52 protein-coding genes (1 of these 52 only partly in view) are annotated in these 56493 nt (G+C 66.6%); 30 read left to right on the plus strand and 22 right to left on the minus strand.

The genetic code is table 11. The features are described from left to right. A partial coding sequence (locus tag HUJ28_04095; GenBank protein MBD3618631.1) for a helix-turn-helix transcriptional regulator occupies positions 1–211 on the minus strand: 211 nt, incomplete at its 3' end. 123 nt (positions 212–334) lie between these two features. On the opposite strand from HUJ28_04095, the gene HUJ28_04100 reads away from it, so the two are divergent. Both HUJ28_04100 and HUJ28_04105 read left to right on the plus strand, forming a co-directional pair. Beyond that, on the plus strand, positions 335–535 hold the full coding sequence (locus HUJ28_04100) for a helix-turn-helix transcriptional regulator (protein ID MBD3618632.1): 201 nt from the start codon (positions 335–337) through the stop codon (positions 533–535). Between the two features lie 120 nt (positions 536–655). Beyond that, positions 656–1276, plus strand: a complete 621-nt coding sequence (locus HUJ28_04105) for a hypothetical protein (GenBank protein MBD3618633.1) — start codon at positions 656–658, stop codon at positions 1274–1276. A gap of 259 nt (positions 1277–1535) precedes the next feature. Here HUJ28_04105 and HUJ28_04110 read toward each other — a convergent pair whose 3' ends face one another. The 3 genes from HUJ28_04110 to HUJ28_04120 all read right to left on the minus strand — a co-directional run bounded on the left by HUJ28_04110 (position 1536) and on the right by HUJ28_04120 (position 4340). Continuing rightward, the gene (locus tag HUJ28_04110) at positions 1536–2333 is read right to left on the minus strand and encodes a transglutaminase family protein (GenBank protein ID MBD3618634.1); all 798 of its coding nucleotides are present in this window, start codon (positions 2331–2333) and stop codon (positions 1536–1538) included. Positions 2334–2760: 427 nt separating this feature from the next. Continuing rightward, positions 2761–3387: a hydrolase gene (locus HUJ28_04115; GenBank protein ID MBD3618635.1), complete on the minus strand. Its 627-nt coding sequence runs from the start codon at positions 3385–3387 to the stop codon at positions 2761–2763. Between the two features lie 83 nt (positions 3388–3470). Further along, a complete protein-coding gene (locus HUJ28_04120) occupies positions 3471–4340 on the minus strand; it encodes a pirin family protein (GenBank protein MBD3618636.1) in 870 nt (289 codons plus the stop codon). A gap of 100 nt (positions 4341–4440) precedes the next feature. Here HUJ28_04120 and HUJ28_04125 point away from each other — a divergent pair, with 100 nt between their 5' ends. Next, the gene (locus HUJ28_04125; GenBank protein ID MBD3618637.1) at positions 4441–5328 is read left to right on the plus strand and encodes a LysR family transcriptional regulator; all 888 of its coding nucleotides are present in this window, start codon (positions 4441–4443) and stop codon (positions 5326–5328) included. Between the two features lie 106 nt (positions 5329–5434). On the opposite strand, the gene HUJ28_04130 is transcribed toward HUJ28_04125, so the two are convergent. The 5 genes from HUJ28_04130 to HUJ28_04150 form a co-directional block, all read right to left on the minus strand. Further along, the gene (locus HUJ28_04130) at positions 5435–6424 is read right to left on the minus strand and encodes a hypothetical protein (protein MBD3618638.1); all 990 of its coding nucleotides are present in this window, start codon (positions 6422–6424) and stop codon (positions 5435–5437) included. Between the two features lie 6 nt (positions 6425–6430). Further along, entirely contained in the window at positions 6431–6709 is a 279-nt protein-coding gene (locus tag HUJ28_04135; GenBank protein ID MBD3618639.1) for a hypothetical protein, read from the minus strand. Then, a complete protein-coding gene (locus HUJ28_04140; protein ID MBD3618640.1) occupies positions 6706–7401 on the minus strand; it encodes a DUF2589 domain-containing protein in 696 nt (231 codons plus the stop codon). Before HUJ28_04140 ends, HUJ28_04135 begins: the two co-directional genes overlap by 4 nt. Before the next feature lie 22 nt (positions 7402–7423). Next, positions 7424–8242, minus strand: a complete 819-nt coding sequence (locus HUJ28_04145; GenBank protein MBD3618641.1) for a hypothetical protein — start codon at positions 8240–8242, stop codon at positions 7424–7426. Between the two features lie 204 nt (positions 8243–8446). Further along, positions 8447–9049 (minus strand): DUF2589 domain-containing protein, encoded by a 603-nt coding sequence (locus tag HUJ28_04150; GenBank protein ID MBD3618642.1) that lies wholly within the window; start codon positions 9047–9049, stop codon positions 8447–8449. Between the two features lie 405 nt (positions 9050–9454). Between HUJ28_04150 and HUJ28_04155 the strand changes: the two genes are divergently transcribed. The 3 genes from HUJ28_04155 to HUJ28_04165 all read left to right on the plus strand — a co-directional run bounded on the left by HUJ28_04155 (position 9455) and on the right by HUJ28_04165 (position 11579). Then, positions 9455–10756, plus strand: coding sequence for a hypothetical protein (locus tag HUJ28_04155; protein MBD3618643.1), 1302 nt, complete (start codon positions 9455–9457; stop codon positions 10754–10756). A 71-nt stretch (positions 10757–10827) separates the two neighbouring features. After that, complete coding sequence (locus HUJ28_04160) at positions 10828–11388, plus strand: hypothetical protein (protein MBD3618644.1); 561 nt, start codon at positions 10828–10830, stop codon at positions 11386–11388. Beyond that, positions 11385–11579: a hypothetical protein gene (locus HUJ28_04165; GenBank protein MBD3618645.1), complete on the plus strand. Its 195-nt coding sequence runs from the start codon at positions 11385–11387 to the stop codon at positions 11577–11579. Before HUJ28_04160 ends, HUJ28_04165 begins: the two co-directional genes overlap by 4 nt. Positions 11580–11744: 165 nt before the next feature. Here the strand turns inward: HUJ28_04165 and HUJ28_04170 are convergent, their stop codons facing one another. From HUJ28_04170 to HUJ28_04180, 3 genes are all read right to left on the minus strand, one after another. Beyond that, positions 11745–12665: a pirin family protein gene (locus HUJ28_04170; protein MBD3618646.1), complete on the minus strand. Its 921-nt coding sequence runs from the start codon at positions 12663–12665 to the stop codon at positions 11745–11747. Between the two features lie 148 nt (positions 12666–12813). Further along, positions 12814–14193, minus strand: coding sequence for an FAD-containing oxidoreductase (locus HUJ28_04175; protein MBD3618647.1), 1380 nt, complete (start codon positions 14191–14193; stop codon positions 12814–12816). A 99-nt stretch (positions 14194–14292) separates the two neighbouring features. After that, positions 14293–15258: a TIGR04348 family glycosyltransferase gene (locus tag HUJ28_04180; protein MBD3618648.1), complete on the minus strand. Its 966-nt coding sequence runs from the start codon at positions 15256–15258 to the stop codon at positions 14293–14295. A 62-nt stretch (positions 15259–15320) separates the two neighbouring features. Between HUJ28_04180 and HUJ28_04185 the strand changes: the two genes are divergently transcribed. From HUJ28_04185 to selD, 3 genes are all read left to right on the plus strand, one after another. Then, on the plus strand, positions 15321–16601 hold the full coding sequence (locus HUJ28_04185; GenBank protein MBD3618649.1) for an ergothioneine biosynthesis protein EgtB: 1281 nt from the start codon (positions 15321–15323) through the stop codon (positions 16599–16601). 72 nt (positions 16602–16673) lie between these two features. Further along, the gene (gene egtD, locus HUJ28_04190) at positions 16674–17645 is read left to right on the plus strand and encodes an L-histidine N(alpha)-methyltransferase (GenBank protein ID MBD3618650.1); all 972 of its coding nucleotides are present in this window, start codon (positions 16674–16676) and stop codon (positions 17643–17645) included. Beyond that, the gene (gene selD / locus HUJ28_04195) at positions 17635–19893 is read left to right on the plus strand and encodes a selenide, water dikinase SelD (protein MBD3618651.1); all 2259 of its coding nucleotides are present in this window, start codon (positions 17635–17637) and stop codon (positions 19891–19893) included. Before egtD ends, selD begins: the two co-directional genes overlap by 11 nt. Before the next feature lie 345 nt (positions 19894–20238). On the opposite strand, the gene HUJ28_04200 is transcribed toward selD, so the two are convergent. Continuing rightward, entirely contained in the window at positions 20239–21141 is a 903-nt protein-coding gene (locus HUJ28_04200) for a LysR family transcriptional regulator (GenBank protein MBD3618652.1), read from the minus strand. Between the two features lie 120 nt (positions 21142–21261). On the opposite strand from HUJ28_04200, the gene HUJ28_04205 reads away from it, so the two are divergent. The 3 genes from HUJ28_04205 to HUJ28_04215 all read left to right on the plus strand — a co-directional run bounded on the left by HUJ28_04205 (position 21262) and on the right by HUJ28_04215 (position 24348). After that, positions 21262–22650 carry a ribulose-bisphosphate carboxylase gene (locus HUJ28_04205; GenBank protein MBD3618653.1) on the plus strand — a complete coding sequence of 463 codons (1389 nt, stop codon included), beginning with the start codon at positions 21262–21264 and terminating at the stop codon, positions 22648–22650. A 254-nt stretch (positions 22651–22904) separates the two neighbouring features. After that, complete coding sequence (locus HUJ28_04210; GenBank protein ID MBD3618654.1) at positions 22905–23675, plus strand: alpha/beta hydrolase; 771 nt, start codon at positions 22905–22907, stop codon at positions 23673–23675. Between the two features lie 166 nt (positions 23676–23841). Then, positions 23842–24348 (plus strand): BLUF domain-containing protein, encoded by a 507-nt coding sequence (locus HUJ28_04215; protein ID MBD3618655.1) that lies wholly within the window; start codon positions 23842–23844, stop codon positions 24346–24348. An 84-nt stretch (positions 24349–24432) separates the two neighbouring features. Here the strand turns inward: HUJ28_04215 and HUJ28_04220 are convergent, their stop codons facing one another. Next, entirely contained in the window at positions 24433–24636 is a 204-nt protein-coding gene (locus tag HUJ28_04220) for a hypothetical protein (GenBank protein MBD3618656.1), read from the minus strand. Between the two features lie 218 nt (positions 24637–24854). Here HUJ28_04220 and HUJ28_04225 point away from each other — a divergent pair, with 218 nt between their 5' ends. Both HUJ28_04225 and HUJ28_04230 read left to right on the plus strand, forming a co-directional pair. Further along, positions 24855–25469: a BMC domain-containing protein gene (locus HUJ28_04225; GenBank protein MBD3618657.1), complete on the plus strand. Its 615-nt coding sequence runs from the start codon at positions 24855–24857 to the stop codon at positions 25467–25469. A gap of 2 nt (positions 25470–25471) precedes the next feature. Further along, positions 25472–26035: an NUDIX hydrolase gene (locus HUJ28_04230; GenBank protein MBD3618658.1), complete on the plus strand. Its 564-nt coding sequence runs from the start codon at positions 25472–25474 to the stop codon at positions 26033–26035. 33 nt (positions 26036–26068) lie between these two features. On the opposite strand, the gene HUJ28_04235 is transcribed toward HUJ28_04230, so the two are convergent. Continuing rightward, entirely contained in the window at positions 26069–26902 is an 834-nt protein-coding gene (locus tag HUJ28_04235) for a PhnD/SsuA/transferrin family substrate-binding protein (protein MBD3618659.1), read from the minus strand. A gap of 322 nt (positions 26903–27224) precedes the next feature. On the opposite strand from HUJ28_04235, the gene HUJ28_04240 reads away from it, so the two are divergent. After that, a complete protein-coding gene (locus HUJ28_04240; GenBank protein MBD3618660.1) occupies positions 27225–28220 on the plus strand; it encodes a TAXI family TRAP transporter solute-binding subunit in 996 nt (331 codons plus the stop codon). Between the two features lie 557 nt (positions 28221–28777). Further along, on the plus strand, positions 28778–30913 hold the full coding sequence (locus HUJ28_04245; protein ID MBD3618661.1) for a TRAP transporter fused permease subunit: 2136 nt from the start codon (positions 28778–28780) through the stop codon (positions 30911–30913). Between the two features lie 67 nt (positions 30914–30980). Here HUJ28_04245 and HUJ28_04250 read toward each other — a convergent pair whose 3' ends face one another. After that, positions 30981–31286, minus strand: a complete 306-nt coding sequence (locus tag HUJ28_04250; GenBank protein MBD3618662.1) for a hypothetical protein — start codon at positions 31284–31286, stop codon at positions 30981–30983. Between the two features lie 224 nt (positions 31287–31510). Between HUJ28_04250 and HUJ28_04255 the strand changes: the two genes are divergently transcribed. The 8 genes from HUJ28_04255 to HUJ28_04290 all read left to right on the plus strand — a co-directional run bounded on the left by HUJ28_04255 (position 31511) and on the right by HUJ28_04290 (position 42650). Further along, positions 31511–33034 (plus strand): fused MFS/spermidine synthase, encoded by a 1524-nt coding sequence (locus HUJ28_04255; GenBank protein MBD3618663.1) that lies wholly within the window; start codon positions 31511–31513, stop codon positions 33032–33034. A 128-nt stretch (positions 33035–33162) separates the two neighbouring features. Beyond that, on the plus strand, positions 33163–34917 hold the full coding sequence (locus HUJ28_04260; protein ID MBD3618664.1) for an outer membrane protein assembly factor: 1755 nt from the start codon (positions 33163–33165) through the stop codon (positions 34915–34917). After that, positions 34914–38426 carry a translocation/assembly module TamB domain-containing protein gene (locus tag HUJ28_04265; protein MBD3618665.1) on the plus strand — a complete coding sequence of 1171 codons (3513 nt, stop codon included), beginning with the start codon at positions 34914–34916 and terminating at the stop codon, positions 38424–38426. The genes HUJ28_04260 and HUJ28_04265 overlap by 4 nt, the downstream gene beginning before the upstream one ends. Before the next feature lie 32 nt (positions 38427–38458). Further along, a complete protein-coding gene (locus HUJ28_04270) occupies positions 38459–39748 on the plus strand; it encodes a TlpA family protein disulfide reductase (protein MBD3618666.1) in 1290 nt (429 codons plus the stop codon). Further along, a complete protein-coding gene (locus tag HUJ28_04275) occupies positions 39745–40344 on the plus strand; it encodes a patatin-like phospholipase family protein (protein ID MBD3618667.1) in 600 nt (199 codons plus the stop codon). The genes HUJ28_04270 and HUJ28_04275 overlap by 4 nt, the downstream gene beginning before the upstream one ends. Positions 40345–40371: 27 nt before the next feature. Next, entirely contained in the window at positions 40372–40983 is a 612-nt protein-coding gene (locus tag HUJ28_04280) for a hypothetical protein (GenBank protein MBD3618668.1), read from the plus strand. A gap of 255 nt (positions 40984–41238) precedes the next feature. Further along, complete coding sequence (locus tag HUJ28_04285) at positions 41239–41904, plus strand: Crp/Fnr family transcriptional regulator (protein MBD3618669.1); 666 nt, start codon at positions 41239–41241, stop codon at positions 41902–41904. An 89-nt stretch (positions 41905–41993) separates the two neighbouring features. After that, complete coding sequence (locus HUJ28_04290) at positions 41994–42650, plus strand: glutathione S-transferase family protein (GenBank protein ID MBD3618670.1); 657 nt, start codon at positions 41994–41996, stop codon at positions 42648–42650. A 31-nt stretch (positions 42651–42681) separates the two neighbouring features. Here the strand turns inward: HUJ28_04290 and HUJ28_04295 are convergent, their stop codons facing one another. Then, the gene (locus tag HUJ28_04295; protein MBD3618671.1) at positions 42682–43434 is read right to left on the minus strand and encodes an MBL fold metallo-hydrolase; all 753 of its coding nucleotides are present in this window, start codon (positions 43432–43434) and stop codon (positions 42682–42684) included. A 345-nt stretch (positions 43435–43779) separates the two neighbouring features. Here HUJ28_04295 and HUJ28_04300 point away from each other — a divergent pair, with 345 nt between their 5' ends. The 3 genes from HUJ28_04300 to dauA all read left to right on the plus strand — a co-directional run bounded on the left by HUJ28_04300 (position 43780) and on the right by dauA (position 47276). Next, on the plus strand, positions 43780–44376 hold the full coding sequence (locus tag HUJ28_04300) for a cytochrome c4 (GenBank protein ID MBD3618672.1): 597 nt from the start codon (positions 43780–43782) through the stop codon (positions 44374–44376). Then, on the plus strand, positions 44373–45290 hold the full coding sequence (locus HUJ28_04305) for a c-type cytochrome (protein ID MBD3618673.1): 918 nt from the start codon (positions 44373–44375) through the stop codon (positions 45288–45290). Before HUJ28_04300 ends, HUJ28_04305 begins: the two co-directional genes overlap by 4 nt. A 234-nt stretch (positions 45291–45524) precedes the next feature. After that, on the plus strand, positions 45525–47276 hold the full coding sequence (gene dauA / locus HUJ28_04310; protein MBD3618674.1) for a C4-dicarboxylic acid transporter DauA: 1752 nt from the start codon (positions 45525–45527) through the stop codon (positions 47274–47276). 144 nt (positions 47277–47420) lie between these two features. Here the strand turns inward: dauA and HUJ28_04315 are convergent, their stop codons facing one another. The 3 genes from HUJ28_04315 to HUJ28_04325 are packed head-to-tail and all read right to left on the minus strand — an operon-like array spanning position 47421 to position 49368. Next, positions 47421–47798, minus strand: a complete 378-nt coding sequence (locus HUJ28_04315) for a DsrE family protein (protein MBD3618675.1) — start codon at positions 47796–47798, stop codon at positions 47421–47423. A 41-nt stretch (positions 47799–47839) separates the two neighbouring features. Beyond that, complete coding sequence (locus tag HUJ28_04320; GenBank protein MBD3618676.1) at positions 47840–48931, minus strand: alkene reductase; 1092 nt, start codon at positions 48929–48931, stop codon at positions 47840–47842. A 26-nt stretch (positions 48932–48957) separates the two neighbouring features. Continuing rightward, positions 48958–49368, minus strand: a complete 411-nt coding sequence (locus HUJ28_04325) for an Rrf2 family transcriptional regulator (GenBank protein MBD3618677.1) — start codon at positions 49366–49368, stop codon at positions 48958–48960. Between the two features lie 66 nt (positions 49369–49434). Here HUJ28_04325 and HUJ28_04330 point away from each other — a divergent pair, with 66 nt between their 5' ends. Continuing rightward, a complete protein-coding gene (locus tag HUJ28_04330) occupies positions 49435–51018 on the plus strand; it encodes a CHASE domain-containing protein (protein ID MBD3618678.1) in 1584 nt (527 codons plus the stop codon). Between the two features lie 16 nt (positions 51019–51034). Here the strand turns inward: HUJ28_04330 and HUJ28_04335 are convergent, their stop codons facing one another. Then, positions 51035–53854 carry an EAL domain-containing protein gene (locus HUJ28_04335; protein ID MBD3618679.1) on the minus strand — a complete coding sequence of 940 codons (2820 nt, stop codon included), beginning with the start codon at positions 53852–53854 and terminating at the stop codon, positions 51035–51037. Positions 53855–53934: 80 nt separating this feature from the next. Beyond that, positions 53935–54915 carry an ABC transporter substrate-binding protein gene (locus HUJ28_04340; protein MBD3618680.1) on the minus strand — a complete coding sequence of 327 codons (981 nt, stop codon included), beginning with the start codon at positions 54913–54915 and terminating at the stop codon, positions 53935–53937. 290 nt (positions 54916–55205) lie between these two features. Here HUJ28_04340 and HUJ28_04345 point away from each other — a divergent pair, with 290 nt between their 5' ends. Both HUJ28_04345 and HUJ28_04350 read left to right on the plus strand, forming a co-directional pair. After that, positions 55206–55382, plus strand: a complete 177-nt coding sequence (locus HUJ28_04345; GenBank protein MBD3618681.1) for a hemin uptake protein HemP — start codon at positions 55206–55208, stop codon at positions 55380–55382. An 83-nt stretch (positions 55383–55465) separates the two neighbouring features. Then, positions 55466–56493, plus strand: the beginning of a protein-coding gene (locus HUJ28_04350) for a TonB-dependent receptor (protein ID MBD3618682.1). The gene runs 1201 nt beyond the window's last position; 1028 of the gene's 2229 nt are visible here — the first part of the coding sequence; it begins with the start codon at positions 55466–55468; its stop codon lies off the right edge, out of view.

Raw genomic sequence — 56493 nt, forward strand, 5'->3', positions numbered from 1 at the left:
GTGGGTCCATCAGGTCGGCGGTGTTCACTTCCAGGGCCTCGGCGATGCGGTGGAGCAGGAACAGGTCCACCCGCTGCGCCGTCTCGATGGCCAGCAGGTAGCTGACGACCACTCCTGCCTTAGCGGCGAGCTCTTCCGGGCTGTGACCCTTGAGGATGCGTAGCGCCGCCACGCGTCTGGCGATGCGGTCTCGCAGGTCGGGCTTTGTCATGAAGGCCTTCCTTGGCTTGTCGGTCATGCCGTAGTTTGGGTTTCATTTGTTGGTGCATATGTGAACCGAGTCTAGCGCGAAATTGTTCACATGTGAACACTGGCACATGTTCACATGTGACGCATGACGCTGCCCGAACGACTGGCCAGGAACTTGCGTACCCGCCGAGGTGACCTCTCTCAGGAGGTCTTCGCCCGTAAACTGGGTATTAGCCGTGCAACGCTTACCCGCCTGGAAAGCGCGGCCCAGAACACCACGATCAAGACGCTCGAACAGATCGCCAAGGCACTGAAATGCGATATAGGCGATTTGTTTCGGCCCTAGTACGGTAGGTCGACCTAGGCGTCTCGATGACCGAGGTGGTGCGTCGCCTGGAGGCATGACATTGGATAGGACAGGGCGGGATGCCCCTGATGGATGAAATAACAAAAACGGAGAATGACTATGGATGTTGGGCGCAGGCGGTTTCTGTGTGCAGGGCTGGTCGGGATGGCTGGCGGGCTTTCCGGATGTACGGCGGAGCTGTACAGGCGAAAGGAATACAAGGAGGAGGTGTCTTCTGTCCTGTTTACCGAGGACATGAAGAAGATCGTCGTCATCGGTAGGGGTTACCACTACATCTTCGATGCACCAGAGGCGCTGGTGCACTCACTCAGGTCTAATCTGCATGCAAAAATGCATGCGCGCTTCTATCCCTTTGATGTCCATGCGGATCAGCGCATAACAGGGAAGCTATCCCTGCTGATCGATGTGGAATTGTCGGCGGAAGAGGTGGAACAGGCGATGAGTCTGGGGTTCAAGCCGCGAGTAGAGAGCGGGTATGTTCTGCACATGGAGCTATCAGGCATTCGCTATGATTCGGGCGGAATACAGGCTACGGCTCCCTCGCAGCGCCTCAACAAGACCTACACGGTTAGTGTCAGTGTTGATCACACGGCGATGGGTTATGCGAAGAGGGCGGCGCTCACACCAGTCACGGTTGCTGCGGATGGGGTCCTGATGGTCGTTGGGTTTGTGCTTCTTTCATTCATTGCCATCGCTATATCGTATAACAATTCTAATTGAGTAATATCGATAAGTGGGGGCTGCCGAAGTCATACTGTTCCTTGTTTAAGGATAAGGTGATGGCGGGGTCGGCGCTCTAGCCACCAAAGCATCGACCATTCACAGATGAAAATGGTCAGGTCTTGCAATAACACAGTCTATGTTCGGCAACTGCGAGGCGAGCCAGGGCATTTGGTTGCATGACGGCCTGAGCTCGCCAGGCCATGAAGTACAGGCACCATGGGCGCCTGCTTTTCGGACGCGTGACGCGGGATCTGTCTCAGTCCGTCGGGGCGGGCAGCAACTCCACGCTCACGTCCATGTCGCTGTAGATCGCGGGTGGGCCGAACTGGGTGTAGATCGCCACGTCGGCCGCGTCGCGCCCGTAGGCCACGGCCAGGCGGCCGCCGCGCAGGAGGCCTTCAGTGGGATCGAAGGTGTACCAGCGGTTGTTCACGTAGGCCTCGAACCAGGCGTGCATGTCCATCGGCTCGAGGTCGTACAGGTAGCCCACGACCAGGCGGGCGGGAATGCTCAGGGCACGGCACAGGGCGATGCCCAGGTGCGAGAGGTCGCGGCACACGCCCTCTCCCTGCGTGTTCACCTCGACGGCGGAGAGCGGAAAGGCGCTGGTACCCGGCGCATAGCGGACGCTGTCCCGCAGCCATTGCGTGATGCGGTCCACCTGGTCGTAACCCAGCGGGACACCCTCGACGATCTCGCGCGCCATGTTGCCGAAGCGGTCCGACTCGCAGTAGCGGCTCGGCAACAGATACATGAGCACGTTGTCCGGCAGGTTCTGGATCTCCACGAATTCCGCGCCAGGTGCCTGCACGATTGTGTCCGTGGTCACGACCTCGGCCGCGGTGTGGATGGAGAAGGCCCCGGCCGGGGCGACCAGGCGCTGGCAGAGGTTGCCGAAGATATCCGTGTATTCCCGCACCGTGACGTGGGGCGACATGGTATAGCTCTCCCGCGCGATCCATTGCTGCTCGCCGCTGCGGGGCCTCAGCATCAGGACCAGCGGTGTCGCGTCACCGAACTCGAACTGGAGCGTGCAGGTCGTTCGCATCCACATCTGACGTATCCTCTCACCCCTGGCTGAACCGGCTGGATTGCTGTGCCTTGCTCAAACTAACACGGGCAAGCCTCGACGGACAGGGTGCTGGCAGGAGTGCACAATGAAGCAGTGCGGTGCACTTACCACAACAGGTGCTGAACCCGTGCCACGGTAGGTTGCGTACGAGTATGGGATCTTGGTCGAACCAGGGCAACTGGTCGACTGGGTGCCGACATTCCGCTTCCTGATTCGTTGTCAGCGTTTAGAGTCCCATTTTATCCGGCGAATGGCTGCTGCAGGGGTGTGGTCGCCATGAGAATGCTAGAGAGGTAGTCCAACAGGGGGCAAGACGGGGCAGGCATCGGTCTTTCTGCATCCCCGGTCGCCCCGGATGCGTGGCGGGTGGGTTGGGCTCAGCACATTGATGTGCTGAGCCCGGGTCGCGCTAGTTATTACCCTGGAATGTCGTATAGCTGTTGATCAGGTTGCGGTAGTCCGGAATGTGATTCGCGAACAGCTGGCCGAGACCGTCGATATCGTTGCGCCAGTCGCGATGGAGCTCACATGCGGTGCCGAACCAGGTCATAAGCTGGGCGCCGGCGGAGGACATGCGATCCCAGGCGGATTCGCGGGTCAGGGCGTTGAAGGTGCCGGAGGCGTCGGTGACGACGAATACCTCATAGCCTTCTTCCAGCGCGGAAAGCGTGGGGAAGGCAACGCACACTTCGGTGACGATTCCGGCGATGATGAGTTGCTTCTTTCCGGTGGCCTTCACCGCTGCGACGAAGTCCTCGTTGTCCCACGCGTTGATCTGCCCCGGGCGGGCGATATACGGTGCGTCCGGGAAGGTCTCCTTGAGTTCGGTCATCAAGGGGCCGTTCGGACCCGTTTCGAAACTGGTCGTGAGAATGGTTGGAAGATTGAAGTATTTCGCGAGGTCGGCGAGTGCCAGGACGTTGTTGCGGTACTGGTCCGGATCGATGTCGCGTACGAGTGAGAGCAATCCGGCCTGGTGATCGACCAGCAGGACGGCAGCGTCGTCTTTGTCGAGGCGTGTGTAGGGTGTGTTCATGTCGTCTCCTGGATTGAGTATGCCTGTGTGGACAGGCGGTGGGTGTTGGGCGCCCCGGTCGTGTAACCGGGGCGCCGTGGATTTCATGAGGCCGGGGGCAACTCTCCGAATCGCCCGGCGCTGAAGTCTCTGAACGCTTCGGCAATCTGGTCGTGCGTATTCATCACGAATGGCCCATGGCCGACAACGGGTTCCCCGAGTGGCATGCCGCTGAGAAGCAGTACGGTGCTGTCCTCCTCGATGTCGAATGCGAGCATCGATCCCGCGCGTTCCATTACCGCGAGTTCGCCAGCGGTGACACGCTGCCCATCGACCAGGATTGCGCCATTCAATACGAACAGGGACGTCGTATGTTCCGGTGGTAGCTCGACCGACAGTGTCTTGCCTGCATTGAGGCGCAGGTCCCAGACGTTCATCGGGCTGAAGGTGCGGGCTGCTCCCTGTGTGGCGCCATAGGCACCGGCAATAATGCGAGCGGTGCCGACGCCCTCCGGAAACGCGAGTGTCGGGATCTGCTCCCGGGCGAGTTCCTGGTGGCTCGGGGCTGTCATCTTGTGCTGGGCCGGCAGGTTGGCCCACAGCTGGATCATCTCGAACGGCCCGCCCTGGCGCGCGTAGTCAGGTCCATGGAATTCCTCGTGCAGGATGCCTGATCCTGCGGTCATCCACTGTACGTCACCAGGGCCGATGGTCCCGGCGGTGCCCGTCGAGTCACGATGTGCGACCTCCCCGGCGTAGACGATGGTTACCGTCTCGAATCCGCGATGAGGGTGTGCTCCCACGCCGCGACGTCGCGCCGTCGGCGCGAAATGCGTGGGGCCTGCATAATCCATGAGCAGGAAGGGGGAGATCGTTTCCGCGAGATCGTGATACGAAAATATGCTGCGCACCGGAAAGCCGTCTCCGACCCAGTGGCGGCCACTGCCGCGCTTGATGAAGGTGAGTTTTTTCATGTCGACCTCCTGTTTGCCTGAGGACTAATCTAGCCGGAGGCGTATAGGTCCACTAGGTGGTAAGATCGGAAAATACTTTTCAACTGAATGAATAATCGACATGGATTTCAATGAGACAGCGGTGTTCGTGAAGGTGGTCCAGGCCGGGAGTTTCAGTGGGGCGGCGCGCCTGCTGGGGCTGCCAACCTCCACGGTTAGTACGCGCGTTGCGCGCCTTGAGCAGCGGCTGGGCGCCACACTGCTTCAGCGTACGACCCGTCGTCTCAACCTGACCGAATATGGCGAGATCTACTATCGCTACGCCGCCCAGGGGCTGGAATACCTGTTGGAGGCAGAGGCCGCGGTGACAGTGTCAACCGGTGAGCCCAGGGGAAGGTTGCGGGTGACTGCCCCCGCGGATTTCGGTGACGCCATCCTCGTTTGTCTGCTCGAGCGCCTGCGTGAGACTTATCCAAGGATCAGCGTCGAACTGTTGCTGACGGATGGTTACGTGGATTTGGTCGCTGATGGCGTGGATGTGGCCATCCGGGCGGGTGTGTTGAAGGATTCGACATTGGTTGCAAAAAGGGTGGGGAGTGCATGCTGGGCGCTGTTCGCGAGTCCCGCATACCTGCAGGAGGCCCCGTCTCTGCGAGCGCCTGGAGACTTGAGTCGGCATCGTTGCCTGCAGTTCACGTCCTTCGGCAAGGAGCAATGGACGCTGTCGAGCGGGAAGCGTCGTGCCGTGGTGTCCATGGAAGGGAATCTGATAGTCAACGACCTGGGGGTCATACGATTGATGTCCCTCGGTGGACAGGGTATCGGATTGTTGCCGACTTATATCTGCCTCGACGATATCGAGAGTGGCAGGCTCGTTCGGGTGTTGCCGAAATGGCAAGCCCGTGCCGATCCCATCCACCTGGTTTACCCGCGACAGCGGTTCATAGCGCCGAAGCTGCGAGCGTTTGTGGATGTTGCGGCTGTCGAATTGAAGCGGCTGCTCGGATAATAAGGGGCGCAGGCAGATATATCGGGTGTGACCAGGACCGCGTTGCTCGGCGCATTTTCCTGCCGGGGCTTCTCCAAGGGGCATGGATGCCTTCCGGAGGGAACGTTCATCGGGCCGGACGATTCGGGCGCCATCGGCGCCGGAGGTGCCACAGTACGGCCCACGGAAAGAGCCAGCGGGTGTAGCGCCTTGCGCCGAACCGTGGCGGGGTGGTCCCCCCGATGGCCACGAGACGAATGCCCTTCACGGCAGGACGCTCCCGGACCAGCGTCGCGTCGTAGACGATCAGGTGGCCTGGTGCGGATCTCAGGCGCAGGGCGAGTGGTTCGGTGCCCTGGCCCGGGTCGTAGCACCACAGGCCGATCCACCCGTCCCCGGCATCTTCCAGGCGATACACGACGACAACCTGTGCGGTGGCGGGCGATGCCTCGGCATCACGTATCAGCTCGACGAGTACGGGTTCGCCGTGGTGCAGTTTGCGTTCCATCTCGCGCAGGCTGTGCACGGTTTCGGCCTGCAGCCAGCGCGGCCCGCCGATGATTTTGGGGCGGAGTTCGAAGTTCACTTCCGCGTTCACGAAAAGCCGGCTGTCTTCCACCTGCTTGCGCAGCCGCCGTGCGATCTGCCCGGTGGGCAGGCCGTCCTGCGGGATGCGCGCATAGATGGCGCGGGCCACGAGCGAGCCCTGCGCGTCTGCCTGCAGCCAGGCCTGCAGGCGGCCGAGCAGCCAGGCGCGCAGTGTGGCCCCGTGTCTGCGGTTGGCGGGGTTGGTGCTGCCGCCGGCCGCGGGGCGTGGCACCGGGACGCGTGCCTGATAGCAGTCGTAGGCCAGGAGGGTGAGTGCGGTATGGAACAGGGCATCGGCGGGCAGGGCGTCGTCATCCAGGGGTTGGCCGGCAAGGCGCCGGACAAGGCCTGGCGCGTCGAACAGTGTGGCCTGGCTGCCGTACTGTTCGAGCAGGGCGTGGGCCGCCTGGATGCCGGCGTCTTTCAGCAGTGCCTGGAGTCCGGCGAGCTCGCCCGGGCTCAGCTGCCAGACGTCCCAGGGGCCGGGGTCGTCGAGCGTTGGATGGAAACGGCTCTGGTAGATCCTCAAGGGGGCTTAGCGGCGGGGCCGCCGCTTTCTGCGACCACTCGTCTCGGATGCCGCGTCGTTCTGTGTGGCCTGGGTGATCGCTGCCGCGGCCCGGGCGTCGGCGGTCTCCTCGTGCCAGCGGGCGAGGGCGGCGAGGGCCTCCTGCGAGGTCTCCTGTTGCACGGTGAGTTCGAGGCCGCAGAACTGGCAGCCGATGGGCCTGCCGGCCAGCACGGCCTCCACCGGCAACGGCAGCGGTGCGCCGCAGGACGGGCAGGGGATCTTGCCGGGTGCGGTGGCGGTCATCCCTTCTCCCCGGTCTTTTCTCCGGGCTGGGCGTCCGTGTCCTGCGGGGCGGGCAACAGGGCCTCCTGCTGGCTCGACTCGGACGCCAGGGCCAGCAGCTGCGCGAGACCGTTGGGCATGTCGGCCTGCTCGATACGCAGCTTCATCTTCACCAGCATGTCGGTGCTGCGGCGGTCACCCGGGCGGGGCTCGCGCGCGAAGGAGGCGCGCAGCCGGGCGATGGGCTCGCCTTCCGGGGTGCGCCGGGTCAGCGATTCCTGCGCGCCGTCGGCCGGCTGGATCGCCTCGGTCTGCAGGATGCGCACGGTGTAGTCGAGTTCGGCGTCGCGGATCTGCAGTGCGGGGATCGGCAGCATGGACAGCAGGGGGATCTGTACCTCCACGTCCTCGATCTTGCCGTCCTTGGTTCGGCGCCGTCGATTGAAGCGGGCCATCTGCAGCTCGCCGAGCGCGTTCATGTCGTCGCCGTTGCCGGTGAAGCCCACCATGCGGATGAACCGCGCGGTGGCCATGGCGGCCTGGGCCTCGGCCTCGACCAGGGCGTTGATCGGCGCGCCGATGAGCTGGGAGAGCGACAGCACCGAGCCCTGCGGCGCCGGTGGGTCGGCGCGCGTGGACCGGGTGCCGCCGTCGGGCGGTTCGCTACCGCCGTTGCCCGGTGCCCGTGGCTCGTCTGAAATGTTTTCCGGCATGTCCTGTCCCTCCCTGTCGGCGCTACTCGGATGTCAGCGCATGGCGCGTGGTGTACTTGTCCACCTTCACCTCGTTCCAGATGAGGTTGCGGACCACCGCCTTGATCTTGATGCTGGAGATGGCCGCCTCGCCGAGCTGGGCGAGCTGGCTGCCCTCCACCATCACCTCCATGCGCACGTCGCTGTTGCCGCGCGAGATGGTCTTGAGCGGCTCGGCCATCGCCTCGACGGCGCGTTTCATGTCCGTTGTCTCGATCACCGGCTGCACGATGTCGAACAACGCCCGCTTCATCTCGCCGCTGGCCTGCGGGTCTTCCCGGTAGGACTCGTTGGCATACTGCTCCATGGCCCAGCGGAACGGGCGCTCCAGGTGCTCCAGCACCTTGTCCGTGTGCAGCCTGCCCTCGTCGTCGATGAAGTAGGTGTATGACTCGATGAAGTAGCGCAGCACCTTCTGGCGCATCTCGATGCGCAGCACCGTGGAGCCGAAGCCCTTGTCCACGTACTGCGTGCGCTGCTCGCGCAGCGAGGGATCTTTCTGCTCGCGCGCGCCGGCGACGTTGAGGAAGGTGGATACCAGCCGCTCCACCGCACGCTCGAACAGTACGGCGGCATTGGCCTCCTGGCTCTCGTGATTGGCCTCGCTAGCGAGTATCTCGGCGATGGAGAACTTGAGGTCGATCTCGACCTCTTCCACATCCGCACGCGGGATGGGGAAGCGGCGCAGGAGATAGTCGTTCTCGTAATAGCGGGCGATGGAGCGTGAGTAGAGGTCGGCGCTGAAGCGCGCCTTGGCGAGGTCGCGAAGTAGCGCGCCCAGTATCTGCTGGATATCGGCCATAGTGATCCGTTAAGCCTTTGTGGTTGACGTCCTGTTCAGGTTGCAGGCGCCCCGACGATGCCGGGACGACTCAGGCGACACCCCGCCCGGGGCGCCAGGCGAGCCAGTCGAGCACCCGCTGCCAGACCCGGGTGTGTCCGGTGAGATAACGCACCGCGAGGGACAATGGGCCTGTACGGCGCTGGAGCCGGGAGGGCCCGAGGCTCACGAAGGCTTTTTTCCCTCCGGCCCCGGCTTCTCCTGTCCGCCGGCAGCGGTGGTCGCGGCGATGGGCGGCGGCGCCTCGATCGTGTCGGCCAGGATGTTGAGCATTTTGGACAGGCCTGCCGGCAGCTCGTCCTGCACGGCGTGCACGTGGATGTCGATGGTGGTCTCGACCGAGTACCGGGAGTTCTTGGTGGATTCGGAGTCCTTCTTCGAGGACACCGAGGCCTCGAGGCTGGCCTTGAAGAAGAGGTAACGCGCGCTGCCGCTGACCTTGGCACTGGCACTCTTCGACTCGATGGTCTTGTCTTCCGATTCCGTGGTCGAGGTGATGTTGGCCTTGAAGTCGATCGTCATCTCGTCGATGCGGATGAACGGAATCGGGACGATGGTGAGCAGCGGTACGGTGATCTCGGTCTCGGTCCCGCCCTTCTTGGCGGTGAAGGTGATGTTCTGGACCTTTCCCTTCTCATCGAAGCCGATGGACTTGATGAAGTTGACCGAGGAAACGGCGGCCCGGGACTGCGCCTCGATGGCGGCATCCAGCGGTGCACCGATGAGCGTTCCGAACGGGAGGGCTTGGAGTTCTCCTGCGACGGCCATGTCTTTCTCCTTGGGGTTGTCGGGAACGGTCGTCGCTCAGTGCCCGGGGATTTCCCGGCCGATGCTGGCGCGGGAGAGCCTGGATCGCGGCGCAACGGACAGTTCCCTTGGGGGAGCTTGCGCGGGCACGGCTCACGTCGCCTCCGTGCGTCCATGGAGGCCAATCGAGGCCGCCACGTTAGAAGCTATTAGCACCCTTTGATGTATTGTCAATGAAACAGGCAGGTTGGCGGGGAAGGCGTTGAGGCTTGTCAGGGAAGCCGGATTGCTTCCAGGCTTGCTGTTGCGGATGTTTCACGGATGGGTATCTGCTTGTAGGATTTTTCTGATAGTGCGTAATCCGAATTGAAGTGACCTGCAATCGCGCTAAGCTTTCCGGAGGAAAGTTCACAGGGAAGTCGTGTCATGAGTGATCTGTCTGTCAATACCGCGCCTGGCGGTGGTGAGTCATCTGCCGTGGTGACTCCCGTGGCCGCGTCCGACACGCCTTGGTGTAATCGGCTGCACGCCTTTTTTAACCGGCTTCATGCCATTTTCTCGGTATGTTGCAACCCATGCGGCGCAGTCTCCGGCACACACTCCCAAGATGCGAAGATGGTCTCCGCCCTGCGTCTGCTACGGACGGAGGTGCTCGATCTGATTTTTCTGCTGCGCCGTATCAAGAACGGACAGCTCAAATACAGCGAGGCCAGGCCGTACCTGAAAAAGACCTGCCAGGATATCGATGAGTGTGTTGCCACTATCGTGGACATCGAGAAGGCGTCGGGTGTCAGTAGTGATGCGGTCCGACACATCCTCAACCTCTGGGAGCAGATGAGGATCAGCCGGATCTGGCCTGCAGATTCACCTGGGAAGCCGGCCAATACGGCATCCACAGGTGCTGGCGAAGAGGTGGCCGATACCTTGCAGGTGATCTCTCTGCTGGAGGAGCAGGCGCAGGGGCTGGTGCTGGAAGTCGGCTACCGGACGATCGTCGACCGGGTCAATGCCTGGCTGAAGCTGTCGCGGCCGGGTCACGTACTGCCGTTTCACATGGTCTTCGAGGATGAACTCCTGAATGAGGCGGACCGTGTAAAGGTGTTGAACTACATCACCTGGAAGCAGGAGCAGATCCAGGGCGGTCTGGTCGATCCTTCGACCGGTCTGATCTATCGCTATCCCGCGAACCCGTTTTCACGGGCGCTCCGTCATGTGTTCGTCATCCTCGTGTTGGTGTCGTTCACGGCCCTGTTCTGGAAGTGGGGGGCGGTAATGGCCTGGCTGGAGGTGTCTACCCCGTTCCTGGCGAGTGCTGAAGCTGCCGCCGAGGCAGGGCGGGCGGCGAGCCCGGCCGGCATTCCGATCACGATATGGCTCGCATTGCTGGCGGGTCTGCTGGCACACAAGCTGGTAGGAAGTGCAAAGCATCGCCAGGGGGTTTCGGTTGCGACGTTTCTCCCCGTGTCGGACTGGGGCTACTTTCTCTCGGCGCGCACGGCGCAGATCGTCGGCAGGGTTGCACTGGCCGTGTTCGTCACCGCATGGCTGTTGCTCATGGCAGAGGAACCGGGCGATGCCACCATCAATTACGCCTTCCTCGCCGGCTATGGGCTCGACAGCTTTGCCGGCCTGTTTGCCTCGAACCTGGAGCGGCAGGCGGGGGCGCAGGCCGAGGCGTTGCGTAGCCGCTATGGCCTGAACGAGGATGGCAAGGCGGCCCGCTCCTGAGCGTGTGCAGCGGCGTATGGCTGTGTGATGCGCCGCTGCACCTGTCTTCGATCCATGACCATGGAGGTGTCATGAAACAGTGGTGTTTGGTCCTGATGCTTTCCTCGGCCCTGCCGATGAGTGGTTGTGCAATGTTCACCTCGCCGGCCAGGCAGCACGCACTGGAACCGGATACGACCTACTGGTTCGATTACACGGCCGACCGGCGCGGTGCACTGATGGTGCGGCGTGGTTCCGATATGGTCTATTGCGCCGAGCCTTCTCCCGATGTGGCCCTGGACCTGGTCTCCAGCATGAACCTGGAAGCGGACCTGCCGCAGGATGCCGCGTCCGCGAAGATCGCCTCCGAAACGCGCCAGGAGGTCGTGCAGCTCGCGAAGCGCTCGCAGATGCTGCTGTTCCTGCGTGAGTCGCTTTACCGGTTATGCGAGCTGTCCATCAACCAGGACCTGTCACCGGAGGAGGTGGTCCGTCAGTACGAGATGGTGATCAAGACCGCCCATGAGCTGGCGATGGTCGAGATGAAGGAAGCGGAACAGGGTGTGCTCAAGGCGCAAGCGGAACTGATTCAGATCAAGAGGGAAGTCACAGACATCCTCGATGAGGGTGAAGGCGCGGGGAGTCCGCCATGAGTAAATTCCAGCAGAAGATCAGACGGCTTGTCGAGGAGAAACGGGAGTTCAGGACCGTGATCGGCGGAGTGCAGCATCGTGTAATTGCCGTGCGTCTCGATGATGATCACGTCGTCCTGGAAGACCAGGATCACCCGCACCGATACGATATGCATTTTTCTCAGGTCGTCATCCTCTCTTCTACACCCTGACCAGGGTGTTATCTTGCCTGCGACAAGTGGGGCGTAGTGGGGTTATACGGCGGAGATGCGTAGACGCCAGAAGCATCGTACAGGGGGGCTGGGATGACCAGGTTCCAGAGAGTGCCGGATCAGTTTTTCGTCAGCAAAAGAAGTTCTGTGCGCTGATCGGCGAGCCTATTTCTCCGGCAGGGGAATGAACTCCGCCTCGTCGCCCGGCACCTTCGGGAAGCGCCCTTCGCGCCAGTCCGTCTTCGCCTGTTCGATACGCTCCCGGCGACTGGAGACGAAGTTCCACCAGATGTGGCGGTGCGAGAGGCGTTCGCCACCGATGATGACGAAGCGGGTCGGTGCGGTGGCCGTGACCTCGATGTCCTCGGCGGGGCTGAACACGGCCATGGTGCGGGCCGCGATACGGCTTTCCATGGCCTGGAGTTCGCCGTCCACCACGTAGAGGGCGCGCTCCTCGATGCCGTCGGGCAGGCGCAGGCGCTGGCCGGGTTCGAGCCTTGCTTCCACGTACAGTGTCTCGGCCAGCGTCTTCACGGGCGAGCGGACGCCATAGGCCTCGCCGATCAGCACGCGGACGGCTGCACCGTCGATGTCTGCGGCGGGGATCTCTGCGGCATCGTAGTGGTGAAACGCCGGCTCCATCTCCTCGTCCGCCTCGGGCAGGGCTAGCCAGAGCTGCAGGCCTTCCAGCGCGTTGCCGGCGGCCTTGATCTCCTCGCGCTGACGCTCCGAATGCACGATCCCGCGGCCGGCGATCATCAGGTTGATCTCGCCGGGTCTTACCGCCAGCTCGTTGCCCAGCGAGTCGCGATGCAGCATCTCGCCGCGGAACAGGTAGGTGACGGTGGCGAGGTTGATGTGCGGATGGGGGCGCACGTCGATGCCCTGGCCGGGCGGGAAGTCCGCCGGGCCCATGTGGTCGAAGAAGATCCAGGGGCCGATCATGCGCCGCTCGGCCGAGGGCAGGGCGCGACGTACCACGAAGCCACCGAGGTCGTGGGGCCTGGGTGTGATGATCAGCTCGATGGCCGTGCAGGCGCCGGCCTGGCATTCCGGGGGCAGCTGCTGGAGGGTTTCGATGCTCATGGGGCCTCGTTGTCCTGGCGTCCCGGTTTTTGCTGGTTCGCATTGCAGCACGGGACTGATTGGTTGGGTTCACAACAAACCGGGTCAGGGAGAAAATATCATTAATTTCAGTGGAGGTGGTTGGCTGGCCCGTTTTTCTCTGCGCGACTCACTCCAGCGGTCGGAGCGACTGCAGCATCGTGGGGAGTAATTCAGACACGGTCGGGTGGATGTGCACGGCACGGCTGATGACGGTGTAGGGTCTCCCGGCATACATCACGTCGAGAAGCACGTGCACGACCTCGTCGCCGTGCAGGCCGAGCAGGGTGGCACCGAGGATCTCCCCGCTGTCGGCATCGACGAGCACTTTCATGAAGCCGCGCGTCTCGCCCTGCTCGCGGGCGCGCGCGACGGCGGACATCTCGAGCCTGCCCACCAGCACGTTGCGCCCTGAGTCGCGCGCCTCGCGTTCGGTCATGCCGGCACGGCCGAGTGGCGGGTCGGTGTAGAGGGCGTAGCAGGGGATGCGGTCGCTCACCCGGCGCGGGTCATCGTCGAACAGGTTGGCGACCACGATCTCGTAGTCGTTGTAGCTGGTGTGGGTGAAGGCCCCCTGGCCGTTGACCTCGCCGAGCGCCCACACGCCTTCGATGTTGGTACGCAGGGCGTCGTCGACGCGTATGTGCCCCCGCTCGTCGGTCTCGATCCCGGCGTTCTCAAGGCCGAGGTCGTCGGTGTTGGGCACGCGACCAACCGCCAGCAGCAGGTGGCTGCCCTCGATGGGTGTTGCGTCGTGCCCGCACTCGATGTTCACGCGCACGCCCTCCGGCCCGCGTTCGACGCTCAGGCACTCGGCCTCCAGCCGCACTGTAATGCCCTCGTCTTCGAGGAACTTGCGCACGGTGTCGGATACCTCTTGGTCCTCATGCCCTATAAGCCGGTCCTTCATCTCGACCACGGTCACCCGGGCGCCGAACCGGCGGTACATCTGCGCGAACTCGAGGCCGATGTAACTTCCGCCGATGATGACCAGGTGCCCCGGGATGAAGTCGAGGTCCATGATGCTGGAGCTGGTGAGGTAGCCGACCTCGTCGAGGCCCGGCAGATCGGGTACCCGTGCGCGGGCGCCGACGTTGATGAAGATGCGTTCGGCCGTGAGTGTCCTGCCGTTAACGGACAGCGAGTGCGCATCCTCGAAGCAGGCGTGGCCGCGGATCAGCGTGACGTTCTCCATGCCTTCCACCCACCGGGTCACGCCCTGGTTGGCGGCGGCGACGATCTCGTCCTTGCGTGCCTTGACCCGTGCCATGTCCACGTTCACGGGCGCGTCGATCTTCACGCCGTAGTCCTCGGCGCGCCGCGCGAGATGTGCGACCCGTGCGCTCGCCACCAGCGTCTTGGTCGGGGTGCAGCCGGTGTTCACGCAGGTGCCGCCCATCAGGTGCCGCTCGACGATGGCGGTCTTGAGGCCCTCCTTGCCGAGCCGTTCGGCCAGCGGCGGACCGGCCTGGCCGGCCCCGATGACGATGGCGTCGTAGTGTTCGGTCATGGCTTGCACCCTCCCTGAAGCCCGCGCGGGCCGCGCACTCCGCTGTCGTGAACGAATGGCCCCGGGCCGGAATGCCGGTCGCGGCGCTGCCGTCATGGTCTAGATCGACCCGGATGCCTCTATATCTTCTAGCAGTTTTTGCCAGCCGGCCTGTTCGCGCTCGGGCATGAACAGGCCCCGGCGTGCGGCGCAGGCGGCCTCGAGGTCGGTATAGAACGTCGGGTCCGACTCGGCCCGCAGGAGCAGGTCGCGCAGGGCATCGGCATTCTTCACCGGATAGTAGCCGGGGTAGTCGTCACCGAGTAGCCCCACCGAGCCGTCGATGTCGGAGGCGATCACCGGCAGGCCGGCCATCACCGCCTCGGAGATCACGTTCGCGCCGCCCTCCATGATCGAGGGCAGGACCAGCAGGTGCGAGCGCGCATACACCCGCCGCAGTTCCGCGTGCGGGATCTCGCCATGCCAGCGGTAGCGCGGGTTGCGCTGCATCTCCTCGCGCGCGGCCGCAGCCCAGTCCGGGGTGTGTGCCCCGCCGTAGGCATCCACCCGGATGCGGCTGTCCGGCGGCAGGTCGCGCACGGCCAGTGCCGGGCGCAGCGGGTCCTTCTCCTCGCGCAGGTGGCCGGCGAAGCAGACACGGAAGCTGCGCCGGGCGGGCTGTCGGTGCAGGAGCGGACGGGCCGACTGCACGATGATGCGCAGCTTGTCGCGCAGGTGATTGGGCAGCACGTTGCCCACCAGCGCATGCAGCCCGACGATGTGGTCGGCGGCCTCGAGCGAGGCGAGCGTGGGCTCGGGGTGGCTGTGGATGAAGCGGTAGGCATCGGTGCCGGTGAGCACCACCACCAGGGGGCGGTCCGGGTAGGTGGCGGCAAAGCGGGCGATGGCCTCGGCGCTGCGCCAGGCATGCAGCCCCACCATCAGGTCGGCCGGCTCGCCCTGGTAGTCGGTGGACACGTGCACCCGGTGGCCGAGCCGGCGCAGGATCGCCGCCCAGCGGTTGGCCGTGGCCCGGTTGCCGGCGCGCGAACCGCGCGGTGCAGGGGTGATCAGGCGGATGTGCATGTGACTTTCCGGCGCATCCTTGCGACCATAGCATGCGAACCTGATCGATGGGATATCGTGGCATGTCGCAACCGCTGATCGACTGGATGGAAGACGCCCGCCGGCGCACGCTCGCGCTGATCGAGGGGCTGGACAGCGGGCAGCTGATGGGGCCGAAGCTGCCCATCGTGAACCCCCTGCGCTGGGAGATCGGGCACGCCGCCTACTTCTACGAGTACTGGATCCTGCGCCAGCACCTGGGCGAGCCCCCCGTGCTCCCGTCGGTGGACCGTCTCTATGACTCCATCACCATCGCCCACGACGACCGCTGGGACCTCCCCTTGCCGAGCCTCGAAGACACCCTGGCCTACATGCGCGCGGTGCACGACCGGGTGCGCCGCCACGTGGAGCAGGACGGGCCCGACCCGCAGCGGGATTACCTGCTCGAGTACGCGATCTATCACGAGGACATGCACGGCGAGGCCTTCACCTACACGCGCCAGACCCTGGAATACCCCGCGCCGGCCATCGGCGCCGTGCCCGCGGACCTGATGCAGGGCCGGCTGGAAGGCGATGCGCAGATCCCTGGCGGCCGCTTCATGCTGGGCGCCACGCCGCAGGACGGTTTCGTCTTCGACAACGAGAAGTGGGCGCACCCGGTGGAGGTGCAGCCCTTCGCCATCGCCCGCGCCGCGGTGAGCAACGCCGAGTACGCGGCCTTCGTCGAGGCCGGCGGTTACACGGACCCGCAGTACTGGGACGAGGACGGCCTGGCCTGGCGGCGCGAGTCCGGCCTCGAACACCCGCGCTACTGGCGGCGCGCCGGCGGGGGCTGGGAGATGCGGCGCTTCGACCGCTGGGAGCCGCTGCCGCCGGATGCGGCGGTGATCCACGTCTGCTGGCACGAGGCGCGCGCCTACTGCCGCTGGGCCGGGCGGCGCCTGCCCACCGAGCTGGAGTGGGAGGTGGCGGCCGCCGGCCAGCCGGGTGCCGACGGTGGCCTGTCCGCCGAGAAGCGCCACTACCCCTGGGGCGACGCTGCGCCCGCACCGCAGCTCGCCAACCTCGATGGCCGCGCGCTGGGCACCATCGCGGTGGGCGCGCTGCCGGCGGGCGACAGCGCCTTCGGCTGCCGGCAGATGATCGGCAACGCTTGGGAGTGGACCGAGGATACTTTCGAGCCCTACCCGGGCTTTACACCCGACATGTACGCGGACTACTCCCAGCCGCTGTTCGGCAACACCAAGGTGCTGCGCGGCGGGGCCTGGACCACCCGCGGGCGCATGATCCGCAACACCTGGCGCACCTACTACGGACCGGAGCGCAACGACGTGTTCGCCGGTTTCCGCACCTGCGCACTCTGAGTACCCGGAGGATTGGATGACGATGCCAGGCCGCGAGGCGATGCGCTGCACACCAGCCAGGGAGGGGCGGGCATGAGCGAGCTGGCGAGCTTCGCGGACCTGCACCCCACCGCCGACGATCTCGCGGCGGACGTGCTGGCCGGGTTCTGCCGGCCGCAGAAATCGGTCCCGCCCAAGTACTTCTACGACGCCGAGGGCTCGCGGCTGTTCGACGCGATCACCGGGCTACCGGAGTACTACCCCACGCGTACCGAGACGGCCCTGCTGCGCCGCTATGCGGACGAGATCGCGCAGAAGGCCGGCACCGGGCAGCTGCTGGTCGAGCCCGGCAGCGGCAGCTGCACCAAGGCGCGCCTGCTGTTCGCGGGCCTGAGGCCCTGCGCCTACGTGCCCATGGACATCTCGCGCGACCACCTGCGCATGGCCGCGGAGCAGGTCGCCGTCGAGTTCCCCTGGCTGGAGGTGCACGCGGCCTGCACCGATTTCACCCGGCTGATGGCGCTGCCGCCGGACAGCCCGGAGGGCCGGCGCCTGGCCTTCTTCCCGGGATCGAGCATCGGCAACTTCGACCCGCAGGCGGCGGTCGGCTTCCTGCGCATGATCGCGGACCTGGTCGGGCCGGGCGGGCAGCTGCTCATCGGCGTGGACCTGAAGAAGGACCGGGCGATACTCGAGGCCGCCTACGATGACGCCCAGGGCGTGACCGCGGCCTTCAACCTCAACCTGCTCGCGCGCATCAACCGCGAGCTCGGCGCCGACTTCGATCTCGCGAAGTGGGGCCACCGGGCCGTGTACAACGAGGCCGAGGGTCGCATCGAGATGCACCTGGTCTCGCTGGCGGCGCAGCAGGTGAGGCTGCAGGGCCGCAGCTTCCACTTTGCCGAGGGCGAGACCATTCACACCGAGAATTCCTACAAGTACACCGTGGCGGAGTTCCGCGAGCTGGCGGCACGGGCCGGCTTCACCGCGGACAGCGTATGGGTGGACGACGAGCGCCTGTTCAGCCTGCACCTGCTGACGACGGAGGCGGCGGATGAAGTCTGACATCCCGGTCGTCAAGGACATCGTCCTGGTCGGCGGCGGGCACGCGCACGTCTCCGTGCTGCGCCGCTTCGGCATGAAGCCCATGCCGGGCGTGCGCCTGACCGTGATCACCCGCGACATCCACACGCCGTACTCGGGCATGCTGCCCGGCCTGGTGGCCGGGCACTACGGCTGGGACGACGTGCACATCGACCTGGGGCCGCTGGCCCGCTTCGCCGGGGCGCGCCTCTACCACGGCGAGGTCGCGGGCCTGGACCTCGCGCAGCGCGTTGTGCAGGTGCCCGGCCGCCCGCCGGTGCACTACGACCTCCTGTCCATCAACACGGGTTCGCGCCCGCGCACCATCGACGTGCCCGGTGCGCTGGAACATGCCCTGCCGGTGAAGCCCATCGACCAGTGGCTCGACAACTGGCAGGCCTTGCAGGAACGGGTGCGGGCGAGCCGTGGCGCGTTCCGCGTGGTCGTCGTGGGCGGCGGTGCCGGCGGCGTGGAGCTGGCGCTTGCCACCCGGCATCGCCTGCGAGGCCTGTTGCGCGAGCAGGGCGAGGATGCCTCGCGCCTGCACTACACATTGCTCACCGACGGGCCGGAGATCCTGCCCACCCACAACCCCGGGGTGCGCCGCCGCTTCAACCGGGTGCTGGGCGAGCGCGACATCGCGGTGCATGCGCACAGCAGGGTGGTGGCCGTCGAGCCCGACGGGGTGCAGGTCGAGGGCGGCGGGTTCCATCCGGCCGACGCCGTGCTCTGGGTCACCTCGGCCGCCGCGCCGCAGTGGCCGGGGCAGTCGGGGCTCGCGGTGGACGAGCAGGGCTTCATCCGTGTGGACGCGTCGCTGCGCTCGACCTCCCATCCCGAGGTCTTCGCCGCCGGCGACGTGGCCGCGCTGCCGGACCCCCGGCCCAAGTCCGGCGTGTTCGCCGTGCGCCAGGGGCCGGTGCTCACCGAGAACCTGCGCCGCGCGGTGGCCGGCCGTCCGCTCAAGCGCTACCGCCCGCAGAAGCATTTCCTCGGCCTGATCAGCACCGGGGATCAGTACGCCGTGGCCTCGCGCGGCAACTGGTCCTGGGAGGGCCGGCTGCTGTGGACCTGGAAGGACTGGATCGACCGGCGTTTCATGCAGCGCTTCAACGAGCTGCCGGAGATGCCCCAGGAGACGGGGCCCGACGTGGGCGGCATCGCCGACGCCGAGGCCATTCGCGAGCTCTCCACCCTGGCCATGCGCTGTGGCGGCTGCGGCGCGAAGGTGGGCAGCACCGTGCTCAGCCGGGTCATCAACCGCCTGCCGGCGCAGCGCCGCCCCGACGTGCTGATCGGTCTGGATTCGCCGGACGATGCGGCGGTGTTCGAGGTGCCGCCCGGCAAGGTGATGGTGCAGAGCGTGGACTACTTCCGCGCCTTCATCGACGACCCCTACACCTTCGGTCGCATCGCCGCCAACCATGCGCTGGGCGACATCTTCGCCATGGGTGCCGAGGCCCAGTCCGCGCTGGCCATCGCCACGGTGCCCTACGGCCGCGAGCACATCGTCGAGCAGACCCTCGCCGAGGTGATGAGCGGCGCCCTGGACACCCTGGCGCCCACCGGCGCGGTGCTGGCCGGCGGGCATTCCAGCGAGGGCGCCGAGCTCGCCTTCGGCCTCACGGTGAACGGCCTGATCGCGAAGGACGCCCTGCTGCGCAAGGGTGGCATGCACCCGGGTGATGCACTGATCCTGACCAAACCCATCGGCACCGGCACGCTGTTCGCGGCCGAGATGCGCGGCAAGGCGAAGGGGCGCTGGGTGGACGGGGCCATCCAGTCCATGCTGGTCTCCAGTCAGGCCGCCGCGGCCTGCCTGTACCGGCGCGGTGCGACTGCCTGCACCGACGTCACCGGCTTCGGCCTGCTGGGGCACCTGGTGGAGATGACGCGCGCCTCGGACGTCGACGTGCGGCTGGAACTGGAAACGGTGCCGGTGCTCGACGGGGCGGAGCAGACGGTGGCCGCGGGCATCCTCTCCTCGCTGCAGCCGCAGAACGTGCGCCTGCGCCGCGCCGTGCGCGACCCCGATGCCCTGAGCGCCCACCCGCGCTACCCGCTGCTGTTCGATCCCCAGACCGCCGGCGGCCTGCTGGCCGCGGTGCCGTCGGCGCAGGCGGCCGACTGCCTGGCCGAGCTGCACGACCTCGGTTACCCGCATGCCGTGATCATCGGCCGGGTCGAGCCGCGCAGCGCCGAAGAGGCGCCGGTTCAGGTCGTCCCCTGAATCGTCGTAGGAGCGGTGCGAGCCGCGAGCCGCGAGCCGCGATGCCGCGATGCCGCGATGCCGCGATGCCGCGATGCCGCGAGTTGCAAGTCGCGTGGGGCTGCGTTTATGCCCTCTGGGTGCAAGCTGCGATGCCGTTGCCTGGTCAACGTGCCGCCCGATCGCGCCTTGCAGCGCTCCTACCAACCCGGTGCTCCCGTAGGAGCGGTGCAAGCCGCGATTGCCCATGCCCCGGGCAGCGTGCCACCCCTGATCGCGCCTCGCACCCGGAGGACATAAACGGCGCTCCTACTCCTAACGCCTATCCCCTAACGCCATGCGGGGCAATGTCCCGGCCTGGCATTTCTAGCGCATCAGGCGCTCCGCATCCTTCAGCACGATCTCCGTGAAGGCCTGGGCCGCCGGGCTCGGGCGCCGGCCTTCGCGCTGCACCAGGTACCACTTGCGCTTGAGGGGAAAGCCCTTCACGTCCAGCACGCAGAGCTGGCCGGAGGCGATCTCTGCCTGGACGGTGTGCAGCGAGACCACGCCGACCCCCAGCCCGGCCTCCACCGCCTGTTTGATGGCCTCGTTCTTGTTCATTTCCATGGCCGTGTTGAACGGCAGGCCGTGTTCGGCGAGGAAGGCGGCCAGCGCGCCGCGCGTGCCGGAGCCCTGCTCGCGGCCGATCAGCGGTTCCTCGAGAAAGCGCGCCAGGGGGATGCCGCTCTTCCCCGCCAGCGGGTGGCTGGTGGCGGCGATCACCACCAGGGGGTTGTCCATGAAGGGGCGGGCATGCAGGCCGAGGTCTTCCGGCGGCTTGCCCATCAGGGCGAGGTCGATGGTGTTCTCCGTCAGGTGCCTGAGCAGGGTTTCGCGGTTGACGACGTTGAGGCTCAGCTGCACCTCCGGATACAGGGCGCGGAAGCGGGCCATGAGCCGGGCGGCGAAGACGCTGGCGGTACTGGCGGCGGAGACGGTGAGCGTGCCGCCCTTGAGTCCCTGCAGATCGGCCAGCGCCTGTTCGAGGTTGGCGAGTTCGCGCGCGATCAGCTGGGCGCTGTTGAGTGTCTCCCGGCCGGCCTCGGTGAGACGGATCTGTTTGCCGATGTGCTCGAACAGGGGCAGGCCGAGGCCGGCCTCGAGCTGCTTGACCTGCATGGAGACGGCGGGCTGGGTGAGGTGCAGCTCGCCGCTGGCACGCGAAAAGCTGCCGCAGCGGGCGACGGCCTCGAGGATCTCGAGCTGACGCAGGGTGATTTTTCGCATAAGAATTACTTTGTAATTATCAAAATAATCCTTAATTTATCTGATAGACCATGTAATTTATAGTGCCTTCCGATGCTTGTGCCCCAGGGGCACTCCCACCACGCAAATCGGAGAAGTTACATGGCTCACGATCAATCCAGTCGTTATGCGAACCTCGATCTGACCGAAGAGGAACTGATCGCCGGCGGCCAGCACATCCTGGTTGCCTACACGATGAAGCCCAAGGCGGGCTACGACTACCTCGCCACGGCGGCCCATTTCGCCGCCGAGTCCTCCACCGGCACCAACGTCGAGGTCTGCACCACCGACGACTTCACCAAGGGTGTGGATGCCCTGGTGTACCACATCGATCCGGCCAGCGAGGACATGCGCATCGCCTATCCGCTGGACCTGTTCGATCGCAACGTGATCGACGGTCGCATGATGCTGGTGTCCTTCCTCACCCTGACCATCGGCAACAACCAGGGCATGGGCGACGTGGAATACGCCAAGATGATCGACTTCTACATGCCCGAGCGCGCCATCCAGCTGTTCGACGGCCCGTCCCGTGACATCTCCGATCTGTGGCGCATCCTCGGTCGTCCGGTGAAGGACGGTGGCTACATCTCCGGCACCATCATCAAGCCCAAGCTGGGCCTGCGCCCCGAGCCCTTCGCCCAGGCGGCCTATGAATTCTGGCTGGGTGGCGACTTCATCAAGAACGACGAGCCCCAGGGCAACCAGGTGTTCGCCCCCATCAAGAAGACCCTGCCGCTGGTGTACGACGCCATGAAGCGCGCGCAGGACGAGACCGGCGAGGCCAAGCTGTTCTCCATGAACATCACCGCCGACGACCACTACGAGATGTGCGCCCGCGCCGACTTCGCACTGGAGACCTTCGGCCCCGACGCCGACAAGCTGGCCTTCCTGGTCGATGGCTATGTCGGCGGCCCGGGCATGGTGACCACGGCGCGTCGCCAGTACCCGAGCCAGTACCTGCACTACCATCGCGCCGGCCACGGCGCCGTGACCTCGCCGAGCGCCAAGCGCGGCTACAGCGCCTTCGTGCTGGCCAAGATGTCCCGCCTGCAGGGTGCCTCCGGTATCCACGTCGGCACCATGGGCTACGGCAAGATGGAAGGCGAGGCCGACGACAAGGTGATCGCCTACATGATCGAGCGCGACGAGTGCCAGGGCCCGGTCTACTACCAGAAGTGGTACGGCATGAAGCCCACCACCCCGATCATCTCCGGCGGCATGAACGCCCTGCGCCTGCCCGGCTTCTTCGAGAACCTGGGCCATGGCAACGTGATCAACACCGCCGGCGGCGGCTCCTACGGCCACATCGATTCCCCGGCCGACGGCGCCCGTTCGCTGCGCCAGGCCTACGAGTGCTGGAAGGCCGGCGCCGATCCGGTCGAGTGGGCGAAGGAGCACCGCGAATTCGCGCGCGCCTTCGAATCCTTCCCGCACGATGCCGACAAGCTCTACCCGGGCTGGCGTGACCGGCTGGGCGTGAAGGCGGCGTAAGCAGCCCGCATCGCCCGTTACAGGAGCGGCGTCCATCGTTGGGGTGGGCGCCGCTTTTTTGTGGGTCTTCCTGCCGGGGATCCGTATGGGGTCTTTTGCATGAGCCGAGAAGAATGGATGCGTCCTCATTGTTGCGGTCGCGCTCGACAGTGCGCTTTGCCGAGGGGTATCGTTCTCGAGCCGTCAGGCGAACAACAACAACCAATTCAGGACAGGGGGATTTTATGGGGAGTAAACGAACAATCGTTTCCTTGGTGGCCGGGTTTGCCCTGCTGGTGATGGCGGGGATGTTGCAGGCGGCCGAGATCGGGGTGGTCTTCCTGCATGCCAAGGGCGCCTCGCCGGATGCCGGCACGACCTCCGGGCTGATCGACCGAATGCGCAAGGAGGGCATGGAGGTGGTGACGCCCGAACTGCCCTGGTCCAAGGGTCGTGGCTACGATGCCAGTTATGAAGATGCCCTCGGGCAGGTGCACGAGGCGGTGCAGGCATTGCGTGCGAAGGGCGTGAAGACCGTGATCGTCGCGGGCCATAGTCTGGGTGCCAACGGGGCGATCGGATATGCAGCCAACTATGACGGCGTGAACGGTGTGGTTGCCATCGCGCCGGGGCATTCGCCCGAGCTGAGGGGCTTTCAGAAGAAACTCGGCGACAGCGTCGAGCGTGCACGAGCCATGGTCGATGAGGGCAAGGGTGATGAGGCCGGCCGCTTCAATGACCTCAACCAGGGCAAGACCTCTGCAGTGAAGACCACCCCGCTCATCTACCTGAGCTATTTCGATCCCGAGGGTCCGGCCGTGATGCCGAGCAACGTGATGGGTCTCAAGGAAGGAACTGCGCTGCTGTGGATCGTCGGCGAGAAGGACCGGATGGCGAAGCGCGGTGAGGGCTATGCCTATGGCATGGCGCCGGCCAATGAACTGAATGCCTATGTCGTGGTTCCGGGTGGGCACAAGGCCACGCCGGCCAGGGGCGAGCAAGAGATCATCGCCTGGATCAAGCGGGTTGCCGCAGCGCGGCGATAGCGTCTGTTCCATCAATGGGCAGTACCAGAAAGGGGGGAGCAATCCCCCCTTTCGCATTTCAGCTGCCCCGTTTCTCCATTGTCCCTGAGAAAAACAATGGAACTATTCTTTCTCCACGCGGTATGAGAGTTTCAGACCCATTCTAAAAACAACCGGGAGTCCCGCAATGAACCTCGTGCGTTTCGTCTACATCAGCTCGGCCACGCCGGAATACAACGAACAGCTCGATCTCGGCCGCATCCTGCAGGCCTCCCGACGAAACAACCCGCGCGAGGAGATCGGCGGGGTGCTCTATTCGGGGCACGGGTATTTCTTCCAGTGCCTGGAGGGCGACCGGCACAAGGTGAATGCCCTGTATCGCCGTCTGCTCAACGACCCGCGCCATGCCGACGTGGATGTCATCTCCGTCAAGCCGATCCCCTTTCGCACCTTCTCCGACTGGTCGATGAAATACGTCCCGGCGGAGGGCGACATCGAGCGCCTGCTCCGCCAGCGCGGTCACAAGCAGTTCAATCCCTACGCGTTCGACGAGGACATGGTCGATGCCCTGGTGAGCACCTTCGCCGGCGCCATCGACCCCACCGGCGGGCCCGACCTCGAAGGCGGGGCAGACAGTGCGAAGCGCCAGAGCGCACTGAGTTCGCTGGTGGATTTCTTCCGCGGTCGCGGCTAGCGTTCCCGGAGCGCCCACGGCACTGCGGGATGCCGCCCAGGGGCGGCGGGGCCAGGGTGCCGGCCCGGGCGGGCCGGCCGTCGACTAGCGCTCTTCCGGTGGCAGGGCCATCTTGCCGTAGACGGCGATCGCGGCGCGCCGCTCGCGCGAGAGCCGGCGCACCACGCCCACCGTGTGCTTGAGCTCGGCAGCCGCGGCATAGGCCTCGTCCACGCTGGCTGCCTTGCGTGCCTGCTGCGGTGCGGAGGCAAACTGCGGCTTGTGCGGTTCCAGTGTCTCGTCTTTCATCATTGCATCCTCGCGTCCAGATGAAGCTGACAGGGGTATATTCCGGATACATCTTTATGGCTGCAAGCCCACAAATTGCAGGGACTTGGTGGGCGGCACTTGGGCTGAGGGGTTTCACATAGACGAATATCTATGTATTGGAAAGTACATATATATTTCCTTTGTCTATGGATAACAGCTAGGATTCGCTCCATGTTACCGCTATCGCGCCCGGCCGCATGATCCGGCTCCGTACCTATGTGTATATCGACTCGCTGCAGCCGCAGCTGGCCGAGTACATGGCGACCGTCTCCCAGGGCTTTCTGCCCGTACCGGGGGACTCCTGCCTGTGGGTGGAGGTTTCGCCGGGTATGGCGGTGCATCGCCTGACGGATGCGGCGCTCAAGGCCACCCGCGTGAACCTGGCCCAGCAGGTGGTGGAGCGTGAGTATGGCTCCATGGTGCTGCATCACCGCGACCAGAGCGATGTGCGCGAGGCCGGCCGGGTGCTGCTCTCCAAGATCGGCGCCGAGCAGTCGGACCGCCAGAGCTGCAAGGTGGCCTGGCAGGAGATCATCCGCGGCATGACGCCCGACCACACCGTGCTGATCAACCGCCAGAACCGCCGTGGCTCCATGATCCTGCCCGAGCAGAGCATGTTCATCCTGGAGACCGAGCCGGCCGGTTATATCGTGTATGCCGCCAACCAGGCCGAGAAGGCCGCCAACATCACGTTGATCGACGTACGCGCCGTCGGCGCCTTCGGCCGCCTGACCCTGTCCGGGCGCGAGGCCGACGTGGACGAGGCCGCGGCCGCGGCACTGGCGGCCATCGAGAACCCGATGGGGACCTGAGGATGCATCGCCGGGAACTGCTGCAACTGCTGGCCGGCTATCGCACCCGATTCATGGAGGAGGGCGCCTACCTGCGGCGCGCCCGCGCCTTCGTCGAGGCGCAGCCCGACTGTTTCTATCGCGAGCTGTGGCCGGCCCATGTGACCGGTTCCGCCTGGGTGGTGAACCCGGACCGCAGCCATGTGCTGCTGATGCACCATCGCAAGCACGACCAGTGGTTCCAGCCGGGCGGGCATGCCGACGGTGACGCCGACATCCTGCGCGTGGCCCTGCGCGAAACGACCGAGGAGACCGGCCTGGACCCCGCCCAGGTACGGCTGGTGGATGGCAGCATCTTCGATCTCGACATCCACACCATCCCGCCGATGGGGGGCCACCCCGAGCACTCGCATATCGACGTCCGCTTCCTGGTGGAGATCGATGACCGCCTGCCCATTCCGGGCAACGACGAGTCGCACGAGGTGCGCTGGGTGGCGTTGCACGAGGTGTCGCGCTACAACAACAGCCCCTCGACCCGCCGCATGGTGGAAAAGACCCGCTGGCTGCGCAACATCCACGTCGCCTGAGGCCGCCACGGCGCCGGCGACAGCCCCCCCCGGTTACTCCCAGCCCCAGATGTTGTTCATGAGCAGCCGCTCCAGGCCGGCGTATTCCTGCGGGTCGGCGGCGACGAAGGCCGTTGCCTCCGGGCGGAAGCTGGCGAAGATCCGGCCGGCCACCGGGGCGGCCACCGCGGGGTCGGTCAGGCGCTCGTGCAGGGTCTGCATTTCGGCCGCGCCCAGCCGGGGTCCGACGGTCAGGGTCTGCTCGGGCAGCGCCGGCACATCGAACACGATCTTCAGCCCCTGGCGCTCCTCCGCCGGAATCTTCTTCTCGAAATAGAACTCGCGGAACAGGGCGGCCCGGCACTGGCCTTCCCGGAAGGCCTTGTACACGGCGCCAAAGCCGCCGCGCTGGGCATAGACCACGGGCTGCTGCACCGGGTTGGTGTACTGCGCCATGAACTGCAGGGTGCCGAGATGCGGGGAGGAAAGGCCGCAGACGCGCAGGCCGATGAGCGAGTCGCGGTCGGTCAGGGCGGGATCGCTGGCCGGGCCGGCCACGAGGAAACGGATCTCGCCCGGCAGCTTCACCACGGGCCGGTGCTGCAGGCGCTGCATGCGCCAGGCGGTGAGATGCGGGCCGTCGAGGACGATGTCGTATTCCCCGCGGCGCATGGCGAAGGAATAGGTGGTGAAGTCCTTCGGATAGCTGTAGACCACCTCGCGCCCGAGCCACGCGGAGAGGGCCCGCACCAGCGGCGTGTAGCGTTCCATGTCCTGCTGTTCACTGCCGCGCGGGGGTGAGCTGAAGACCAGGGGGGCTTCCTGCGCCACAAGGGGGCAGGCAAGCAGGGCCAGCAGCAGGGCGGTGGCGAGTTGGCGGATTGTCATTCTTATTGTCTCCATGCCTGATGGCGGCCATCATGTCCGACCCTTGCGCGGCGCGCAGTGATTAGATGGGCAAGTCCTGCAGGCTTATTCCCTCTTCTCATGAGCCGCTTTCAACAGGCTGATCCTTATGGTTTTTTATCCTGCCTCGCTGGCCTGCCAGTACATCCCTTGCAGGTGACGGTTTACCTCACCGGCTGGCTGGGGTATATCAGGTACACAAGACAAGCACGTACATCGTGACTACGCTAAGTCGATGCAGTGAAGAAGAAACGGGCCCCGAGCCCGCCCTTGTCGTACTGTTCCTACAGGAGGATGTGTCCCCATGAAGACCCGTAAATTGCTTGCAGGCCTGGTGGCGGCGTTCGCGCTGGCGACCTTTTCCACCGGTGCCCTGGCCGATCGCGCCAACTGGCCCAAGTCCGTGACCATCGGCACGGCCTCGCTGGGTGGCACCTACTTCATCTATGGCGGCGGCTGGGCCCAGGTGGTCTCCGAGGTCGTCGGTGTGCCGGCCAGCGTGGAGAACACCGGTGGTCCGGCGGACAACTCAGTGCTGGTGAGCAACGGCGTGCATGCCTTCGGCATGGTGACGCTGGGCCCGGCCTATGACGCCTGGACCGGCAACAGCCCGCTGATGCCGGGTCAGGAATTCAAGGACATGCGCGCCATCTTCCCGATGTACGCCACGCCCTTCACGGTGGTGACGCTGAAGAGCTCCGGCATCGACAGCATGGCCGAGCTCGACGGCAAGCGCGTGGGCCCGGGCCCGGCCTCCGGTACGGCCGGTTCCTTCGTGCCGCGCTTTCTCAAGGACGTGGGTGTGAACGCGCGCATCCAGAACGGTAGCTGGAACGACCTGTCCCGCAACATGCAGGACGGTCAGCTCGATGCCGTGTTCTTCGGGGCCGGCATCCCGGTGTCCGCCGCCTCCGCCATCGAGGCGCAGCAGGAGATCAACGTCTTCTCCTTCTCCGAGGAGAACCGCAAGATGCTGCTGGACAAGTACCCCTTCCTGGTGCCGTTCAACGTGCCGAAGGGTACCTACAAGGCCGTGACGCAAGACATGCCCACCGTGGCCATCTGGAACTTCGCCATCGCCAACAAGGACCTGCCGGATGACTTCGTCTACGAAGTGGTGAAGGCGGTGATGGAAAACAACGACCGCATGGTCCAGACCCACAAGACGGCGCGCTCCACCATCCCGGACAACTTCGACAAGAACGGCTTCCTGTGGATGCACCCCGGCGCCATCAAGTACTTCCAGGAAAAGGGTTACACCGTCCCCGACAGCCTCTACCCGCCCGAATACAAGAAATAAGGGCGGGACACCATCCGGTGTTTCCCGTTGACCTGACAGGATAGGACCCCGGCCCCTCCCGCCTCTGGCGCGAGGGGCCTCGGCCGTGTCGTGGACAGGACGTCCCTGGCCCGGCCCAACCTCGCCATGCAGCAGCGGCTGCCGCATGTGTCGACACGAGGCCCACAAACACCATGACACACAAGCACTCGCCCGAAGAAGTCGCCACGGGCCCGGTCATCGCCGAGGGCATCGACCAGGAACCCACCGCCGACAGTGAGCGGCGCCCGGGAGGCTGGCAGGCCCGGTTCTTTTTCACGCTCGGCCTGCTGTTCACGGCCTGGCACCTGTTCACGCTCAACCTCTACCCGATCGAGACCTGGACCTTTCGCATCGTCCACGTGATGGGCGGATCGGTGCTGGGTTTCGGTCTGTTCGCCGCCGCGGGCATCGGCCTGACGCGGCAGACGCGTGCGCCACGCACTGCCCTGATCGTGGCCGTCGCCACCCTGGTCACGGCACTGGCCGCCCTGCATTTCCTCAAGGGCGCCTTCTTCAAGGCCGAGTGGGTCGCCGCCATGGAGGCCGGCGGCCTCTGGTTCTGGCTGTACCTGCTCGGTGGCATCATCCTGCTGGGTTCGCTGCTCTGGGCCTGTGTGGGCCGCGACCGGGCCCCGGCCCTGCTTGAACTCATCCCGCTGGGCATTGCCGTGGCGGCCATCGGCATCGCGCTGTCCATGGCGGGCTACGCCTTCTACCTGCGCTACGCCGCGGACATGCAGTTTCCGCCGCCGTGGGTGTTCAACTGGTTTGGCCCGGCGCTGGTGGTGGCGGCGCTCACCGCCGTGCTGAGCGGCTGGGTCTTCGGCAGCCGCGGACACGCGGTGAGCTGGACGGACTGGGTGCTGGTGCTCGCGGCCCTGTGCGTGGGCTTTTACATGATCTTCAACCTGCAGGTGCTGCAGTTCCGCGCCGGTGTGCTGCCCATGCAGCCCGATTTCCTCACGGCATTCACCGGCATCGTGCTGGTGCTGGAACTCACGCGCCGGCTGGCCGGGCTGGCCTTGCCGATCATCGCCATGCTGTTCATCGCCTACGTGTTCCTCGGCACCGAACTGCCGGGCTTCCTGCAGCACAACGGCGCCACGCCGGAGCGCTTCTTCTCCTATCTCTATGCGCTGGATGGCGTGTTCGGTGTCACGACCGCCGTCTCCTCCACCTATATCATCCTGTTCATCATCTTCGGCGCCTTTCTGCAGGCCTCGAAGGTGGGTGACTACTTCGTGAACTTCGCCTTCTCCGTGGCGGGTGCGGCGCGCGGCGGGCCGGCCAAGGTGGCGGTGTTCGCCAGCGCGCTGATGGGCACCATCAACGGCACCTCGGCCGGCAACGTGGTGGCCACCGGGTCGATGACCATCCCGCTGATGAAGCGGGTCGGTTACGGTTCGCGCAGTTCCGCCGCCATCGAGGCGGCCGCCTCCACCGGGGGGCAGATCCTGCCGCCGGTGATGGGGGCAGGCGCCTTCATCATGGCCGAGGTCACCGAGATCCCGTATACCGAGATCGTGGTGGCGGCCGTGATCCCGGCGCTGCTGTACTTCGTCGCCATCTTCTTCATGGTGGACGGCGAGGCACTGCGCAAGGGACTGAAGGGCATTCCGCGCAAGGACCTGCCGGTGATGCGCGAGATGCTCAAGCGCGTCTACCTGTTCGCTCCGTTGCTGATCCTGGTGGTGGCCCTGTTCAGCGGCAACTCGGTGATCCGTGCCGGTTCCCTGGCCCTGCTCATCACCATGATCGTCGCCTCCCCGCTGCGCTACTCGCTCAAGCTCTCGCTGCCGGTGGCCATTGTCGCGCTGCTGGGCATCACCGGGCTCAACGTCTTCGGCATCCTCACCATGCCGAGCCTGATGGAAACGGCCGGCATAGAGGTGCCGCGCTGGCTGAGCATCCTGGCCATACTCGGGCTGGCGCTGGTGCTGGCGAAGGGCATGGGCTTTACGCGCTCGATCAAGGGGCTGGAGCTCGGCGCGCGCATGAGCCTGCAGATCCTGGCCGTGTGTGCCTGTGCGGGCATCATCGTCGGTGTCATCGCCTTCACCGGCGTGGGCGGGCGCTTCGCCAACGTGCTGCTGCTGCTGGCCGAAGGCAGCCAGCTCGTCGCCCTGATCTTCGCCATGATGATCTCCATCCTGCTCGGCATGGGCATGCCGACCACGGCCGCCTATGCCGTGGCCGCCTCGGTGGTCGCGCCGGGCCTGCAGCGCATGGGCATCGACCCGCTGGTGGCGCACATGTTCGTGTTCTATTACGCGGTCATCTCCGCCATCACACCGCCGGTGGCCCTGGCCGCCTTCGCCGGCGCGGGGATCAGTGGGGCCAATCCGCTGTCCACCTCCGTCGAGAGCTTCAAGGTGGGGCTGGCCGCCTTCATCGTGCCGTTCATGTTCTTCTACAGCCCGGGCCTGTTGATGCAGGGCGAGTGGCTGGTGATCGCGCGCAACGTGGTGACCGCCCTGTTCGGCGTGTACCTGCTGGCCGGCGCGGTGGTGGGCTACTTCAAGGGGCCGCTCACCTGGTATGCGCGCCTGCCGCTGGTGGTCGCGGCGATACTCATGATCTCGGGTACCCTGGTCACGGACCTCATCGGCATCGCCATCGCGGTGATCGTGTTCCTGCTGCAGCGTTATCGCCACCGCCCCGCGGCGGCCTGACAGGAGCGTCCAGAAGAAGACGCCCGGGCTGGTCCCGGGCGTCTTCTTCTGCATGGCGGCCGCGGCGTCAGAGGTACTTGATGCGCTGGCGCAGGTCCTCGATGTCCGTGGTCGCGTCCGCCAGGGTCTCGCCGTCGGCGGCGGTGCCGACGATCACGCCCTTGCCCGATACCGGGATGATGCTGTCGATCTGGAAGCGCCCGGCGGTGCCGCGCAGAAAGCATTCCTCGTCGAAGTAGAGGCGATCGCCGGCCTTGCCCACGGCGTCTGACTCGAGGGTGTCATAGCCGATCCGCGTCGCGATCTCGTCCCTGCCGTTGATGTCGATGACCTCGAGCTGCTGTGCCTGCGGGTCGATCAGGATGGCCTTCATGTCGTTCTCCTGCCGGTGGTCTTGATAAGCGGTATCGCAAGCTTAGTCGGCCCGGAGTCCGTGGTGAAATCATGAATCGCTATCGCCGCGAGAGGGGCTGTCTATCGGTGGTGGCGGTTGCTGTGCGACTTATGCCGGGAATTTCCCCGTCATCGTCCGGTCAATAGGCAGGTATGTCGTCCCGGTCAGGCCGGGGTATCGGGGAGCAATAACCGGGGGTGTCCATGGCAAGACCGCGTGCGCGGCTGGCGATTTACGCGCTGGCCATCTTTCTGAGTTCGGCCGGCCTGATGGCGCTGGAGATCGCGGCGGCACGCCTGCTGGCGCCCTATATCGGGGCCTCGCTGTATTCCTGGACGGCGATCATCGGGGTGGTGCTCGGCGGGCTGTCGCTGGGCAACTGGCTGGGAGGGGTGTGGGCCGACCGCGGGGCCGGCGAGTCGGTGGCCGGCTGGGTGTTGGGGGCCGGGGCGCTGGCCTGTGTCGGTGTGCTGCTGCTGCTCACCCTGATCGCCGGTCCGTTGCAGCGCCTGGAGATCGGCCTGCTGGCCGCGAGTTTCCTCTACGTGGCCGCCCTGTTCTTCGTGCCGGCGGTGCTGCTCGGCGTGGTCACGCCCCTGCTCACCACCCTGGCCCTCAGGCTCGACGCCCGTACCGGCCACGTGGTGGGCATGATGCATGCCCTGGCCGCCTTCGGCAGCATCGTCGGCACCTTCGCCACCGGTTATCTCTTCATCCAGTACTTCGGTACCCAGGCGGTGATCCTCGGCACCGGGGCGATGATGGCCCTGCTGGCCCTGGTATTCCTGCGGGGACGACTGCCTGCCGTGGCCATCCTGGCGGTGCTGGCCGTGGGCCTCGTCACCTGGACCGGGGCCCGCGGCGGCCTGCAGGTGCCCTGCGACCGGGAGACGAACTACTTCTGCATCCGCGTGGTGGACATGACCCGCGACATGCCCTTCGGCGAGGCGCGCGGCATGGTGCTCGATCACCTGCTGCATGGCATCAGCCACCGGCAGCGTCCGCAGTTCCTGCCATCACCATATACCCATCTCATGGCCGAGGTCATCGATCTGCATGCCGGCGGCGTGCAGGGGCGGCCACTGCGCAGCTTCTTTGCCGGTGGCGGGGCCTATACCCAGCCGCGCGCCCTGCGGGCGCGCTATCCCGATGCCCGTATCGTGATCGCCGAGATCGACCCGGCCGTGACCGAGATGGCGCGGGCGCAGCTCTACTACGACGGCGCAGAGGACGTGATCATCCATGCGGATGCACGTCGTGTACTCAACACCCAGCCCGAGAGCTATTTCGACGTCATCGTGGGGGACGTCTTCCATGACATCGCCATTCCCTATCACCTGGTGACGGCGGAATACGCCGAGCTGGTGCGCTCCCGTCTCACGGCGGACGGCCTGTACGTACTCAACGTGGTGGACGCCCACCCCGATCCCCGCCTGGTGAAGAGCATCGTGAAGACCCTGGGGACCGTCTTCCCGGACGTGCGCGTGTGGCTGGAGGAGTGGCCGCAGCGGCCCGAACGCATGACCTACGTGATCACCATGGGTGGCAGCGTCGCACTGCCCGATCGCCTGGTTGCCCGCCACTGGCCGCCGCGGGAGTGGCTGGATGTGAGCGAACGGCTCGCCACCACCGGCACGCCGCTGGCCGGCCTGCCGGTGCTCACCGACGACCGGGCGCCCGTGGAACGCCTGCTGTCGACACTGATCTTCGGCGAGCTGGGGCGCTAGCCAGGGTCCGTTGATTGTCCGCCATAGGCCGGTCACCCCGGGTCAGGGGCCGATCTGGTTTAAGATAACGTTGTGAGCCATACCGCCCGCCTTCCGTCCATTCGCTGCCCGCTACGCAGGCGCTTCCGATGAGGTACGCCCGTCTGCGTCCATCCATCCGGGGCTGGCGTGCCGGTCTGCTCGGCGGCCTGTTGCTGCTGCTTGCCGGCACGGTCCAGGCCCAGTCCCCGCAGATCCACGTCCCCGGCCTCGATGACGAGCTGGCCGACAACATCCGCGCCTTCCTGAGCATCGCCCGCGAGCCCTGCGAGCTGGTGGCCTGGCGCGAACGCCCCCTGCTGCGCCGGGCCGAGGAGGAGACGCGCGATGCCCTGCGCGCCTTCGGCTACTACCAGCCCGGGATCACCCTGGACCTGCGTCGTATGGAGGGCTGCTGGCGTCTGGACGTGCGCGTGACACCGGGCGAGCGGGTGCGGGTGCGCCGCGTGGACGTGACGCTGACGGGGGCGGCGGCGGAGGACCCGGCCTTCGATGCCCTGCTGGCCGATGCGCCGCTGAAGGTCGGCGACCCCCTGCGTCATGACCGCTACGAGGACCTGCGCAAGGGCCTCACCCGCCTGGCCGCCGACCGGGGCTATTTCGACAGTCGGATCCTCGTTCGCGAATTGCGCATCGATACGGGCGAGGCCGCGGCCGACGCCGTCATCCACCTGGACAGCGGCCCGCGCTACGCCTTCGGCGAGGTGACCCTGGCGCAGGACATCCTGCGACCCGAGCGGGTGAGGAAGTTCCTGCCCTTTGCCGAGGGCGATCCCTATGACGCCCGCCGGCTGATCGACCTGCAGCAGCGCCTGGTCGACAGCGACTACTACAGCGAGGTGCGCGTGCGCACCGAGACCGAGGCGCGGGCCGAGGGACGCGTGCCCATCCTGGTCACGCTGACGCCGCGCAAGCGCCACGCCTACCTCGTCGGTATCGGTGCCTCCACGGACATCGGTCCCCGCCTGCGCCTGGGCTTCGAGAATCGCTACGCCAACCGGTTGGGCCATCGCTACCACTTCGACATGGAACTCTCGCCGGTGCGCTCGGGGGCGGGGTTCAACTACGAGATCCCGCTGGCCGACCCCACGCGAGAACGCATCAACCTGCTCACGCGCTACCAGACCGAGGAGACCGACACGGCCGAGTCCGACATCTTCGGCGTGGGCATCAGCCACTCGCGGCAGTACCTCTCGGGCTGGGTGGCGACCCGCTCGCTGAACTTCGAGCGCGAGGACTACACCGTGGCCGGGGTCACCGACCGCAGCGACCTGCTCATGCCCGGCTTCGCGCTCACCCGCGTGCATGCCGATCACCCCCTCAATCCGCGTAGCGGCTGGAAGCTCTACGGCAGTACCCGGGGCGCGCACGAGGAGGCCGGCTCGACGGTGAGCTTTGCCCAGTTTCACGGCCGGGCCAAGCTCATCCTGCCGCTGGGCACGGGCCGCCTCATCACGCGCGCGGAGGGCGGCGCGACCCTGGCCGACGTGCTGGTGGAGCTGCCGTCCTCGGTGCGTTTCTACGCCGGCGGTGACGACAGCGTACGCGGCTACGGTTACCAGAAGCTCGGCCCACAGGACGCCAGCGGCGAGGTGATCGGCGGGCGTCACGTCCTCACCGGCAGCCTGGAATACGAACACCCCCTGGGCGGCCGCTGGAGCGCGGCGGCCTTCGTCGACGCCGGCAACGCCTATGACCGCTACGAGGACTACGACCCCGTCACCGGCGTGGGGCTCGGCATCCGCTGGCGCTCGCCCATCGGCCCCATCCGCGTGGATTTCGCCCACCCGCTGGACAGCGACGACGACTTCCGTCTGCACCTCACCATGGGGCCGGACCTGTGATGCGGCGTCTGCTCTACGGGCTGCTCGTCGTCTTCATCGTGCTGGCGACCCTGCTCACCCTGCTGTTCGGCACCGAGCCCGGCAGCCGCTGGCTGGTGCAGCGGGGCGCGGCCCTGGCCCCGGGCGAGCTGCACTTCGAGGGCCTGCGAGGCAGCTTTCTGCAGGGGCTGGAGTTCGAGGGCCTGCGCTACGAGCAGGCGGGGCTGTCGGCGGGTGTGCAGCGCCTGGAGCTGCGGGTCAATGCCCTGGCCCTGTTTGCCGGCCGCCTGGCCGTCAGCCGCCTGCACGCCGACGACATCGACATCGTCACCGCCGCGGGCGACGAGGCGCCGGTGACCGACACCCCCTTTGCGCCGCCCGCGGCCATTGCCCTGCCGCTGCGCCTCTCGTTGTCCGACGTGGTGCTGCGCCGGCTCGCCTTCTCCCCGGGCGGCGGTGATCCGGTGAGGGTCGAGGCCGTCCGGCTGGAGGCGGTCCTGGGCGAGGTGCTGCGCATCCGTCAGCTGGACGTGGCGCTGGAAGGCCTGGCCCTCGGGCTCGCGGGCCAGGCGGGACTGGCCATGCCCTATCCGGTGGCGTTGACCCTCGACTGGCGCTGGCAGGCCCCGGCGGCCGTGGCCGAGGGTCTGCAGGCGCAACGGCTCACGGGTCGCCTCGACCTTGCGGGCGACCTCGACCGCCTGGCCTTTCGGCACGCGCTGACCGGGCCGCTGCGCGCCAGCGCCGAGGGCGAGCTGCGCGACCCGCTCACGGCGGCGCCCGCCTGGCGCGTGGCGGCCGACTGGGAGGCCTTCGCCTGGCGGCTGGCCGGGGGCGAGGCACTGGCCGTCGAGGCCGGGGACCTGCAGGCCGAGGGGGGCATGGCGGAGTATCGGTTTTCCCTGGCGACGGCACTGACCCCGCCGGGGTTCCCGCGCCAGGGGCTGACGCTGGCGGGCCAGGGCAACCGGCAGGGCATCGACGACCTGCGGCTGGAGGCCACGGGTGATATCGGCAGGCTGTTGGTGGCGGGTGCGCTCGACTGGCAGGAGATGCCGGCCTGGGATCTGGCGATCACCGGCGAGGCCCTGGCCCCGGGCGTCCTCGATCCGCGCCTGGACGGCCGCCTGGACCTGCAGGCGCGCAGCGACGGTCGCCTGGACCCGGCCACCGGGCCGACCGCCTACCTCGAGATCGAGCGGCTGGACGGCCAGCTGCGCGACTACCCGGTCTCGGCCCGTGGCAGTGTGCGCCTGGAGGGACAGCGGCTGGTGACACCGGGCGTGCAGCTGCGCGTCGGGCGCAACCGCCTGGAACTGAGTGGCGAGGCCGACCGCGGGGCACCCGACCTGCGACTCGCGGTGAACGCCCCTCAGCTGGCGGCCCTCTGGCCGGGCCTGCAGGGCCGGCTCGTCGGCAGCCTCCGCCTGGATGACAGCTGGCGTGCGCCGCGTGTGGACCTGCAGCTGACCGGCCAGGCCATGGGCTATGCCGACTGGGCGCTGGCGAGCCTCGCCGTGCAGGCCCGCGGCAGCCTGCAGGGCGAGGGACGGCTGACCCTGGACGCCGTCCTTGACGAGCTCGCCCGGGACGGGGAGAGGCTGGTGACCCGCGCCGCCCTGCAGGGCCAGGGGCAGCGCGCGGCACACAGGCTGACCCTGGATGCCGACACCCGCGAGGGACATCTCGGGCTTGCGCTGGACGGCGGTCTCGTCGATGCAGGGGCAGACGGGGGGGGCGGCGAGGGCATGCGCGGCCTGGGCTGGCGCGGGCAGATCACCCGCCTGGACCTCGCCGGGACCCGGCTGGGGGACTGGCGCCTGGACGCGCCGGCCGGGCTCGGCGCCGATGCCGACTCGGCGAGTCTGTCGCTGTTGTGCCTCACCCAGGCGGCGGCCCGGCTCTGCCTGGAGGGCGGGCGCGATCCGCAGGGCGGCTCCCGCGCCGTGGCGGACCTCACGGAGTTTCCGCTGGCGCGCCTCGACCCCTGGCTGCCCGAGAACGCCCGGCTGGAAGGCACGCTCGCCGCCAACCTGCGCCTGCGTGACGCGGCCGGCCTGGAGGTGCTGGGCGAGGCCCGCAGTACCCGGGCCGCGCTCGTCGTGGAGGGGATGGATGGCGAGGCCGAGCGCATCCGCGTGCGCGCGGCCAGCCTGGAGGCCGCGTGGCGTGACCAGGCGCTGGAGGCCACCGGCAGCCTCTCCTTCGCCGCCGGCGGGCAGGCCGGCGCACGCCTTCAGGCCGTACCCGAGGGCGACAGCTACCGGCTCGCCGGCCAGCTGCAGGCGCGTCTCGCCGAGCTGCGCTGGCTGGAGATGCTGGCCCCGGCACTGCGCGAGGTCGGCGGTCGGCTGGCGGCGGATCTCGCCCTGGGCGGCACGCTGGCGGAGCCGGATTTCAGCGGGACCCTGCAGCTGGACGAGGGGCGGGCCCAGATCCCGGCTGCCGGCATCGTCATCGAGGACGGGCGCCTGCAGGCCCGCGCCCGGGGGCTGGACCGGCTCACCCTGGAGGGCGAGGCGCAGTCGGGCGAGGGTCGCCTGCAGCTGGGGGGTGAGCTCGGCCTGCGTCCGGAGGGCCTGCCCTGGGCCCGGCTGACGCTGTCGGGCGAGCGCTTCCTGGCCGTGCGACGTCCCGAGGCAGTCGTGCAGGTCTCGCCCGACCTCGGCCTGGTGCTGGAGGGGCGACGGGTGGAGATCGACGGCAGTCTGACCATCCCCACGGCCCGCATCGAGTTGCGCGAGCTGCCGCCCTCGGCGGTGTCCGTCTCCCGCGACCAGGTGATCGTGGACGCGCCGCCCACCGAGGCCTCGCCCTGGGAGGTGCTGGCGCGGGTGCGCCTGGTGCTGGGCGAGCAGGTGCGCCTGAGCGGCTTCGGCCTCAGCGCCCGACTGGCCGGCGAGGTCGAGGTGGAGGAGCGGCCGCAACAGCCGGTGCGGGCAGAGGGCGAGATCCGCATCGAGGAGGGGCGCTACAAGGCCTATGGGCAGGACCTCAGCGTGGAGCGCGGCGTGCTGGTCTTCCAGGGGCCGGCCGACAATCCCGGTCTGGACATCCGTGCGGTGCGCCACGTGCCCGAATACGCGGTCACGGCCGGCATCGCCATCGGGGGCACCCTGCAGGAGCCGCGTTCGCGCCTCTTTTCCGAGCCGGCCATGGAGGACAGCGAGACCATGGCCTACCTGCTGACTGGCCGCCCCCTGTCCGGCGCCTCGGAGGCCGATGCCGGCGTGCTGATGACCGCCATCGCCGCCTTCGGCGTGGAGCAGGGCGGGGTGGCCGCCCGGCAGATCGGCGAGGCAGTGGGGCTGGACGAGGTGGCCATCGAGTCCGAGGGGGCCTTCGAACAGAGTGCGCTGATGCTCGGCAAGCATCTCTCCTCGCGGCTCTACCTGCGCTATACCGTGGGTCTGTTCGAGCAGGCCTCTACGCTGATGCTGCGCTACAAGCTCACGCGCCGTCTCAACCTCGAGACCCAGACCAGTGGCGAGGCGCAGAGCATGGACCTCATCTACCGGCTCGAGCGTTAACCCCCGTGCCCGCTTCTTGCTAGGATGAGCGCATGACCCGGGATCACTCACCAGCCTTCGCCCTGTCTGGCGCCTGCCTCTTCTGCGTCATGCTCTGGGCCGTCCTCGCCCTGCCGGCCAGTGCCGCCGAACGCACGGTGACGGTGGACGGGGACGAGGTGCCGGTGGCGACTTATCCGGCCGACGGCGGGCGCCTGGCCCTGTGGATACCGGCCGAGTACGGCGTGCTGGAGGCCTATCACGAGACCGCGCGGGCGCTGCAGGCCGAGGGCGTGGAATCCTGGATCGCCGATCCCTACACCACCTGGTTCCTGCCGGTGGCGTCCAGCAGTCTCGACGCGATTCCCGATACGCTGGTCGGCGCCCTGATCGATGCCGCGCACGAGGCCACCGGCAAGCAGGTCTTTCTCGTCTCGCACGACCAGGGGGCGGCGGTCGCGCTCCACGGCGCGCAGCGCTGGCAGCGCGGGGGCGGCCGGCGCGAGGGCCTGGGCGGGGCAGTGCTGGTCAGTCCCTATCTCCTGGAGGGCACGCCCGAGGTCGGCGAGGAGGGGCGCTACCTGCCGATTGCCCGTGCCACCAACCTGCCGCTGTATCTCCTGCAGCCCGAGCGCTCGCCCCTGCATCCACGCCTGCCGGACCTGAAGGCCGCGCTGGCGGTCGGCGGCAGCGATGTCTTCACGCACCGACTCGCCGGCCTGCGCGACCGCTACTTCTTCCGCCCCGATGCCATGGACCGCGAACATGCAGCGGCTGACGAACTGCCGGGGCTGCTGCGCAATGCCCTTGCGCTGCTCGAGACGCAGCCGGCGGCGCGCACGGCCGTGCCCATGGCCGAGGGCGAGCGGCGCTCGCGCACCGGGCGCAGCGAGCGCCTGCTCGCCCCCTATCGCGGCGATCCCGAGCCTCCGCCACTCGCCCTGAAAGGCCTGGACGGCGGTACCCGCGACCTGGCCGACCGGCGCGGCGAGGTGGTGCTGGTGAATTTCTGGGCCAGCTGGTGTCCGCCCTGCGTGCACGAGATGCCTTCCATGCAGCGACTCGCCGACCGCTATGCCGATCGCCCCTTCACCATCCTCGCCGTCAACCTGGCCGAGGACGAGGCCGACGTGCGGGCCTTCGTCGAGCGCCACGAACTGCGCTTTCCCGTGCTGCTCGACCCGGCGGGCGAGAGCATCGACGCCTGGAAGGTCTTCGCCTATCCGACGAGCTACGTGATCGACCACCGCGGCGAGATCCGCTATGCCCTGTTCGGCGCCATCGACTGGCTGGAGCCCGAGGTGCTGAAGACTATCGAGTCCCTGCTGGACGAGGCCGGATGAACGCGCGTCCTCTCGCGGTCCGGGCGGTCGTGCCCGGCATGCTGCGCTGGCTGCTGGTCGCGCTCGCCCTGTTCGCGCTCACCGCCTGCGGCGCACTCCCGCGCCAGCCGGTACCCTCGCCGATCGCCAATGCCGCCGAGCCCCTGCCGGGCGTGGCCGCGGTGCGCGCCTGGTCCGGCAGCTTCAGCGAGCAGTTCGAGGACGACCTGCTGCTGGCCGCACGGCAGGCGCATCTGGCCGGCACGCTGGCCGGCCGCAACCCCTGGGAAGGTTCGGACATCCTCGCCATCTCGGGTGGTGCAGATTACGGTGCCTTCGGTGCCGGCCTGCTCTGTGGCTGGACGGCGGCGGGTACGCGCCCACAGTTCAAGGTGGTCACCGGCATCAGTGCCGGCGCGCTGCTCGCCCCCTTCGTCTTTCTCGGTCCCGGGCAGGACGAGGCCATGAAGGCCGCCTTCACACGCACCAGTGCGGACGACATCTTCCGCGCCCGCTGGCTCAGCGTGCTGTGGAGCGACGGCCTGGTGGATACCGCCCCGCTGGCCCGGCTCATCGCCCGCAACTTCGACGAGGCCTTTCTCGCAAAGGTCGCCTAGGCGCACCGTGAAGGCCGTAGGCTCTACGTGGGCACCACCAATCTGGATGCCGATCGCCTGGTGATCTGGAACATGGGGGCGATTGCCGCCAGCGGCCACCCGCAGGCGCTGGCGCTGTTCCAGAAGATCGTGCTGGCCTCCTCGTCCATCCCTGCCGTGTTCCCGCCGGTGCTGATCGAGGTGGAGGCGGATGGCCGGCGTTACGACGAGATGCATGTCGATGGCGGTGTTAAGGCCCAGGTGTTTCTCACGGCGGCAAGCATCGACCTCACCCGCATCCGCAAGGAACTCGCACGCAACCGGGTGACGCTGCCCCAGACCCGTCTCTATGTGCTGCGCAACGCCAAGATCGTGCCCGAACCGGAGCCGACCCCGCGTCACCTCGTCGACATCGTCGATCGCGCCACCTCCTCGTTCATCAAGTCACAGGCCCGCGGCGACCTCTACCAGATCTACGCCGTGGCCCAGGAGCAGGACTTCGAGTTCCGCTGGGTGGCGATCCCGGACGACTTCACCCCGCGCCCCGAGGCGCCGTACTTCGATACCGCGGAGATGAACCGGCTGTTTGGCATCGGCTACGAGATGGGGCTTTCCCCGGACCCCTGGTACCGGCAGCCGCCGGGTTTCGACCGGCACTGACAGGAAAATGACATCGGTCAATCGGCATCGCCCTGTATGTAAAGATAATCGTGCCTTCGAGCATGGTGCTGAAATCATTCTGGCAATCGATGGGAAGCTGGCTAAAGTGGTATCAGGGGGCTACGGGGTACTATTGAATGCATTGCCGCAGAAAAGGGTGACGGCCACATGTCTTACCACTTGCTGAAATCCAGTTTCTGCACCGATCACGAATGGCAGGGGCGATCCGACTGCATCCATTGCAGCATACGCGGGATGATGCTGTTTTCGCAGCTGCCGCCCGAGAGTTTTGCCCATTTGCTGCAGCCGATCGACAACGAGCGTTACCCGCCAGACAGCGTCCTCTACCATGAAGGTCGCCCCGGACGCATGGTGTTCTCGATCCGGCGTGGCCTGGTCAAGCTGCTATCGCAGGACAGCGAAGGCGGCGAGCGCATCGTGCGCTTGGTCGGCAAGGGGGCGGTGGTCGGTCTCGAGCTGCTGGAAAAGGGGGCAAGCTACCGCCACACGGCCGTTGCGGTGCAGGAGGTGGACCTGTGCGCCATTCCGCTGGTCACGCTGAGAGACCTGGAAGCGCATTATCCCTCTCTCTGCGACCGCATTCGCGAGCAGCTGCAGTACCAGATCGATCGTGCCGATCAGTGGATCAAGCACCTGAACACCGGCAAGGCGCGGGTGCGCATTGCCGAGCTGCTGCTGTTGCTGGCGGAGATCGGTGGCGACAGCAACGGCGACATCCCGCTCCTGCACCGTGACGACATGGCGGCTGTGGTGGGGATTACCAAGGAAACCGCCAGTCGCATCATCGCCGAATTCAAGCGACACCGGCTGCTCTACAAGGTGGCCGCCAATCTTTACCGGGTAGAGGTGCAACGCCTGCGTGAGCTGATCGCGCATGAGTCACGTTCGGGCGGGGATTGAATGCTAGAGGCCTGTTCCTGGTCCGGGTCGCGCCTGCGGGCGTCGAGCGGTAAGCTGGGCCGCCATTCGTCATAAACGCAAAGGCCGTAATGACCATGCAACTCGTCAGTTTCAAGCTCTGTCCCTTCGTCCAGCGCTCGGTCATCACCCTCATCGAGAAAGGCGTGGACTACGACATCACCTACATCGACCTCGCCGAGCCGCCGGACTGGTTCCTGGCGATCTCGCCCTTCGGCAAGGTCCCGGTGCTGCGGGTGGACGACACCGTGCTGTTCGAGTCGGCAGTCATCAATGAATATCTCGACGAGATCCACCCGCCCTCGCTGCACCCGGTCGATCCGCTGAAAAAGGCACAGAACCGCGCCTGGATCGAGTTCGGCTCGGCGCTCATCGTCGACCAGTACCAGATGATGACGGCGGTGGACGACGATGCCTTCGATACGCACCACCACGCGGTGGTGAAGAAGCTCGCGCAGCTCGAGAGCCTGCTCGGAGACGGGCCGTTCTTCAACGGTGAGCATTTCAGCCTGGTGGACGCCGCGCTCGCGCCGCTGTTCCTGCGCTTCGAGGTGCTGAACGGCTGGCATGCGCTGGACGTCTACGACGGGCTCGAGAAGGTGCCGGCCTGGCACCGGGCGCTGCTGGCCCGCCCGTCCACGCGTGCCTCGGTGGTGCCGGACTTCGATACCCTGCTGCGCGACTACATCCGCGCGCACGGCCCCTACGGCGCGCAGCTGTTCGGCTGAGCATCAGGCAGGCATGCACACCAGGGTCACGTCACCCCTGGTCGTGCAGGTCGCAGGGCCTGCGGTATTCCTCCGGGACGTTCGGCGGGCACTTGCCGCACTGCTCGTTGCCCGGCACGGCGAAGTCGATCTTGCGTGGGTAGGGCAGGTCGAGTCCGTCCATGATGGCAACGAACTCGGCCTCGCCCCTGCCGCCGCCCAGGCGTGGATTGCGCTTCTTCTCCTGAGCGATGGTGGAGATGTAACGCCCCTCGTAGTCGTGACAGGGGTAGACGATGGTATCGTCCGGCAGGCTGAACAGCTTGTCGTGCACGCTGCGATACAGCGTGTGTGCATCACCGGACTGGAAGTCGGTACGTCCGCAGGCATCGATCAGCAGCGCATCGCCGGTAAAGAGCAGCGTGTGGGTATCGGTGTCGACGCGGTAGCAGTGGTGATGCGAGGTATGGCCGGGCGTGAACAGCGGGTGCAGCGTGATGGAGCCCACCGTCAGCGGCTCGCCCTCCTTCAGCCCCAGGTCGGCACATGCCGGCATTTCCACCGCCGGATAGGCGACCTTGCAGCCGGTGCGGCTGCGCAGCACGCTCGCGCCGGTCAGGTGATCGGCATGGTGATGCGTGTCGACCGTCCAGGCGAGCGTCAGCCCGAGTTCCTCCAGTACCTTCAGGTCGCGCTCGACCGTATCCAAGGCCGGGTCGATCAGCACGGCCTGTCGTGTATCCGGGCAACCGAGCAGGTAGGTATAGGTGCTGGAGTCCGGTTCGTAAAGCTGGCGAAAGATCATGGTCTCGTCCTCTGGCTGTGGGCGTGCGCGGCCTGTCAGTCCAGGCCTTTCCGCATCCTTGTGTATCTGACGTCCGCACTCAAGTTTCAGCACGAACTACGCGGTTGTCGGGCCCCGGCTTTGGGGATTGCAGCGGCGTCCTGCCGCCCGACACGCATTCGGCCAAGGGGCAGAAGGGAGAGTGCAGCGACGCGCACGGCGGGTGACGCGTTTGCTAGACTCCGGGATGTTGTCCACGCCGCAAGACGCAATGCACATCGGGAGCCAATCATGCCAGTGCGACTGACAAAAGGTCTTTTGTTCCTGCTGCCCCTGCTCGGGCTACATGCCCCAGCCGCCCTGGCGATGGGTGATGCGGCGGCGGGCCGGACCATTGCCATGCAGGGCAATGGCAAGGGGGCGGTGGCCTGCGTCAGTTGCCACGGGGCCGCCGGCGAGGGGAATGCCGCGGCCGGCTTTCCGCGCCTGGCCGGCCTGAATGCCGAATACCTCGTCAAGCAGCTGCAGGACTACAAGGCCGGCACACGGCAGAACCCGGTCATGCAGCCCTTCGGCGCCGCCCTCACCAGCCAGGAGATGCTGGATGTGGCGGCCTACTACGCGAGGCTCGAACCGACCGGCAGCCAGGGGCCTGCCGATGACAACGCCCTGGGCGAGAAGCTCGCACTGCGTGGCGACTGGGGCAACGACATCCCGGCCTGTGTCAGCTGCCATGGCCCCGGCGGGCGTGGTATCGATCCCTATTTCCCGGCCATCGCGGGTCAGCACGCGGGTTATATCCGGTCGCAGATCCAGGCCTGGAAGGGCGGCACCCGCAAGAACGACGCCAATGACCTCATGCGCGTGGTGGCCGAGCGGATGACCGATGAACAGATCGAGGCGGTGTCCCGGTATTTCGCCGGCCAGCCCCCCGTGAAACCGACCTCGGGAGACAAGCCATGATTCGCCAGGTCCTGCTGTTTCTCTGCGCGTTCTGCCTGAGCGCGACGCTGGCTGCCGAGCAGACGCGCGACTATCAGGTCGAGCTGCCCGCCTCGCCGGACAATGCCCCCGGGTTCACGCCCCCGCCCGAGTCCGAGATCCCGGATGACCAGTTCGGTGAGATGGTGCGTTACGGTCGCGACCTGTTCGTGAACACCCAGCAGCTACGCGGCAAGTACGTCGGCAATGACATGAACTGCGTGAACTGTCATGTCGATGCCGGCCGGCGCGCCGACTCCGCACCGCTGTGGGCCGCCTATACCATGTATCCCGCCTACCGGAAGAAGAACGACCGGGTGAATACCATGGAAGAGCGCATCCAGGGCTGCTTCCGCTACAGCATGAACGGCAGCCCGCCGCCATCCGGTAGCCCCGAACTCACCGCGCTGATCACCTACCACTACTGGCTGGCCAAGGGGGCGCCTACCGGTGTGGCGCTGGAGGGGCGTGGTTATCCGAAGCTGGATGCGCCGGAGAAGAAGCCGGACATCCGGCGCGGCCGCGAGGTCTTCCAGGCACAGTGCGCCATCTGCCACGGCGACGACGGCATGGGGCGCATGGCCGAGGGCGAGGTCGCCTTCCCGCCGCTGTGGGGCGAGGGCTCCTACAACTGGGGCGCGGGCATGCACCGCGTCAATACGGCGGCCGCCTTCATCCATTCCAACATGCCGCTGGGCAAGCCCTACAGCCTGAGCGAACAGCAGGCCTGGGACGTGGCGGCCTACATCAACAGCCACGAACGCCCGCAGGACCCGCGCCACGAGGGCGACCTCAAGGCCACCGACCAGACCTTCCACGCCCACCAGTGCTTCTATGGCGACAAGATCGACGGGCAGGCGCTGGGGACACGCTCCTATCCAAACCCGTTGGAGTAGACGTTTTCCTGCTGGGGACCCGGTTAAGCGGAGAGAGGGCTTTCCTCTCTTCCAGTTTGTCCTGCATCAGCGGTAATAGGCCCTAAGTCCGTGCCTTCACCTCAAGGTAATGTTTGTCGGGATGGTCGAGTGCAATAACGTCTTTCTTGTCCCAGGTCATCACGTACAGGTCATGGATGGTGCTAATGTTTTCGCATTCCAGTCCCTCCTGATACCGACAGCCGGATCCCTCTCTTGTCCTATCGAACATTTCTGAGTCACTGGCCGGCCTTTGCCGCCGGGTTGCGTTCGGCCTGGGGGGCGGGTTATGGCCCGGGCGAGTTGCGGCGTGACCTGCTCGCCGGTGTGACGGTGGGTATCGTGTCGCTCCCGCTCTCCATGGCCCTGGCCATCGCCATCGGTGTGCCGCCGCAGCATGGTCTGTACACCGCGATCATCGCCGGTATCGTCACCGCCCTGGCGGGTGGCTCGCGTTTCAACATCACCGGTCCCACCGCCGCCTTCGTCGCCATTCTCTTTCCGATCGTGCAGCAATACGGTGTCGGCGGGCTGATGCTCGCCACGCTGATGGCGGGGCTGATTCTCGTGGTGCTCGGCGTCACCCGCATGGGGACGCTGATCCGGTACGTGCCGCATCCGGTGGTGCTGGGATTCACCGCGGGGATTGCCGTGGTCATCGCAGCACTGCAGTTGCCGGGCTTTCTCGGTCTGCAGGTCGCGGGTACGGGCGAGCACTTCGTCGACAACCTCGTGCTGGTCGTCAGGGGGCTGCCGACCCTGCAGCCGGCCGAGTTCGCTGTCGGGGTCTTTACCCTGGGGGTGCTCGTCGTCTGGCCGCGGATCTCCGCGCGCCTGCCGGTCTCGCTGCCCGGTCCGCTGGTGGCGCTGGTGCTGGCTGCGGTGGCAGGCTGGGTGATCAACCACCTGGTGGATGGCCATACCGTTGGCACCATTGCGACGAATTTCCACTGGATGATCGATGGGCGCGAAGGTGGTGGCATCCCGCCCGTGGCGCCCGGTCTCGTGCTGCCCTGGCAGTTGCCCGGTGCGGATGGTCAGCCGCTGGTCATCACCTTCGGGCTGATACGCGAACTGCTGGCGCCGGCGATCGCGATCGCCATTCTCGGCGCGATCGAATCCCTGCTCTGCGCGAGCGTGGCGGACGGGATCACCCAGACCCGGCACAACCCCAACGGCGAACTGGTGGGACAGGGGCTGGGCAACCTGGTGGCGCCGCTGTTCGGCGGCATTACCGCCACCGCGGCGATCGCCCGCACGGCGACCAATATCCGCAGCGGGGCGGTCTCGCCGCTGGCCGCCGTGTTCCACTCGCTCACCATCCTGCTGGCCGTGATGAGCCTGGCCGGCCTGCTCGGCCTGGTGCCGATGGCTGCGCTCGCCGCGTTGCTGCTCGTGGTCGCCTGGAACATGAGCGAGGCCCGGCATTTTCTCCACACCCTGCGTGCGGCACCGGGCGGGGACGTGGCGGTATTGCTCACCAGCTTCGGGCTCACCGTGCTGTTCGACATGGTGCTGGCCGTGGCGGTGGGGATCGGCCTGGCCGCGGCACTGTTCATCCGGCGCATGGCGCAGATCACCGGCGCCCGGCGCATGGAGTCACGCGAGCTGCAGTTGCCGGAGGACCTGCCGGCCGAGATCGCGGTGTTCGACATGAACGGCCCGCTGTTCTTCGGTGCCGCGGAAAAGGCCCTGGACGTGCTGCAGCTCGTGGACGGCAACGTGAAGATCATCGTCGTGGACATGCGCGACGTGACCAGTCTGGACGCCACCGGCATGGTGGCCATCGAGGGCATGCTCCACACCATGTCCCGCCGCGGGACGGGCCTGGTCTTTGCCGGCCTGCATCCGCGCCTCATCACCAAGCTGCGTCGTGCCGGCGTGCGCAAGACACGCGGTGTGCTGACCTACGCACGCGACATCGACAGTGCCCTGAAGGTGGCGCGACGCTGGGTGGGAGGGGATTGAAGTTGGAAGTTGGAAGTTGGAAGGCGAAAGTCTATGCGCCACAGAAGGCACAGAGTCCACAGAGAAAGCACATAGCCCGCTTTACCTCTGTGTCCTCTGTGCCCTCTGTGGCGCCTGGATTTTACGCCTGACTCCTAACTCCTCCTACCACGTCAGTACCTTGCCTGCGGCACCCAGTGACGGCAGGGCCTGGCTGGGGGTGAGCAGCGGCAGGTCCATGGCGAGGTCATCTTCGCTCATGCCGTTGAGTTCGAGCGACTGGCGGCAGCCGATGACCTGAACGCCGTTGTCGGTGGCGAGTTTCATGAATTCGGCGACGCTCTTGCCGCCTTCCATGGGATGGATCGTCTCCGCCACGCCCTTTTTCAGCAGTTCGGTGGCGGGGCCCGTGAGGTAGAGGATCACGTTCTGCTCGGCGGCCGCCGCGGTGGCGGTGAGGAAGAAGGCCGAGGGCAGGCGCCTGGGGTTCTCGGGGCCGGTGATGAGGATGACGACGAGGTCGGCGGGTTGCTGGTCGTTCATGGTCTGCTCCTTGCGATTGTGGGTGGTCTTGCGATGGTTGGCTACGCCTGTCCGAGGACCGGGTAGTCGGTATAGCCCTTCTCCCCCGGCGTGTAGAAGCTGTCCGGGTCGGGCGGGTTGAGCGCCGCGCCCTGCTGCCAGCGAGTGGGCAGGTCGGGGTTGGCGAGGAAGTCGCGCCCCACGGCGATGAGCGCGGCACGGCCGGCGTCGAGGTCGGCCTGGGCGCGTGCGGGGTCGTAGGCGCCGCAGCGGATGACGGGGCCGCCGAAGCGCTCGGCCATGGTCTGTTTGATGTGTTCGGGTACCTCGGGCGCACCCATGGCCGAGTGGTCGACGAGGTGCAGGTAGACGAGTCCCAGTCGGCCGACGTGCTCGGCCAGCCAGCTGTAGTCGGCGTCCATCCCGGGGTAGTGCGGCATGTCGTTGAACACGCCATAGGGGGAGAGACGGATGCCGACGTTGCCCGCACCGATGGCGGCGATGGTCGCCTCGGCGATCTCCAGCAGCAGTCGCGCGCGGTTCTCGATGGGGCCGCCATAGGCATCCTCGCGCCGGTTGCTGGTCGGGCGGATGAACTGTTCGAGCAGGTAGCCGTTGGCCGCGTGCAGCTCCACGCCGTCGAAACCGGCGGCGATGGCATTTCTCGCCGCCTGCACGAATTCCTCGCGTACCGTGGCGATGTCGTCGGCGGTCATGGCCTCGGGTTGCGGGTGGGGTTGCAGCCCCTGGGCATCGGTGTAGATCTCGCCCGCGGCGGTGATGGCCGAGGGTGCCAGCACCCGGGCGCCTGCCGGCAGGTTGAGGGGATGGCCGATGCGCCCGGTGTGCATGAGCTGGACGAAGATCTTCGCCCCGCCGGCATGTGCCGCGGCGGTGACTGCCTGCCAGCCTTCGACCTGGGCCGGGGAGAAGATGCCGGGGATGCGCGGGTAGCCAAGCCCGTTGGGCGAGGGACTGGTGCCTTCGGTGATGATGAGTCCGGCCGAGGCGCGTTGCCCGTAGTACTCGGCCATGAGTGCGCCGGGCCGGTTGTCGATGGCACGGTTGCGTGTCATCGGCGCCATCACGATGCGGTTCTGCAGTCGGTGCGGCCCGAGCGTGGCCGGTTCGAAGATCGGGCGTTGCGAGCTCATGGGGACTCCTTGGGTTGCGGGGTGGGTTACATGGCCTGGACGATGTCGGCGAGCGAGGTGTCGGCGAGCGAGGCCTCGAAGGCCTGCTGGGCGTGGGCGAGATGGGTTGCCAGTGCCGGTCGTACCTTGCAGCTCACCACGCATTGCACGTTTTCCGGATTCTCGTGCAGACCGACCAGCGGCTGGCCGGCCTGCACGGCGTGATGGATGTCGCGCAGGCTGATCGTGGCGGGGTCGCGGGCGAGGCGGAACCCGCCGTGCTTGCCCCGCTCGGCCAGGATCAGGCCGGCCAGCGCCAGGTCGCGGAGCAGGCGGCGGATCACCACCGGGTTGGTGTTCACCGTCTGCGACAGCAGCTCCGACGAGGTCCTGGCATCGAGATAGGCCAGTGCCGTCATGATGTGTACCGCCATGGAGAAGCGGGTATTCGCCGTCATAATGTAACCTGTATAGTTGCTTTTATAGGGAATGCAAGTCCCGTAATGCCCCAGTTATGATGGGGTATGCCCGCCCGTATCGAACATCCCGGCCTGATCTATTCCCTCGTCGGTATCGTCTTCTCCGCCTGCCTGGCGCTGAGCCTGTATCTCCACCAGCTGGAACGCGAACGTGAACTCGCCGGTCTGCGTACCGCCGTGGCCCAGGAATCGGCGGCCATCCGTGCACGCATCGAATACGAGGTGGGGACCACCCTCAATCTCACGCTGGGCCTGGTGGTGTACGTGGCGACCAATCCGCAGCTCGATCAGGCGGAGTTCGATGCAATCGCGGCCCGGTTGCTGCGGCGCGCCCCGCATCTGCGCAACATCGCCCTGGCCCGTGACAACGTGATCACGCACATGGCACCGCTGGCCGGCAACGAGGCCGCGCTGGGTTTCCGCTACATGGACAGCCCGGAGCAGCGTGACGGGGTGCTGCGCGCCATTGCCAGCCGCAACACCGTGATCGCCGGACCCGTCAACCTGGTGCAGGGCGGGCGCGGCTTCATCAGCCGCACGCCCATCTTCCTGGACAGCGAACAGACGCGGTACTGGGGCCTGGCCAGCCTGGTGCTGGATGTGGATGCCTTCATTGCCCGCACCGGCATGGCCGAGCGGGGGGATGGCCTGCGCTTTGCCCTGCGCGGACGCGATGGCGAAGGTGCGCGGGGCGCCATGATCCACGGTGATCCGGATCTGTTCGCGCGGCCGGATGCGTTGCTCTCGACCATCCAGCTGCCCCAGGGAACCTGGCAGCTCGCGGCCTACCCGGCGGATGGCTGGCAGCCGTCGGGCGAGGCCTCCCGCCTGGCCCTGTATGCGGGGCTGATGTTGTCGCTGCTGGTATCGCTGCTGGTGTTCGCCCTGCTGCGTTCGCTCGGTGCCCTGTCTGCGGCCAAGCGCCAGGCCGAGCAGGCCAACGCGGTGAAGACGCGTTTCTTCTCCCACATGACACACGAGCTGCGTGCGCCGCTCTCGGCACTGGAGGCGGCGCTGCAGCAGCTGGCGGACGATGCGGTACGCAGGGACGACGCCCGTGCACGCCCGCTGCTCGACCAGGCCGGGCGTGGTTCCGCACGCCTGGGGCGCGTCATCGACGACATCCTCGACATCAAGCGGCTGGAGGCGGACGGCATCACCTATGCCTTCGCCCGGTGTCATGTACAGGGGGTGATCGATGATGCGCTGGAGCAGGTGGAGCCCCTGCTGAGCCAGTATCACAGCCATGTGGAGGTGGAGTCCTATCTGGCGCCGGAGGAGACGATCTGGGGTGATGCCCACCGGCTGGCGCAGGTGCTCGTGAACCTGCTCGGCAATGCCATCCGTCATTCTCCCGAGGGCTCGACCATCACCCTGCATGCCTCGCGCATCGACGAGCGCCTGCGCATCGAGGTGATCGACAAGGGGCCGGGGCTGGACGAGGAGGTACTCGCGGCGGTCCTGCGCGACTCGGGGGTGACGCTGCTGGCGGGGGATGCCGGTGGCAGCGGTCTGGGCCTGAGTCTCAGCCGCCTGATCATCGCGCAGCATCGGGGCGTGCTGGGCGCCTACAACATCGTGGGACGCGGCAGCTCCTTCTATATCGAACTCCCCGTGCAGCCGGGCTGAGGGCCCGGCTTGGCACTCAGTTCACCGGTTCGTTTTCCCGGCAGTATGCCAGCAGATTCTCCAGCGGCTCGGGGCGGCTGATGCCGTAGCCCTGGGCGTAGTCCACACCCAGTTCCCGCAGGGCCTCGATGGTGGCCTCGTCCTCGGCGTATTCGGCGATGGTGTGCTTGCCGAGCAGGTGGCCGACGTCGTTGATGTTGCCGACCAGGGTGCGGTTGACCTGGTCGGTGCTGATGCCGCGCACGAAGGTGCCGTCGATCTTGAGATAATCCACCGGCAGGTTCTTCAGGTAGGAGAAGGAGGAGAGGCCCGAGCCGAAGTCGTCCAGGGCGAAGCGGCAGCCCATGGCGCGCAGCTCGCGGATGAAGCGCAGCGCGGCCTGGAAGTTGGAGATGGCGGCGGTCTCGGTGATCTCGAAGCAGAACATCTGCCCTGGCAGGTCGTGCAGGCTGAGCTGGGTCTTGATGAAGGGCAGCAGGGTCTCGTCGCTGAGCGTGCCGCCGGAGAGGTTGATGGCACAGTGGGCGATGGGCGGTGTGTCCTCGCGGCGCGTGCAGTCGGCCACCATGCTGAAGGCGCGGGTGATGATCCAACGGTCCACGATGGAGATGAGGTCGAAACGCTCGGCCGCCGGCAGGAACACGCCGGGGGCGATGAGCTCGCCGTCGTCGTCACGCATGCGCACCAGCACCTCGAAGGCGAGGCCGGGCGGCATGTAGCCATTGCCCAGACGCTCGATGGTCTGTGCATAGAGCACCAGCCGGTCGTCCTCCACCGCGTCGTTGATGCGGGTGGCCCAGTCCATCTCGTGGCGGTGACGCTGCAGGCTCTCGTCCTGCGCCTCGTAGATGTGCGTGCGGCGTCGGCCGGCGTTCTTGGCCGCGTAGCAGGCCATGTCGGCGGCACTCAGCAGGTCGGTGAGCGACTGCTCGCCCGGGCGGAACTCCAGCACGCCGATGCTGGCGCCGATACGGAACACGCGCTCGTCCCAGGCAAACTTGAAGTCGTCGAAGGTGCGGTGGATGGCGTCGGCCACGCGCTGCGCATGCTGGATGTCGCAGTGGGTGAGCACCACGCCGAATTCGTCGCCGCCCAGGCGCGCGAGCATGTCGGTGTCGCGCACCTGTTCCTGCATGAGCCCGGCGATCTGTTTCAGCAGTTCGTCGCCGGCGACGTGGCCGGCGAGGTCGTTGACCACCTTGAACTGGTCCAGGTCGATGTAGAGCAGGGTGTGCCGGGCGGCCTCGCGTGCACCTTCCGGGAAGCGCGTGAGCTGGCGGAGTTTTTCCTCGAAGGCGATGCGGTTGTGCAGGCCGGTGAGGGCATCGTGACTGGCCTGCCAGCTCAGGCGGTTGGCCATCTCCCGCGCCTTGGTCACGTCGTGGAACACCAGCACCACGCCGATGATACTGCCGTCGCTGTCGCGGATCGGAGCCGCCGAATCCTCGATGGCGAATTCGCGGCGGTCGGTGCGCACCAGGATGGTGTGGTTGGCCAGGCCGACGATGCGTCCCTCGCGCAGGCAGCGTGCCACCGGGTCGATGGCCGGCTGGCGGGTGAGCTCGTTGATGATGTGGAACACCTCGGTGAGCGGTTTGCCCTCCGCCTGCGGCGTCTTCCAGCCGGTGAGGTATTCGGCCACCGGATTGAGGTAGCGCACGCGGCCCTCGGTATCGGTGGTGATCACGCCGTCGCCGATGGAGGCCAGGGTCACCTGGGCCAGTTCCTTCTCGCGGTAGAGTGCCGCCTCGGCGGCCTTCATCTGCGTGATGTCCTGCACGATGCCGTACATGCGCAGCGGATTGCCCGCCGTGTCGCGCAGCACGTCGCCGCGGCCCATCAGCCAGCAGGTCTCGTCGGTACCTGCCACCCGGTATTCCACCTCGTAGGGCTTGCCCTGTTCCAGCAGATTGCGGGCCGCCGCCTCCACGCGGGCACGGTCCTCGGGATGCACGGCGGCGATGAAGCGTTGATAGGTCACCTCGCAGCCGACCGGCGTGATGTTGAACAGGCGATAGGTGTTGTCGGTCCATATCACGCGGTCGCTGGCGATGTCCCATTCCCAGCTGCCGATGTGGGAGTAGCTTTGCGCCAGAGACAGGCGGCGCTCGCTGTCCTCTACCTGGGCGTGCTCGGCGGCCAGGGCGTCGGTCATGCGGTTGAAGGATTCGGCCAGGCGCCCGACCTCGTCGCGCCCGCCCAGTCTGGCGCGCAGTTCGCCCGCGCCGTCGGCGATGCGCTCGGCCGTGCGGGTGAGGCTGGCCAGCCGGCGGACCAGCACCTGATACAGGAGCCACCAGATGGCCAGGTAGGCGGCGATCAGCAGCGGCAGCAGCATGAGCCCGGTGTTCAGGGCGGCATGACGGGCCTGGGCAAAGGGGTGTGCGAGGCTCCAGGCCAGCACCACGGCGCCCTGCTCGCGGGGGCCGAGCCGGGTGGCCGTCTCGGGCATCTCCAGCGGGGCGACGGCGAGCAGGCTGTTGGTCCCGTCGACGTGCGCGACCTGTGCCGCCCGCCGCTCGCGCGCCTCGGCCAGGAGGGTTGTCAGTGTCTTGCCAACGGCCGGGGAAGCGGCCTTGCCCAGGCCGTCGTCGAGGATGTGATCGCGGTCGAAGGGTTCCAGGGAGGCGAGGATGCGGTTGTCCTGGTCGATTGCCAGGGCCAGGTTCACCCGGATGTCCGGGCCGAAGGCGGCGATCTCCTCCTGCAGGCGGACGAGGCTTCCGCGCTCGATAAGGGACTGCCCCAGTCGCTGCAGGCGACTGATCTCGTCGGCCAGCTCGCGTTCGGCATTGTGGCGGATGGATTCCTGCTGGCCGTTGATGAGCGTGATCATGTAGATGCCCGCCAGGGCCAGCGTGCCCAGCAGCAGAAGCAGCGGCAGCGTCACGGCCAGTGGATAGCGGTACAGCCACTTCACGACGCGCCCTCCTTGCGGTCGCGGGGTTCCGGGTGGCAGTCCAGCCCGCGCAGCACGCGGTCGTCGAAGAGCTGTTCGATTGGCGGTTGTTCACTGAACACCAGTGCACGCTGCTGCATCAGCGTGTAGAGACGACGGGCAGGGGGCTGAAGTGCCTCGCCGCCCTGCGCGAGCAGGCGACAGTTCTCCGCCTGTGATGGCAGGTGGATGCCCGTCAGTGCCTGCTCCAGGCCTTCCCGGGACAGGCCGGCGTGCCGTGCCATGGAGTCCGCGGCATCCCGTGGGTGATCGCCCAGGTAGTCGATGGCCGCGAACCAGGCCGCGATCAGCCGGGTCAGGCCCTCGGAATGTTCCTCGATGACCTCGGCGCGGGTGACGAGCACATCCACGATCTCGCCCGGCATCTGGCGGCTGCTGAAGAGCTCGCGGGCGCCCTGTTCCAGCAGGCGGGTACGCAGGGGCTCGTAGGTGGCCAGTGCGTCGACCTGGCCGCTCAGCCAGGCCTGTTCCTGCCGGGAGACATGCAGGTGCACCACCTCGATGTCGTCGGCGGTGAGGCCGCCGAATTCCAGGGCGCGGGAGAGCAGGTAGGCGGTGGCCGCGGTGCTTTCCACGCCCACGCGCCGGCCGCGCAGGTCTTCCAGGCGTTCGATGTCCGGGCGGGCGACGATGCTGTCCGCCCCTTCGGAATAGTCCATGACGAGGATGACCCGGGCGTCGTGGCCGACGTCCCTTAGCTGCAGGGCCTCGTCCAGGGTCAGGGCCGCCACTTCCACGTTGCCGTTGCGAAAGGCGCGCAGGGTTTCGGTATTGGAGCTGAAACTCACCAGCCGGATCTGCTCGGCGGGGAAGAGCGCGTGTTCCTCGGCCAGGTGCAGGGGTTGGTAGCCGATCCACTGACTCGTCGCCACCCGCAGGGGTGGCTCGGGGGCCTGGCAGGCGCCAAGCCCGAGGAGGGTGATGAGGGTGAACAGCAGGACGAAACCGTGCCGCGTCTGCCGCCCGGCGCGATGTGTCTCCCTGGGGCCCGATGATGCGGGCCGTCCTGCTTCGCGCATGAAGAGTCCGGTTGTTTGTATTTGTTTTGACCGATTGTGACCCAGCCGGCCCGCCGGCTCAAGGCGCGAGGCGGCTGTCAGCAAGGCACTGTCTTGATATGCACTTGATAATGATTCGTATTTAGTTTAGTGTTCGCTGCCATGCCGCCGGCCCGACATCGGGGATGGGCCGATGAGGGCAGTCGATACAGGGCCTAGGGAGACGAGTGATGACCGAGAGACGCGAATTCCGGCCACCGCGGGAGGACGGGGGCGATTCGGCCACCCGGCGGGTGGTCAGCAGCCGGTGTTTATTGCCCGAGGGGCAGCCGCTGCACATCGAACACGAGGGCGAGGTGTACACACTGCGTCGCACCCGCACCGGAAAATTGATCCTGACCAAGTAAGACCGACTTCATCCAACCGCCAGCCAGCCGCGCCCCGGCGCCGCCAGCCAGCCCAAGAGACCTCAACTGACTGGGAGGCTGGCATGTACAGCAAGCAGAACAACGCATTTGATAAACACCGTTTCGGTGCCGTGGCCGCCGCGGTGGCCCTGGCGCTGGTGCAGGCACCGGGGCTGCAGGCGGCGGAGGCCACCCGCGACCTCGACCGCATGATGATCATCGGTGGTGCCGAACAGGTGGACGACGTGCCGGGCTCGGCACACTACATCGACGAGGCGAACCTCGACCAGCACGAGTACAGCGACATCAACCGCGTACTGCAGCAGGTGCCCGGCGTTTACCTGCAGGAAGAGGACGGCTACGGCCTGCGGCCGAACATCGGCATGCGCGGCACCGGCGTGAGCCGCAGCTCGCGCATCACCCTGATGGAGGACGGCGTGCTGGCTGCCCCCGCCCCCTATGCCGCACCGGCGGCCTACTACTTCCCGAGCGTCGGACGCATGTCCGGCGTGGAGGTGCGCAAGGGATCGAGCGCGATCAAGTACGGCCCCAATACCACGGGTGGCGCACTCAACCTGATCAGCAGCCAGATACCCACGGACTTTGCCGGGCATCTCGAGGTGGGGACGGGGGATGATGCCACACGCCGTATCCATGCCCGGGTGGGCGATGCCGGTGAAAACGGCGGCTACATGGTCGAGACCTTCCAGCACCTGACCGATGGTTTCAAGGAACTGGACGGCGGTGGCGACACCGGGTTCGACGTCACCGATGTCGTCGGCAAGTTCCGCATCAATACCGCGCCCACGGCCATGGTCTACCAGGAACTCGAGCTCAAGCTCGGCAATTACGATCAGCTCTCCAACGAGACCTATCTCGGCCTTACCGACGACGACTTCGCGGCCACGCCGTTCCGGCGTTATGCCGGCTCGCAGCGTGACCAGATGGATGTCGAGCAGCAGCAGGCAAGCCTGCGTCACTACGCCGAACTCGGCGCACGAGCGGATGTGACCACCACCGTCTACCGCCAGGACGTCACGCGCAACTGGTACAAGCTCGATCGCGTGAATGGCACCGGTATCAGCGCCATCCTCGCCGATCCCACCACCTA

Source organism: Chromatiales bacterium, from assembly GCA_014762505.1.
Lineage (GTDB): Bacteria > Pseudomonadota > Gammaproteobacteria > SpSt-1174 > SpSt-1174 > SpSt-1174.

Coding starts and splice junctions, on each gene's coding strand:
- HUJ28_04330 (MBD3618678.1), top strand. CDS start 49,435: ATGCCCGCCCGTATCGAACATCCCGGCCTGATCTATTCCCTCGTCGGT.
- egtD (MBD3618650.1), top strand. CDS start 16,674: ATGAGCGAGCTGGCGAGCTTCGCGGACCTGCACCCCACCGCCGACGAT.
- HUJ28_04220 (MBD3618656.1), bottom strand. CDS start 24,636: ATGAAAGACGAGACACTGGAACCGCACAAGCCGCAGTTTGCCTCCGCA.
- HUJ28_04270 (MBD3618666.1), top strand. CDS start 38,459: ATGACCCGGGATCACTCACCAGCCTTCGCCCTGTCTGGCGCCTGCCTC.
- HUJ28_04100 (MBD3618632.1), top strand. CDS start 335: ATGACGCTGCCCGAACGACTGGCCAGGAACTTGCGTACCCGCCGAGGT.
- HUJ28_04300 (MBD3618672.1), top strand. CDS start 43,780: ATGGGTGATGCGGCGGCGGGCCGGACCATTGCCATGCAGGGCAATGGC.
- HUJ28_04260 (MBD3618664.1), top strand. CDS start 33,163: ATGAGGTACGCCCGTCTGCGTCCATCCATCCGGGGCTGGCGTGCCGGT.
- HUJ28_04345 (MBD3618681.1), top strand. CDS start 55,206: ATGACCGAGAGACGCGAATTCCGGCCACCGCGGGAGGACGGGGGCGAT.
- HUJ28_04200 (MBD3618652.1), bottom strand. CDS start 21,141: ATGCGAAAAATCACCCTGCGTCAGCTCGAGATCCTCGAGGCCGTCGCC.
- HUJ28_04275 (MBD3618667.1), top strand. CDS start 39,745: ATGAACGCGCGTCCTCTCGCGGTCCGGGCGGTCGTGCCCGGCATGCTG.
- HUJ28_04305 (MBD3618673.1), top strand. CDS start 44,373: ATGATTCGCCAGGTCCTGCTGTTTCTCTGCGCGTTCTGCCTGAGCGCG.
- HUJ28_04145 (MBD3618641.1), bottom strand. CDS start 8,242: ATGGCCGATATCCAGCAGATACTGGGCGCGCTACTTCGCGACCTCGCC.
- HUJ28_04320 (MBD3618676.1), bottom strand. CDS start 48,931: ATGAGCTCGCAACGCCCGATCTTCGAACCGGCCACGCTCGGGCCGCAC.
- HUJ28_04115 (MBD3618635.1), bottom strand. CDS start 3,387: ATGAACACACCCTACACACGCCTCGACAAAGACGACGCTGCCGTCCTG.
- HUJ28_04160 (MBD3618644.1), top strand. CDS start 10,828: ATGAAACAGTGGTGTTTGGTCCTGATGCTTTCCTCGGCCCTGCCGATG.
- HUJ28_04170 (MBD3618646.1), bottom strand. CDS start 12,665: ATGAGCATCGAAACCCTCCAGCAGCTGCCCCCGGAATGCCAGGCCGGC.
- HUJ28_04285 (MBD3618669.1), top strand. CDS start 41,239: ATGATGCTGTTTTCGCAGCTGCCGCCCGAGAGTTTTGCCCATTTGCTG.
- HUJ28_04215 (MBD3618655.1), top strand. CDS start 23,842: ATGAACCTCGTGCGTTTCGTCTACATCAGCTCGGCCACGCCGGAATAC.
- HUJ28_04180 (MBD3618648.1), bottom strand. CDS start 15,258: ATGCACATCCGCCTGATCACCCCTGCACCGCGCGGTTCGCGCGCCGGC.
- HUJ28_04325 (MBD3618677.1), bottom strand. CDS start 49,368: ATGACGGCGAATACCCGCTTCTCCATGGCGGTACACATCATGACGGCA.
- HUJ28_04185 (MBD3618649.1), top strand. CDS start 15,321: ATGTCGCAACCGCTGATCGACTGGATGGAAGACGCCCGCCGGCGCACG.
- HUJ28_04150 (MBD3618642.1), bottom strand. CDS start 9,049: ATGGCCGTCGCAGGAGAACTCCAAGCCCTCCCGTTCGGAACGCTCATC.
- HUJ28_04335 (MBD3618679.1), bottom strand. CDS start 53,854: ATGATCACGCTCATCAACGGCCAGCAGGAATCCATCCGCCACAATGCC.
- HUJ28_04250 (MBD3618662.1), bottom strand. CDS start 31,286: ATGAAGGCCATCCTGATCGACCCGCAGGCACAGCAGCTCGAGGTCATC.
- HUJ28_04140 (MBD3618640.1), bottom strand. CDS start 7,401: ATGCCGGAAAACATTTCAGACGAGCCACGGGCACCGGGCAACGGCGGT.
- HUJ28_04290 (MBD3618670.1), top strand. CDS start 41,994: ATGACCATGCAACTCGTCAGTTTCAAGCTCTGTCCCTTCGTCCAGCGC.
- HUJ28_04225 (MBD3618657.1), top strand. CDS start 24,855: ATGATCCGGCTCCGTACCTATGTGTATATCGACTCGCTGCAGCCGCAG.
- HUJ28_04175 (MBD3618647.1), bottom strand. CDS start 14,193: ATGACCGAACACTACGACGCCATCGTCATCGGGGCCGGCCAGGCCGGT.
- HUJ28_04255 (MBD3618663.1), top strand. CDS start 31,511: ATGGCAAGACCGCGTGCGCGGCTGGCGATTTACGCGCTGGCCATCTTT.
- HUJ28_04120 (MBD3618636.1), bottom strand. CDS start 4,340: ATGAAAAAACTCACCTTCATCAAGCGCGGCAGTGGCCGCCACTGGGTC.
- HUJ28_04295 (MBD3618671.1), bottom strand. CDS start 43,434: ATGATCTTTCGCCAGCTTTACGAACCGGACTCCAGCACCTATACCTAC.
- HUJ28_04235 (MBD3618659.1), bottom strand. CDS start 26,902: ATGACAATCCGCCAACTCGCCACCGCCCTGCTGCTGGCCCTGCTTGCC.
- HUJ28_04245 (MBD3618661.1), top strand. CDS start 28,778: ATGGAGGCCGGCGGCCTCTGGTTCTGGCTGTACCTGCTCGGTGGCATC.
- HUJ28_04315 (MBD3618675.1), bottom strand. CDS start 47,798: ATGAACGACCAGCAACCCGCCGACCTCGTCGTCATCCTCATCACCGGC.
- HUJ28_04135 (MBD3618639.1), bottom strand. CDS start 6,709: ATGACCGCCACCGCACCCGGCAAGATCCCCTGCCCGTCCTGCGGCGCA.
- selD (MBD3618651.1), top strand. CDS start 17,635: ATGAAGTCTGACATCCCGGTCGTCAAGGACATCGTCCTGGTCGGCGGC.
- HUJ28_04125 (MBD3618637.1), top strand. CDS start 4,441: ATGGATTTCAATGAGACAGCGGTGTTCGTGAAGGTGGTCCAGGCCGGG.
- HUJ28_04155 (MBD3618643.1), top strand. CDS start 9,455: ATGAGTGATCTGTCTGTCAATACCGCGCCTGGCGGTGGTGAGTCATCT.
- HUJ28_04240 (MBD3618660.1), top strand. CDS start 27,225: ATGAAGACCCGTAAATTGCTTGCAGGCCTGGTGGCGGCGTTCGCGCTG.
- HUJ28_04110 (MBD3618634.1), bottom strand. CDS start 2,333: ATGTGGATGCGAACGACCTGCACGCTCCAGTTCGAGTTCGGTGACGCG.
- HUJ28_04205 (MBD3618653.1), top strand. CDS start 21,262: ATGGCTCACGATCAATCCAGTCGTTATGCGAACCTCGATCTGACCGAA.
- HUJ28_04230 (MBD3618658.1), top strand. CDS start 25,472: ATGCATCGCCGGGAACTGCTGCAACTGCTGGCCGGCTATCGCACCCGA.
- HUJ28_04105 (MBD3618633.1), top strand. CDS start 656: ATGGATGTTGGGCGCAGGCGGTTTCTGTGTGCAGGGCTGGTCGGGATG.
- HUJ28_04165 (MBD3618645.1), top strand. CDS start 11,385: ATGAGTAAATTCCAGCAGAAGATCAGACGGCTTGTCGAGGAGAAACGG.